The sequence below is a fragment of the Citrobacter sp. VF227 genome, from assembly GCF_052950715.1.
Genome location: NZ_JBRFVF010000001.1, coordinates 804,663 through 859,441, shown reverse-complemented (window position 1 = coordinate 859,441; position 54,779 = coordinate 804,663). Strand labels below are relative to the sequence as shown.

At 51.1% G+C, this 54,779-nt stretch carries 64 protein-coding genes and 3 tRNA genes (1 of these 67 only partly in view); 38 read left to right on the top strand and 29 right to left on the bottom strand.

Annotated elements, in window-relative coordinates:
- Positions 1-163: 163 nt before the first annotated feature.
- Entirely contained in the window at positions 164-391 is a 228-nt protein-coding gene (gene yodD, locus ACU8YC_RS04300) for a YodD family peroxide/acid resistance protein (protein WP_003030417.1), read from the bottom strand.
- Between the two features lie 163 nt (positions 392-554).
- Between yodD and dsrB the strand changes: the two genes are divergently transcribed.
- Positions 555-743, top strand: a complete 189-nt coding sequence (gene dsrB, locus ACU8YC_RS04295) for a protein DsrB (RefSeq protein ID WP_003030419.1) — start codon at positions 555-557, stop codon at positions 741-743.
- 54 nt (positions 744-797) lie between these two features.
- On the opposite strand, the gene rcsA is transcribed toward dsrB, so the two are convergent.
- The 14 genes from rcsA to fliF all read right to left on the bottom strand — a co-directional run bounded on the left by rcsA (position 798) and on the right by fliF (position 12,307).
- Positions 798-1,421 (bottom strand): transcriptional regulator RcsA, encoded by a 624-nt coding sequence (rcsA, locus tag ACU8YC_RS04290; protein ID WP_103771252.1) that lies wholly within the window; start codon positions 1,419-1,421, stop codon positions 798-800.
- 288 nt (positions 1,422-1,709) lie between these two features.
- Positions 1,710-2,495: a flagellar biosynthetic protein FliR gene (gene fliR / locus ACU8YC_RS04285; protein WP_151218915.1), complete on the bottom strand. Its 786-nt coding sequence runs from the start codon at positions 2,493-2,495 to the stop codon at positions 1,710-1,712.
- 8 nt (positions 2,496-2,503) lie between these two features.
- Positions 2,504-2,773: a flagellar biosynthesis protein FliQ gene (gene fliQ, locus ACU8YC_RS04280; protein WP_003030425.1), complete on the bottom strand. Its 270-nt coding sequence runs from the start codon at positions 2,771-2,773 to the stop codon at positions 2,504-2,506.
- Positions 2,774-2,782: 9 nt separating this feature from the next.
- Positions 2,783-3,520, bottom strand: a complete 738-nt coding sequence (fliP, locus tag ACU8YC_RS04275; RefSeq protein WP_151218914.1) for a flagellar type III secretion system pore protein FliP — start codon at positions 3,518-3,520, stop codon at positions 2,783-2,785.
- On the bottom strand, positions 3,520-3,897 hold the full coding sequence (gene fliO / locus ACU8YC_RS04270) for a flagellar biosynthetic protein FliO (protein ID WP_414438111.1): 378 nt from the start codon (positions 3,895-3,897) through the stop codon (positions 3,520-3,522). Before fliO ends, fliP begins: the two co-directional genes overlap by 1 nt.
- Positions 3,897-4,310: a flagellar motor switch protein FliN gene (gene fliN, locus ACU8YC_RS04265; RefSeq protein WP_003030433.1), complete on the bottom strand. Its 414-nt coding sequence runs from the start codon at positions 4,308-4,310 to the stop codon at positions 3,897-3,899. The genes fliO and fliN overlap by 1 nt, the downstream gene beginning before the upstream one ends.
- The gene (gene fliM, locus ACU8YC_RS04260) at positions 4,307-5,311 is read right to left on the bottom strand and encodes a flagellar motor switch protein FliM (RefSeq protein ID WP_048218013.1); all 1,005 of its coding nucleotides are present in this window, start codon (positions 5,309-5,311) and stop codon (positions 4,307-4,309) included. The genes fliN and fliM overlap by 4 nt, the downstream gene beginning before the upstream one ends.
- 4 nt (positions 5,312-5,315) lie before the next feature.
- On the bottom strand, positions 5,316-5,783 hold the full coding sequence (gene fliL / locus ACU8YC_RS04255; RefSeq protein WP_016153493.1) for a flagellar basal body-associated protein FliL: 468 nt from the start codon (positions 5,781-5,783) through the stop codon (positions 5,316-5,318).
- Positions 5,784-5,887: 104 nt separating this feature from the next.
- Positions 5,888-7,102, bottom strand: a complete 1,215-nt coding sequence (gene fliK, locus ACU8YC_RS04250; RefSeq protein ID WP_187258799.1) for a flagellar hook length control protein FliK — start codon at positions 7,100-7,102, stop codon at positions 5,888-5,890.
- On the bottom strand, positions 7,099-7,542 hold the full coding sequence (fliJ, locus tag ACU8YC_RS04245) for a flagellar export protein FliJ (RefSeq protein ID WP_016153491.1): 444 nt from the start codon (positions 7,540-7,542) through the stop codon (positions 7,099-7,101). Before fliJ ends, fliK begins: the two co-directional genes overlap by 4 nt.
- 21 nt (positions 7,543-7,563) lie before the next feature.
- A complete protein-coding gene (gene fliI / locus ACU8YC_RS04240) occupies positions 7,564-8,934 on the bottom strand; it encodes a flagellar protein export ATPase FliI (protein WP_047410431.1) in 1,371 nt (456 codons plus the stop codon).
- A complete protein-coding gene (gene fliH, locus ACU8YC_RS04235; protein ID WP_446895027.1) occupies positions 8,934-9,641 on the bottom strand; it encodes a flagellar assembly protein FliH in 708 nt (235 codons plus the stop codon). Before fliH ends, fliI begins: the two co-directional genes overlap by 1 nt.
- A complete protein-coding gene (gene fliG, locus ACU8YC_RS04230) occupies positions 9,634-10,632 on the bottom strand; it encodes a flagellar motor switch protein FliG (RefSeq protein ID WP_003030443.1) in 999 nt (332 codons plus the stop codon). Before fliG ends, fliH begins: the two co-directional genes overlap by 8 nt.
- Positions 10,625-12,307, bottom strand: coding sequence for a flagellar basal-body MS-ring/collar protein FliF (gene fliF, locus ACU8YC_RS04225; RefSeq protein ID WP_210904642.1), 1,683 nt, complete (start codon positions 12,305-12,307; stop codon positions 10,625-10,627). Before fliF ends, fliG begins: the two co-directional genes overlap by 8 nt.
- A 216-nt stretch (positions 12,308-12,523) precedes the next feature.
- Between fliF and fliE the strand changes: the two genes are divergently transcribed.
- Positions 12,524-12,838: a flagellar hook-basal body complex protein FliE gene (gene fliE / locus ACU8YC_RS04220; protein WP_071696982.1), complete on the top strand. Its 315-nt coding sequence runs from the start codon at positions 12,524-12,526 to the stop codon at positions 12,836-12,838.
- A 55-nt stretch (positions 12,839-12,893) separates the two neighbouring features.
- Here fliE and yedF read toward each other — a convergent pair whose 3' ends face one another.
- Entirely contained in the window at positions 12,894-13,127 is a 234-nt protein-coding gene (gene yedF / locus ACU8YC_RS04215; protein ID WP_000790504.1) for a sulfurtransferase-like selenium metabolism protein YedF, read from the bottom strand.
- On the bottom strand, positions 13,124-14,350 hold the full coding sequence (gene yedE / locus ACU8YC_RS04210; RefSeq protein WP_373276874.1) for a selenium metabolism membrane protein YedE/FdhT: 1,227 nt from the start codon (positions 14,348-14,350) through the stop codon (positions 13,124-13,126). The genes yedF and yedE overlap by 4 nt, the downstream gene beginning before the upstream one ends.
- 164 nt (positions 14,351-14,514) lie before the next feature.
- On the opposite strand from yedE, the gene yedD reads away from it, so the two are divergent.
- Positions 14,515-14,928, top strand: a complete 414-nt coding sequence (gene yedD, locus ACU8YC_RS04205) for a lipoprotein YedD (protein ID WP_151218908.1) — start codon at positions 14,515-14,517, stop codon at positions 14,926-14,928.
- A 40-nt stretch (positions 14,929-14,968) separates the two neighbouring features.
- Here the strand turns inward: yedD and amyA are convergent, their stop codons facing one another.
- The 4 genes from amyA to fliD all read right to left on the bottom strand — a co-directional run bounded on the left by amyA (position 14,969) and on the right by fliD (position 18,725).
- Positions 14,969-16,456, bottom strand: a complete 1,488-nt coding sequence (gene amyA, locus ACU8YC_RS04200) for an alpha-amylase (protein WP_286544568.1) — start codon at positions 16,454-16,456, stop codon at positions 14,969-14,971.
- A gap of 68 nt (positions 16,457-16,524) precedes the next feature.
- Positions 16,525-16,896, bottom strand: a complete 372-nt coding sequence (fliT, locus tag ACU8YC_RS04195) for a flagella biosynthesis regulatory protein FliT (protein WP_151218906.1) — start codon at positions 16,894-16,896, stop codon at positions 16,525-16,527.
- A complete protein-coding gene (fliS, locus tag ACU8YC_RS04190; protein ID WP_086503972.1) occupies positions 16,896-17,303 on the bottom strand; it encodes a flagellar export chaperone FliS in 408 nt (135 codons plus the stop codon). The genes fliT and fliS overlap by 1 nt, the downstream gene beginning before the upstream one ends.
- Positions 17,304-17,318: 15 nt before the next feature.
- Complete coding sequence (fliD, locus tag ACU8YC_RS04185; RefSeq protein WP_210905231.1) at positions 17,319-18,725, bottom strand: flagellar filament capping protein FliD; 1,407 nt, start codon at positions 18,723-18,725, stop codon at positions 17,319-17,321.
- Between the two features lie 255 nt (positions 18,726-18,980).
- On the opposite strand from fliD, the gene ACU8YC_RS04180 reads away from it, so the two are divergent.
- The 8 genes from ACU8YC_RS04180 (at position 18,981) to sdiA (ending at position 26,373) form a co-directional block, all read left to right on the top strand.
- Complete coding sequence (locus ACU8YC_RS04180; protein WP_210905230.1) at positions 18,981-20,495, top strand: flagellin N-terminal helical domain-containing protein; 1,515 nt, start codon at positions 18,981-18,983, stop codon at positions 20,493-20,495.
- A gap of 162 nt (positions 20,496-20,657) precedes the next feature.
- The gene (gene fliA / locus ACU8YC_RS04175; protein ID WP_016153479.1) at positions 20,658-21,377 is read left to right on the top strand and encodes an RNA polymerase sigma factor FliA; all 720 of its coding nucleotides are present in this window, start codon (positions 20,658-20,660) and stop codon (positions 21,375-21,377) included.
- A gap of 57 nt (positions 21,378-21,434) precedes the next feature.
- Complete coding sequence (gene fliZ / locus ACU8YC_RS04170; RefSeq protein ID WP_446895026.1) at positions 21,435-21,986, top strand: flagella biosynthesis regulatory protein FliZ; 552 nt, start codon at positions 21,435-21,437, stop codon at positions 21,984-21,986.
- A gap of 100 nt (positions 21,987-22,086) precedes the next feature.
- Entirely contained in the window at positions 22,087-22,887 is an 801-nt protein-coding gene (gene tcyJ, locus ACU8YC_RS04165) for a cystine ABC transporter substrate-binding protein (RefSeq protein ID WP_151218904.1), read from the top strand.
- 107 nt (positions 22,888-22,994) lie between these two features.
- Positions 22,995-23,981, top strand: a complete 987-nt coding sequence (gene dcyD, locus ACU8YC_RS04160; RefSeq protein WP_446895025.1) for a D-cysteine desulfhydrase — start codon at positions 22,995-22,997, stop codon at positions 23,979-23,981.
- A gap of 21 nt (positions 23,982-24,002) precedes the next feature.
- The gene (gene tcyL / locus ACU8YC_RS04155; RefSeq protein ID WP_151218902.1) at positions 24,003-24,671 is read left to right on the top strand and encodes a cystine ABC transporter permease; all 669 of its coding nucleotides are present in this window, start codon (positions 24,003-24,005) and stop codon (positions 24,669-24,671) included.
- Complete coding sequence (gene tcyN, locus ACU8YC_RS04150; RefSeq protein WP_137397256.1) at positions 24,668-25,420, top strand: L-cystine ABC transporter ATP-binding protein TcyN; 753 nt, start codon at positions 24,668-24,670, stop codon at positions 25,418-25,420. Before tcyL ends, tcyN begins: the two co-directional genes overlap by 4 nt.
- A 230-nt stretch (positions 25,421-25,650) precedes the next feature.
- A complete protein-coding gene (gene sdiA, locus ACU8YC_RS04145) occupies positions 25,651-26,373 on the top strand; it encodes a transcriptional regulator SdiA (protein ID WP_151218900.1) in 723 nt (240 codons plus the stop codon).
- A 66-nt stretch (positions 26,374-26,439) separates the two neighbouring features.
- Here the strand turns inward: sdiA and ACU8YC_RS04140 are convergent, their stop codons facing one another.
- Together ACU8YC_RS04140 and ACU8YC_RS04135 are read right to left on the bottom strand one after the other, a co-directional pair.
- Entirely contained in the window at positions 26,440-26,664 is a 225-nt protein-coding gene (locus ACU8YC_RS04140; protein WP_016153474.1) for a DUF2594 family protein, read from the bottom strand.
- A gap of 19 nt (positions 26,665-26,683) precedes the next feature.
- Entirely contained in the window at positions 26,684-26,731 is a 48-nt protein-coding gene (locus ACU8YC_RS04135) for a hypothetical protein (RefSeq protein WP_418657834.1), read from the bottom strand.
- Positions 26,732-27,123: 392 nt separating this feature from the next.
- On the opposite strand from ACU8YC_RS04135, the gene uvrY reads away from it, so the two are divergent.
- From uvrY to ACU8YC_RS04075, 12 genes are all read left to right on the top strand, one after another.
- Positions 27,124-27,780: a UvrY/SirA/GacA family response regulator transcription factor gene (uvrY, locus tag ACU8YC_RS04130; RefSeq protein WP_151218899.1), complete on the top strand. Its 657-nt coding sequence runs from the start codon at positions 27,124-27,126 to the stop codon at positions 27,778-27,780.
- The gene (gene uvrC, locus ACU8YC_RS04125) at positions 27,777-29,609 is read left to right on the top strand and encodes an excinuclease ABC subunit UvrC (protein ID WP_210905229.1); all 1,833 of its coding nucleotides are present in this window, start codon (positions 27,777-27,779) and stop codon (positions 29,607-29,609) included. Before uvrY ends, uvrC begins: the two co-directional genes overlap by 4 nt.
- A 55-nt stretch (positions 29,610-29,664) precedes the next feature.
- A complete protein-coding gene (pgsA, locus tag ACU8YC_RS04120; protein WP_446895024.1) occupies positions 29,665-30,213 on the top strand; it encodes a CDP-diacylglycerol--glycerol-3-phosphate 3-phosphatidyltransferase in 549 nt (182 codons plus the stop codon).
- A gap of 151 nt (positions 30,214-30,364) precedes the next feature.
- Positions 30,365-30,440: transfer RNA gene (locus ACU8YC_RS04115), tRNA-Gly, on the top strand.
- 51 nt (positions 30,441-30,491) lie between these two features.
- Positions 30,492-30,565 (top strand) — tRNA-Cys (locus ACU8YC_RS04110).
- Positions 30,566-30,577: 12 nt separating this feature from the next.
- Positions 30,578-30,664 (top strand) — tRNA-Leu (locus ACU8YC_RS04105).
- Positions 30,665-30,924: 260 nt separating this feature from the next.
- Complete coding sequence (locus ACU8YC_RS04100; RefSeq protein WP_446895023.1) at positions 30,925-31,590, top strand: LolA family protein; 666 nt, start codon at positions 30,925-30,927, stop codon at positions 31,588-31,590.
- A gap of 13 nt (positions 31,591-31,603) precedes the next feature.
- Entirely contained in the window at positions 31,604-32,074 is a 471-nt protein-coding gene (locus tag ACU8YC_RS04095; protein WP_151218881.1) for an SRPBCC family protein, read from the top strand.
- Positions 32,075-32,270: 196 nt separating this feature from the next.
- A complete protein-coding gene (locus tag ACU8YC_RS04090; protein WP_446895022.1) occupies positions 32,271-33,413 on the top strand; it encodes a transglutaminase domain-containing protein in 1,143 nt (380 codons plus the stop codon).
- Positions 33,391-33,747, top strand: coding sequence for a mercuric transporter MerT family protein (locus ACU8YC_RS04085; protein WP_151218879.1), 357 nt, complete (start codon positions 33,391-33,393; stop codon positions 33,745-33,747). The genes ACU8YC_RS04090 and ACU8YC_RS04085 overlap by 23 nt, the downstream gene beginning before the upstream one ends.
- The gene (locus ACU8YC_RS04080) at positions 33,744-34,025 is read left to right on the top strand and encodes a heavy-metal-associated domain-containing protein (RefSeq protein ID WP_151218878.1); all 282 of its coding nucleotides are present in this window, start codon (positions 33,744-33,746) and stop codon (positions 34,023-34,025) included. The genes ACU8YC_RS04085 and ACU8YC_RS04080 overlap by 4 nt, the downstream gene beginning before the upstream one ends.
- A gap of 209 nt (positions 34,026-34,234) precedes the next feature.
- Positions 34,235-34,900, top strand: coding sequence for a YecA/YgfB family protein (locus ACU8YC_RS04075; RefSeq protein WP_151218877.1), 666 nt, complete (start codon positions 34,235-34,237; stop codon positions 34,898-34,900).
- 26 nt (positions 34,901-34,926) lie between these two features.
- Here the strand turns inward: ACU8YC_RS04075 and tyrP are convergent, their stop codons facing one another.
- Entirely contained in the window at positions 34,927-36,138 is a 1,212-nt protein-coding gene (gene tyrP, locus ACU8YC_RS04070) for a tyrosine transporter TyrP (RefSeq protein WP_187258810.1), read from the bottom strand.
- A gap of 225 nt (positions 36,139-36,363) precedes the next feature.
- Between tyrP and ACU8YC_RS04065 the strand changes: the two genes are divergently transcribed.
- Complete coding sequence (locus ACU8YC_RS04065; protein ID WP_151218875.1) at positions 36,364-36,603, top strand: YecH family metal-binding protein; 240 nt, start codon at positions 36,364-36,366, stop codon at positions 36,601-36,603.
- A 45-nt stretch (positions 36,604-36,648) separates the two neighbouring features.
- On the opposite strand, the gene ftnA is transcribed toward ACU8YC_RS04065, so the two are convergent.
- The gene (gene ftnA, locus ACU8YC_RS04060) at positions 36,649-37,146 is read right to left on the bottom strand and encodes a non-heme ferritin (RefSeq protein ID WP_151218874.1); all 498 of its coding nucleotides are present in this window, start codon (positions 37,144-37,146) and stop codon (positions 36,649-36,651) included.
- A gap of 192 nt (positions 37,147-37,338) precedes the next feature.
- Positions 37,339-37,674 (bottom strand): YecR family lipoprotein, encoded by a 336-nt coding sequence (gene yecR / locus ACU8YC_RS04055; protein WP_151218873.1) that lies wholly within the window; start codon positions 37,672-37,674, stop codon positions 37,339-37,341.
- 268 nt (positions 37,675-37,942) lie between these two features.
- Between yecR and ACU8YC_RS04050 the strand changes: the two genes are divergently transcribed.
- Positions 37,943-38,581 carry an RpiB/LacA/LacB family sugar-phosphate isomerase gene (locus ACU8YC_RS04050; protein WP_151218872.1) on the top strand — a complete coding sequence of 213 codons (639 nt, stop codon included), beginning with the start codon at positions 37,943-37,945 and terminating at the stop codon, positions 38,579-38,581.
- Positions 38,582-38,612: 31 nt separating this feature from the next.
- On the opposite strand, the gene ACU8YC_RS04045 is transcribed toward ACU8YC_RS04050, so the two are convergent.
- Complete coding sequence (locus ACU8YC_RS04045) at positions 38,613-39,845, bottom strand: MFS transporter (RefSeq protein ID WP_446895021.1); 1,233 nt, start codon at positions 39,843-39,845, stop codon at positions 38,613-38,615.
- Between the two features lie 129 nt (positions 39,846-39,974).
- On the opposite strand from ACU8YC_RS04045, the gene ACU8YC_RS04040 reads away from it, so the two are divergent.
- On the top strand, positions 39,975-40,226 hold the full coding sequence (locus ACU8YC_RS04040; RefSeq protein WP_016153452.1) for a DUF2766 family protein: 252 nt from the start codon (positions 39,975-39,977) through the stop codon (positions 40,224-40,226).
- Between the two features lie 80 nt (positions 40,227-40,306).
- Here the strand turns inward: ACU8YC_RS04040 and ACU8YC_RS04035 are convergent, their stop codons facing one another.
- The gene (locus tag ACU8YC_RS04035; RefSeq protein WP_151225622.1) at positions 40,307-40,810 is read right to left on the bottom strand and encodes a non-heme ferritin-like protein; all 504 of its coding nucleotides are present in this window, start codon (positions 40,808-40,810) and stop codon (positions 40,307-40,309) included.
- Positions 40,811-41,353: 543 nt separating this feature from the next.
- Here ACU8YC_RS04035 and ACU8YC_RS04030 point away from each other — a divergent pair.
- From ACU8YC_RS04030 to otsA, 6 genes are all read left to right on the top strand, one after another.
- Positions 41,354-41,911, top strand: coding sequence for a DJ-1/PfpI family protein (locus tag ACU8YC_RS04030; protein ID WP_151218869.1), 558 nt, complete (start codon positions 41,354-41,356; stop codon positions 41,909-41,911).
- A 315-nt stretch (positions 41,912-42,226) separates the two neighbouring features.
- Positions 42,227-43,216 (top strand): arabinose ABC transporter substrate-binding protein, encoded by a 990-nt coding sequence (locus ACU8YC_RS04025; RefSeq protein ID WP_151218868.1) that lies wholly within the window; start codon positions 42,227-42,229, stop codon positions 43,214-43,216.
- A 115-nt stretch (positions 43,217-43,331) separates the two neighbouring features.
- Positions 43,332-44,846 (top strand): arabinose ABC transporter ATP-binding protein AraG, encoded by a 1,515-nt coding sequence (gene araG / locus ACU8YC_RS04020; RefSeq protein WP_151218867.1) that lies wholly within the window; start codon positions 43,332-43,334, stop codon positions 44,844-44,846.
- Between the two features lie 14 nt (positions 44,847-44,860).
- The gene (gene araH, locus ACU8YC_RS04015) at positions 44,861-45,847 is read left to right on the top strand and encodes an L-arabinose ABC transporter permease AraH (protein WP_151218866.1); all 987 of its coding nucleotides are present in this window, start codon (positions 44,861-44,863) and stop codon (positions 45,845-45,847) included.
- A 175-nt stretch (positions 45,848-46,022) separates the two neighbouring features.
- On the top strand, positions 46,023-46,826 hold the full coding sequence (gene otsB / locus ACU8YC_RS04010; protein WP_210905223.1) for a trehalose-phosphatase: 804 nt from the start codon (positions 46,023-46,025) through the stop codon (positions 46,824-46,826).
- Entirely contained in the window at positions 46,801-48,222 is a 1,422-nt protein-coding gene (otsA, locus tag ACU8YC_RS04005; protein WP_446895020.1) for an alpha,alpha-trehalose-phosphate synthase, read from the top strand. Before otsB ends, otsA begins: the two co-directional genes overlap by 26 nt.
- A gap of 17 nt (positions 48,223-48,239) precedes the next feature.
- Here the strand turns inward: otsA and uspC are convergent, their stop codons facing one another.
- Complete coding sequence (gene uspC, locus ACU8YC_RS04000) at positions 48,240-48,668, bottom strand: universal stress protein UspC (protein WP_151218864.1); 429 nt, start codon at positions 48,666-48,668, stop codon at positions 48,240-48,242.
- 792 nt (positions 48,669-49,460) lie between these two features.
- Between uspC and flhD the strand changes: the two genes are divergently transcribed.
- The 6 genes from flhD to cheW all read left to right on the top strand — a co-directional run.
- Positions 49,461-49,802, top strand: a complete 342-nt coding sequence (gene flhD, locus ACU8YC_RS03995) for a flagellar transcriptional regulator FlhD (protein WP_003034622.1) — start codon at positions 49,461-49,463, stop codon at positions 49,800-49,802.
- On the top strand, positions 49,799-50,383 hold the full coding sequence (gene flhC, locus ACU8YC_RS03990) for a flagellar transcriptional regulator FlhC (RefSeq protein WP_085951062.1): 585 nt from the start codon (positions 49,799-49,801) through the stop codon (positions 50,381-50,383). Before flhD ends, flhC begins: the two co-directional genes overlap by 4 nt.
- A 124-nt stretch (positions 50,384-50,507) precedes the next feature.
- Positions 50,508-51,395 (top strand): flagellar motor stator protein MotA, encoded by an 888-nt coding sequence (gene motA / locus ACU8YC_RS03985; protein ID WP_016153442.1) that lies wholly within the window; start codon positions 50,508-50,510, stop codon positions 51,393-51,395.
- The gene (motB, locus tag ACU8YC_RS03980) at positions 51,392-52,321 is read left to right on the top strand and encodes a flagellar motor protein MotB (protein ID WP_151218863.1); all 930 of its coding nucleotides are present in this window, start codon (positions 51,392-51,394) and stop codon (positions 52,319-52,321) included. Before motA ends, motB begins: the two co-directional genes overlap by 4 nt.
- A 10-nt stretch (positions 52,322-52,331) precedes the next feature.
- Complete coding sequence (gene cheA, locus ACU8YC_RS03975; protein ID WP_286540072.1) at positions 52,332-54,380, top strand: chemotaxis protein CheA; 2,049 nt, start codon at positions 52,332-52,334, stop codon at positions 54,378-54,380.
- A 20-nt stretch (positions 54,381-54,400) separates the two neighbouring features.
- On the top strand, positions 54,401-54,779 hold the 5' portion of the coding sequence (gene cheW, locus ACU8YC_RS03970; protein WP_080858824.1) for a chemotaxis protein CheW. The gene runs 125 nt beyond the window's last position; 379 of the gene's 504 nt are visible here — the first part of the coding sequence; it begins with the start codon at positions 54,401-54,403; its stop codon lies off the right edge, out of view.

The following is a 54,779-nucleotide window of genomic DNA, read 5'->3' as shown; positions in this document are numbered from 1 at the left end:
TATATTTATCATTTTGGTGAGAATTATTTACTTGTCAGGCAAAAAAATTGCAGATAAGGTTTGTTTCACATCAGATTTCCTGGTGTAACGAATTTTCAAGTGCTTCTTGCATAAGCAAGCTTGATCCCGACCCGATAAGGGCCGGGATTTTTTTCGCCCTCAGTCAGCGATTGATCTCCGACACGCTAAAATCATGGATATCAAGCTCGAACGCGTCGGCAAGTTCATGCCATGTATGGTAATCACGCCCATCGACGCTGACGCGTTCCGGGTCATCCTGACTACGATGAATCTCACTCTCGCAGATTTCGTTGATTGCCTTCAGCAGCGCGTCCACATCGACGCTGACTTCACGTTTGGCCGTATCGCTGTACTCTTTCGCGGTTTTCATCCTCATACCTCTCAACCGTTAAGGATACCGGGGGAGCGTATCCCAACATCAGATACGCACAACTTAAGTATAGACCGTCGATAAAACCCGCAATCGCACGAGCCGGGCGCTGCCAGAAAAAGGAAATTGTTCTACACTGGCACAAAGCCACAGGAGGAAAACGATGAAGGTGAATGATCGGGTTACAGTCAAAACGGACGGCGGTCCTCGTCGACCGGGCGTGGTACTGGCTATTGAAGAATTTAGTGAAGGCACCATGTACCTCGTTTCGCTGGAAGACTACCCGCTCGGTATCTGGTTCTTTAATGAGTCAGGTCATCAGGATGGTATCTTTGTGGAAAAAGTGGAGTGAGGTGAGTTCAGCTTTTTGATTCTGACTGGTGGAGTCGCCACCAGTCAGAACGTCTTAGCGCATATTCACAAAGATACCATTGGTAACGTTATCTGTGAGTCTCACAACGTGATAGATCACTTGCTTATTATGCGTCTTTATCTTTCGTTTTATATTCCCCTTATGGGATGACACGGTTTTGGCTTTGATATTCATTTGATCTGATATCTGTATTGTTCCCTGGCCCTCCATCCACATGCGTAGCATACTGGATTCGGTGCGGCTTAATGACAAGGTCGGCAGATTTACATCAATGACAATATCCACTTCCTTTTTCAGAATATCGCCAAGGAGTTCATCCAGTGAATCTGGTTTAATCGACTTAGAACTGATCAATAAGTTTTTTCTTACTAATAAATATTCATCAAAATGCACATTGGCAATTGCCATAAACACAATAAATAATGTGCCGGGATGCTGATTAATGATTTGCTTTATTTGCTGGCTGTTAGCAGGATCGTGGATAAAGCAGTCCTCATTAATAAACACCACAGCGGGTTGCTGAGAGACACAGGCGAGACTGAGCTCATCAACGCTGGAAATGTTGTTGATTTCCCTTTTTTTCACCCCCCGACTCACCAGATATCCGGTCAACCCTAGCCGGGTGTAACTGCATAAATCCATAATAATCGTTGACATGGCATACCCTCACTCAATGCGTAACGATAATTCCCCTTACCTGATTATTTCATCACAACTAAACGGAATAATAACGACCTAAGATGACGCTTTCGCTGTTTTTCAGGCGAAATTACTATCCCGTAAAGTTGCGTATAATTTGCCAGGAAACATCTTAAAGTAAAGTAAATGTTGCTTTATGTGAGTGAGACAAAAACAAATAAGCCGCGACAGGTATATCCTGGTGGATGTTGTTGCTTTTTAAATTTAGGATAATCCTTAGTAAAGCAGGATAAAAATTAAGGGTTATTATTTCCCGGGCATTTCGCTGACAATATCAGCCAACAAATTAAAAATCTCGCTGAATAATCGCTCGCAGAACGGCGCAATTAATGGCATCAGGGCCGCCATTAATGAAATACCCACGGCAAGGGTGAGTGGAAAACCGATGACGAAAATCGACAGCTGCGGCGCCATGCGATTCAACAAGCCGAGTGCAAGGTTGAGTGTGAGTAGCAGCGTCATTATCGGCAGTGCCAACATGAGTCCGTTGAGGAAAATCAGGCTACCCGCACGCGCCAGCGCGAGAAAGGCATTACTGTTCACCGGATTACCGCCGATGGGCAACGTATGAAAGGTATCGACCAACAGCGAAATCAGCCACAAATGGCCGTTAAAGGTCAGGAACAACAGCATCGCGAGCATATCGATCAGTCGCGCCAGGACCGGCATATTCAGACGGCTACCAGGGTCGAAGAATGTTGCAAATGAGAGGCCCATTTGCAGACCAATTAATTCCCCGGCGGTGCGCACTGCAGCAAACGCAAACTGCATGGTAAAGCCTAAGGCGATACCGATGAGGATCTGTTGCATTGCTTGCCATAACGCTTCAACAGAAAAGATAGGGACATCTACCGGGGGAATCGACGGGGCGATAACGACGGTTATCATCAATCCCAGCCCCAGTTTTACCCGTTTGGGGATGGCGCGCTCGCTGAGAATAGGAGCCGTCGAGATGAGTGCCAGGATGCGCAGCAAAGGCCAGAAGTAAAGATTCAGCCAGTGGAGCCACTCAACGCTGGTCACCTGCAACATAATGTCATCTACCCGATGATATAAGGGATATTGCTGAACAGCGTACGCACGTAGTCGAGCAGCAGGTTAAGCATCCACGGGCCGGCAACGATGATGGCAATAAAAACCGCGACAATTTTGGGAATGAAGGACAGCGTCATTTCGTTAATCTGGGTCGCAGCCTGCAGAATACTAATGATTAGACCCGTGACGAGGGCGACCAACAGTAAAGGTGCGGCAAGGGCCAGGGCGACTTTCATCGCCTCTGTGCCCATCATCATGACCGATTCAGGAGTCATTTCGCGCCTCTAACTGTAAAAGCTTTGTGCCAGCGAGCCGACAAGCAGCTGCCAGCCGTCCACCAGTACAAACAACATTAGCTTGAACGGCAGCGCGATCGTGGCGGGTGGAACCATCATCATCCCGAGCGCCATCAGCACGCTGGCGATAACCAGGTCGATAATCAGAAACGGAATAAAAATGGTAAAGCCTATCTGGAATGCCGTTTTCAGCTCGCTGGTGACATAGGCCGGAAGCAAAATCCGCATCGGTACGGCTTCTGGTCCCTGTAGTGGACCGCTGTTTGCCAGACGGGCGAACAGCGCCAGGTCTGCTTCACGGGTTTGGCGCAGCATAAACTCACGCAGCGGTTGCGCGCCTTTCTCCATGGCTTCCTGCATGGAGATCTTCTCTTCGCTGAAGGGCTGATATGCATCGACGTAGATTTTGTCGATTACCGGCGACATGATGAAAAAGGTCAAAAATAGCGCCAGCCCGAGTAGCACCTGGTTTGGCGGCGCAGAGGGTGTTCCAAGCGCATTTCGTAGCAGGCCGAAAACAATGATGATGCGAGTGAAGCTGGTCATCATCAGCAAAATGGCGGGTAAGAACGTCAGCGAGGTGATAAACACCAGCGTTTGCACTGGCAAAGACCAGCTTTGTCCGCCGCCTGGCAGCGGCTGGCTAACCAGGCCTGGGAGCTCGGCGAGGGCAACGGGGCTGAAAAGCCATAAGCCTGCCAGCGTGAGGAATAACAAACGGCGCATCAGGGTCTCCCGGGACGCTTGAGCAAACTTTTCATCATGGCCTGGAAATCCGCGGGGGAGGCCGTTTTTTCTTCTGCATCGGCAAGGACCGGGGGCAGGGTGTGCAGGACGTTAATTTGCGAGGCGGTTACGCCCAGCACCAGCCGTGCATCTTCAACCTCAACAATCACCACGCGCTCACGCGGGCCCAGTGAGGTACTCGCCGCAACTTTCAGTCCGCGCGTACCGGCGCTTTTGGGAGCAAATCCCAGACGTTTAATGGCCCAGGCCGCAGCCAGGATAAATACGATAATCCCGAGCAGCGCACCGCTGACCTGCACCAGCGGTGAGCCGGGGACGGCGGCCGGCTGAGAAACTGTCGCCTGGGTATTCATGATTAACGGCTCAGACGGCGCATACGTTCAGAGGGGGTAATAATGTCGGTGATACGTACGCCGTATTTATCTGCGACGACTACCACTTCACCCTGAGCAATCAGATAGCCGTTGATCAGAATATCCAATGGTTCGCCAGCCAGACCATCCAATGCGACGACCGAACCCTGCGTCAGGCGCAGCAGCTCTTTGATGGTCATACGGGTACGGCCTAATTCGACGGTTAGTTTGACCGGAATGTCCATGATCAGGTCGATGTCCTGCAAGGCACCGCTGACGTCGCCGCCACCTAACTGCTGGAATACCGCATCAGCCGCACTTTTGGTAGGCGTGGTTTTTTGCTCGTTTAATGCGTCAGCCCACAGATCGTCCAATGCGCCAGTGTTCTCATCGGACGGATTATTCATATCACTCATTTGGGCTGTTCCTCATTCAGCGAATTCAAAATCGGGTTTATCAGATGTTCTACGCGTAACGCATACTGACCGTTCACAGTGCCATACTGGCTGGTCAGTACAGGCACGCCGTCCACATGAGCAATAATGCGGTCGGGTTTTTCAATCGGCAGTACATCGCCGGGTTTTAGTTTTAAAATCTGGGATAGCCGCAGCGGAATGTCGGCAAAGTTTGCCACCAGCTCCAGCTCAGAATGCTGAACCTGACGCACCAGATTATTGCGCCAGTTCTGATCTTCATTTCGCGAGTTTTCCAGCGGTGGGTTCACCAGCAGCTCGCGCAACGGTTCAATCATGCTGAATGGCAGACAGATGTTAAATTCACCGGTCAGGTTACCAATCTCAACGTGGAATGGCGTATTCACCACAATGTCATTTGGTGAGGTGGTGATATTGGTAAATTTCACCTGCATCTCCGAACGAACGTATTCCACTTCCAGCGGATTGATGGCCTTCCAGGCATCGCTGTAGCCTTCCAACGCCAGCTTCAACATGCGGTTGATGACGCGCTGTTCGGTATGGGTAAATTCACGACCTTCCACTTTCGTCGGGAAGCGGCCATCGCCGCCAAACAGGTTGTCTACAGCGATAAATACCAGACTCGGAGAGAACACCACCAGACCCGTACCGCGCAGTGGCTTCAGGTGGATTAAGTTCAGGTTGGTCGGAACGGGTAAATTACGCGCAAATTCGTGGTAGGGCTGGATACGGATCGCACCCACGGTAATATCCGGGCTACGGCGTAACAGGTTAAATAATCCCATACGGAACTGGCGCGCGAAGCGTTCGTTAATGATCTCCAGCGCCTGTAAACGCTCACGTACCACGCGGCGCTGGGTGTTGGGATCATAAGGACGAATATCGCTTTCTTTTGCGATACCGGAAATGGGTTCGTCTTTAGTCTCGCTATCGCCGTTAAGCAATGCGTCGATTTCAGCCTGAGAAAGAATACTGTCGCCCATGTCTTTACCGCAGAATAAAAGCTGTATAAAGAACGTCGGTGACAACCTGTTTGGGTTGTCCAACAACGAGCGGAGTCGCGAGCGTCTCTTTGATGGCGGCAATCAACTGTTGCTTACCTTCTTCAGTGGCAAGCGTGGCTGCGTTCTGACGAGAGAACAGCAGCAGCAAGCGGCTGCGTACTTCTGGCAGATATTCGTTCAGACGTGAACGCGTTGCTTCGTCTTTCATGCGCAACGTGATACCGATATACAACACTCGGTCTGCATCACCCAAATTGACGGTAAAAGTGTCCAGCGCGAAGAACACCGGGGCAGGCGGTGGAGCCGGTTCCGCTTTGACGCTGGCGGACGGCTGCTGCTGCATGCGCCAGTAGCTATACCCCGCAGTTGCGCAGGCGGCGAGGGTAATTAATACCAGCAGAGGGATCCAAATAGCGCGTTTACTTTTTTTGTTAATCGCGGAGTCAGTCATCAGATACGGGCTTCCTGTTTCGGTACAGCTTATGGGCTGATTATCCCGTGTCCTGTCCACGACAAAGCGTGGAAAAGACGCGGATAATCATGCTACCTCTGGCGTTAGGCGAAGATGTCTACAGCTCCATCACCACGTGCTGCGGCTTGCAGTGAGGCAGGCGTTGCCAGTACGGCGTCATCTTCAGCGGCAAAAATATCTTGTCCCTGGGCGCGACCCGCCTGCTGTTGCTGCCCGGAAGATTGCTGATTGCCAGCAAAACTTTCGCTGCTGATATTGCTTTGTCCAAGCTGGATCCCGCTTTCAGCCAGTTGAGTTCGCAGCATTGGTAACGCAGCTTCCAGCGCTGCGCGCACGTGACTGTGCGGCGAAACCATTTGCAGCTGAGCGAGGTTATCATCCAGTTTGAGGGAAATATGCACCTGGCCCAGGTCCTGCGGATGCAAGCGCAGTTCTGCGCTTTGCTGACCCTGGCGCGTGAACAGCGTAACGTGCTGACTTAGTGCTTGCTGCCATTCGTGGCTTCCCAATGGCGCGCTAAGCACCGGTGCGGCTGTAGGTAACGGTTGTGCATGGGGCTGCGGGCCGCTTAACGGCGCCGCCGTCACGCCAATGCTGGTCGGTGAAGGGGAGCTTTCAATTTCTGCTCGGGTCGCCGCCGCTGCCGTCAGCGGGGTTAGCGTCGGAGTGTTGGTCTGATCTACGCTACCACCAGGTGCCGCATTATTCGCTTTGCCTTTTTTGGCATCACCGGGCAGCAAATCGCCCGCGTTATCAGCGATAGCGCCATGTGCCGTGCCGCGTGTTAACGTTGAAAGCGTCGCATCAACAGGTACAGGCGTGCTATCAACGGCTGGTGTGGTCAGCGGTTGGCCTGGCAGCATAGCGAACAGCGCGCTCAGGTTGGCGAGATCGTCATCGCTCAGCGAGGTGTTTTTTTCATCCTGCTGATTCACTTTACCCAATGTTGTCATAGCATTCGCTTTCAGCGATGGCGTGAGGGCTGACAACAGTTGCTGGGCGTCAGTCATGTCGGCAAGGGATGCATCGCTATGTATCTCTTTTTGCGCCAGCAGTTCACTTAACTTGAGCGACGGTGTTGGGTCACCATTTTTTTGCAACAACCCTTTTTGCAGTTTGCTGCCTGCCGCCTGTAAATCGGCCAGCGACAGCGGGGCGGCTTTACCTTGTGCGTCGCCCGCACCTAATGCGCCAGCCAGTAGCGCTAAAAAATCCTCGGGTGAATCTACCGCTTTGCCTGACTGAAGACCTGCGGCTACATCGGTGTCGGTAGTAATCAGTTGGGGTAAAGTAATCATTCGGGTTTCCTCATAGCTGCGCGCTGAGCAAATTCATCCATCTTTTTCTGATCCAGGCGGTTTTCGGCCAGTAATGCCGCAGAAGTTTGTCTGTCCTGCAGTGTCTGCCACGCCTGTAAACGTTGTTTTTTGTCGCGCCAACTGTTCAATGCCTGGTCTACTTTCTGCGTCCATTGATTGAGCTGTTGGCGATGTTGCTCAATCGCTTTTTCCAGCGTCTGAATAAATTGTTGGTAATTGATCCAGCGATTGCTGGTAATACCCTGGCCCATGTCGCTGTTCAGATTGTTGCGATACTCATGCTGATAATCGATCAGCATTTTCAACTGCTCTTCCGCCTGCTGACAGCCACGACGCATCTCTCCCAATAAGACAGCGGCGTCATCTACCTCTTTTTCAGCCAGGTCTTTCAATGTTGCTAATGCACCATGTTGTGCCATGACCTATGCTCTCCTGCTTAATCACACACCAGGGAAAATCAGTTCTAAAGCCTGCAGAGAATCTTCCCAGTCAGCTCTTTCAAAAATACCTTGCTGTAAGAATGCTTCCAGTTGTGGCCATAAGGCGATGGCTTTATCCAACATCGGATCGCTGCCTTTGGCATACGCGCCCACGCTGACCAGATCGCGGTTGCGTTGGAAGCTGGATAACAGCTGTTTAAAGTTACGCACCCGCGCATAGTGTTGTTCACTAATGAGCGCGGTCATTGCGCGACTAATAGAAGCCTCAATATCAATAGCCGGATAGTGGCCCGCCTCAGCCAGATGACGGGACAAGACGATGTGGCCGTCCAGAATCGCGCGCGCGGAATCGGCAATCGGATCCTGCTGGTCGTCGCCTTCAGTCAGTACCGTATAAAATGCGGTGACTGAGCCGCCGCCGTGAATGCCGTTCCCGGCACGTTCGACCAGCGCCGGTAATTTAGCGAATACCGAGGGTGGATAACCTTTCGTTGCCGGTGGTTCGCCGATCGCCAACGCGATCTCACGTTGCGCCATCGCATAACGGGTGAGGGAATCCATAATCAGCAATACGTGCTGTCCGCGATCGCGAAAATCTTCGGCGATACGCGTGGCATAAGCCGCGCCTTGCATACGTAACAGCGGCGAAACGTCTGCCGGAGCGGCAATCACCACCGAGCGTGCGCGACCGTCAGCGCCGAGAATATTTTCAATAAAATCTTTAACTTCGCGACCGCGCTCGCCAATCAGACCGACGACGATAACATCGGCCTGGGTATAGCGCGCCATCATGCCGAGCAGGACGCTTTTACCGACGCCGGAACCTGCGAAAAGACCCATACGTTGACCGCGTCCGACGGTTAACAATGCGTTGATAGGGCGTACGCCAGTATCCAGAACGTGTTCAATCGCGGTGCGTTGCAGGGGGTTAAACGGCGGTGTAATCAATGCCCCCGTTTCGGTGGTGTCCGGGGCGGGCAGGCCGTCGAGTGGTTTTCCGCTGCCGTCAAGCACACGCCCGAGCAGAGCAGGGCCAAGCGGTAATTGCTTCCCGCTTTGCAGACCTTCTCCGGCAATGTTCTTTGCATACACGCGTGCGCCAGGCAGAACGCCTTCGACCTCTTCGAGCGGCATCAGAAACAGACGTTGGCCGTTAAAGCCCACGACTTCACTTTCGACTTCCTGTGTTTCGTTGCCGTCCTGACGTTCAATGACGCAGGTGGCGCCCAGCGGCAACTGTAGACCTGTGGCTTCCAGTACCAGCCCGGTGGCACGAGTCAGGCGACCATAACGGCGTACCGCAGGCAGCAGCGACATTTTCTCTTCGAAGTTGTCCAGCGTATTGAGCCAGCGAGTCAGGCGTGTGGTCATTACACGACTCCTGGCGCTGCCAGACGGCAGAGTTCTTGCCAGCGCGTGGCGACGCTGGCATCCAGGTCGCCCTCGTCGGCGGAGACTTTACAGCCGCCGTGATGCAGCGTCGGGTCGCCGCGAAGTCGCCAGCCGTGCAGACTGAGTGTGGCACCGAGCATTTCTTCCACACGCTGGAGATCGTCGGGATGTACGCGTAGCTGCGGCTTACCGCTAAACAGCGGTTCCTGTTGCAACAGCTGTTGGATTTGCTTAATCAGCGCAGTGTTGTCCACGATTGGCGTCTGACCAATAACCTGACGCGCCGCTTCCAGCGCCATTTGCATCAGGCGTGAGGCAATGACGCTGTCCAGCGCATCCAGGGTATTCTGAAACTCGCTCACCAACTGCTGCATGCGGGCATGGATGGGGGCATGCTGCGCGCGTGCCTGGGCCTGGCCTTGTTCCAGCCCCTGACTCAGCCCCTCCTGATAACCTTGTTCGTGACCCTTTTGGCGACCTTCTGCCAAACCCGCGTTATAACCTTGCTCATGGGCTTGCATTTGCAACTGTGCGAGCTGCTGTTCAAGCTGTTGCTCAGGGGAAAGCTCTGGCTCTTCTGTCTCTTCTGACAGCGGCGTTTCGCTGTGGTCGGCCAGTACGAACTCCGCCATCGGTGGGGCGAGGTCGTCCGGGGTCCAGACTTTCCACGGCAATTCGTTAGACATAGGTATCCTCGCCGCTGCCTATCACCATCTCGCCGGTTTCTGCCAGACGACGCACAATAAGCAGGATTGCTTTCTGTTCGTTTTCCACCTGCGACAAACGCACCGGACCGCGGTTGGCGAGATCGTCGCGCAGAATATCGGCAGCACGTTGCGACATGTTGCGCAGGAACTTCTCGCGTAGCGGCTGTTCGGCACCTTTCAGAGCAATCAGCAGTGATTCGGAATCCACTTCCTGCAGCAGGCGCTGAATACTGCGATCGTCGACGTCCACCAGGTTCTCGAACAGGAACATCTCGTCGATAATTTTCTGCGCCAGTTCGCCGTCGAATTCGCGTACGGCGGTAATAACCGCTTCTTCTTGCTGAGTTTTCATCAGGTTGATAATTTCTGCCGCCGTTCTCACGCCGCCCATTTTGCTGCGTTTGAGATTCTGGCCATCGAGCAGGCCGTTTAGTACCTCGGTCAGTTCTGCCAGCGCGGCAGGCTGGACGCCGCCGAAAGTAGCGATACGCAGCATCACGTCGTGACGTAAACGTTCGTCGAACAGCGCCAGAATATCAGCCGCCTGGCCCCGCTTGAGGTGTACCAGAATGGTGGCGATAATCTGCGGATGCTCGTCGCGGATAAGGTCGGCGGCGCTTTGCGGCTCCATAAAGTTGAGCGTTTCAATACCGCTGGTGGTATCGCGGGTTTCCAGAATGTCTTCCAGCAGGCTGGAGGCGCGTTCTTCGCCCAACGCTTTCACCAGTACGGAGCGCAGATATTCGTTAGCGTTGATATTGAGCGCGGCAAACTGCTCGGCTTCTTGTTCAAACTCGGCCAGTACTTCCGTCAACTGCTTGTTGGAGATCTGGCGTACGTTCGCCATCGCTGTACTGAGCGCCTGAACTTCGCGCGTGGAGAGGTGCTTAAACACCTCCGCCGCGCGATCTTCGCCAATGGTCATCAACAGAATGACGCTTTTGTCGGTACCGGTAAGGGCATTACTCATGATCGTTACTCATCCACTGGCGAATGACCAGCGCCACGACGCGCGGATCGTTATCTGACATTTCACGAATACGTTGGCTCATGACTTCTGCGCCCAGACGCTGGTTCGTACGACGTTGCTGGGTCTGCTCGTCTTTGCTGAGGCGAACTTCTACCGCTTCTTCGGTTTCCTGACGGATACGTGTTTGTTCTTGTATCGCTTTCGCTTCTTCGCTGCGACGGACCAACTGTGGGCGAACAGCCTTACGCCACAGGATCCAGGCCACCAACAGAACCAGCAACCAACGGCCAGCGGACATTAACTGGTCGATAAAGGACTGCTGTTTCCAGAACGGAAGTTCGCCAGCTGAGTCATCAGTCGCCGTGAAGGGAGAGTTCACCACGTTCAGGGTGTCACCACGCTTGTCGGAGAAACCCATCGCCTCGCGTGTCAGATCCTCAATCTGCTTCATCTGCTCGGCGGTCAACGGCAGCGGTTTGCCGTCTGGCAAGGTTTTATAGTTGACGACTACTGCCACCGAGAGACGCTGCACATCGCCAACGTTCATTTTGGTGTGGCGAATAGTACGGTCGACTTCATAGTTGCTGGTTTCATTGCGCTGAGTACTGCGCGGGCCCGCATTATTACTGTTATTCGTCGCTTGCGCGTTTTGCGTATTTTGCGCGTTTTGCTGATTCGCCGGTGGGTTGGCGATTGGCGCAGTATTGGCGGGTGCTGGCTGATTAGACAATGCGCCCGGCACGCCGCCTGGTGCTCCACTACCGATCTGCTCACTGACGTTCAACTGACGAGAACGCAGCACGGCCTGAGACTCATCACCGTTTGGACGGTACTGTTCTTCGGTTTGCTCTTTATTGGCAAAATCAAGCTGCGCGGTGACTTGCGCATGAACATTACCGTTGCCGACAATTGGCGACAGAATCGATTCGATACGACGCTGAACGCGGCCCTCGACGTCGCTGGCGTATTTCAGCTGCGCATCGTTAAGGTCGCGGCTGCTGGTGTTCGACTGGGTTAATAAATGCCCCGCCTGGTCGACCAGCGTAACGTTGCCGGGCGGTAACCCTGCAACAGCGCTGGATACCAGATGCGTGACCGCACTGATCTGACCTTCATCCAGTGCACGACCCGGCTCGAGATTGACGGTGACGGAGGCAGAAGGCGCTTTTTGCTCACGTACAAACAGCGACGGTTTTGGCATTGCCAGATGCACGCGGGCGCGTTTTACCGGTCCCAGTGTTTCGATGGTACGGGCTAATTCACCTTCCAGTGCGCGCTGGTAGTTGACCTGCTCGCTAAACTGGCTGATACCAAACTTTTCCTGATCCAGCAGCTCAAAACCCACCGCGCCGCCTTTGGGCAGGCCTTGCTGCGCCAGACGTAAACGCAGTTCATGGACTTTGTCGGCAGGAACTTCAATCGCGCCGCTTCCCTCAGTGAAACGATAGGGAACGTTCATCTGCGTCAGTTGGGTAACAATTGCGCCACCGTCCTGATCGGAAAGATTGCTGAACAGCGTACGGTAGTCAGGCGCTTTGGCCCACAGAACCATCGCCACGATGATAGCGACGGCAGCGGCTCCCGCCACAATCAGAGGAATTCTGGGATTCGCGCGCAGGCGATTTAACCACTCGAGAGGTTTAAGCTGGGTTGCAGTCGATGCTGTCGCACTCATCTCGCACCTCGTGGCTTATCGTGGACGGCGTTTTTTGCAAAGTGGAACAAGACTCACTCCCGGGTCAGCAAACTCGAAAAATTGACGGTCTCATTATTTGCGGTTTCGAATTTTTCTATGCGTTAAAAACCGTGGTTTTTTATCGTTATTTAACGCCTTTATCTTATTGACTAACTGGTAATCTCAACTACGTAAAAAATCATCCAGGGGATCAGAATGTCGGCAATACAGGGGATTGAAGGGGTTATCAGCCAGCTACAGGCTACGGCGATGTCAGCAAAAATGCAGGATATGCAGCCACAACCGACCGTCAGCTTTGCCGGTCAACTGCATGCGGCGTTAGACAGGATCAGCGATGTGCAAACCGCGTCCCGTGTGCAGGCTGAGAAATTTACCCTCGGTGAACCGGGTATTGCGCTGAATGATGTGATGACCGATATGCAAAAAGCGTCAGTTTCAATGCAAATGGGGATTCAGGTGCGTAACAAACTGGTGTCGGCGTATCAGGAAGTGATGTCGATGCAGGTGTAGGTTTAACGTGCAGAGATTGTTTGCCGGATAAGCGCAGCGGCCATCCGGCAACCAGTTACTTCTGAATCAAATAGCGAATCGTTGGGCCATCCTGCTGAATATCCAGCACCGTATAGCCGTGATTGCGCGCATCCAGTGGAATATTGTTGATTGACTGCGGGCAATCGCTTACCACTTCCAGAATTTCACCTTTCTTCAATTGCGGCATCGCTTCCAGCGTGGCAACAGCCGGGTACGGACACGGCTCGCCGACCATATCGAGGCGATAATCAGGCACGATGTTTTTCATACAGACTCCTTGGCAGGCGTCAGCCCTGCGCGACGGAAGAAGCGTTTTTCCCAGCCGATAATCAGCATCAGCGCGGCAAACAACAGCAGATAGGTTACCAGCAGACCGCCGAGCGGACCGAAGGTGTTGAGCAGATTCACTTTGTCCCAGTTGGTGGCAAGCGCGGGAGCAAAATCATCCCAGTAGTAAGCCAGAATGGTCGAGCCAATAACGTTGCCCAGACCAACCCACCAGTAATGTACCTGACCTTCAACGGCGCGGTACATCCAGCCGGTTTCACACCCGCCCGCCAGCACAATACCGAAGCCGAACAGCAAGCCGCCGATCACTGCATTTGGACCCGCCCACATGATTTTAGGCTCGACGCCCAGTTGCACGTAGCTAAAGATACCGATGGCGCTGACCGCCATCCCGAAGATGATCGCTTTTGCCATATGAGTGCGACCGGAAATCCACAGGTCGCGGAAGGCGGAGGTGAAGCAGATTTGCGCCCGTTCAATCAGCAGACCGAACCCAACGCCAAATAGCATCGCCAGACCGAGCTTGGGTTTATCCATCGCAGTCAGTAATGCCCAGCCGATCATGCCGATAAACACCAGCATGCCGAGGCGGAAACGGCGACGGGCCTGCTCCGGTTTTTGGGTTAGCGGAGAAGCGGCGGAAACTTTCTGCATTTTGACCGGAATACGAAACATCGGCAGCAGGGTAAAGCGTGCGCCAAACCAAGAGCCAATTGCCGTTGCCAGCGCGAAAAACCAGGCGTGTAGCGAGAACTGCGGAATGCCGGTGAAGAATGCGGCCAGGTTGCAGCCCATCGCCAGCCGGGCGCCGAATCCGGCGATCATCCCGCCGACAACGGCCTGCATAATGCGCACCCGGCTGCGTGGCATGCGCAATTTGACGTTGTTGGCCCACAGCGCGGCGGCAAAACAGCCCCCGAACATACCGAGGATCATCATGCCGTCAATGCGGGTCAGGGGAGAACCTTCGAGATGAATCAGCTTGTAATATCCCCACTCTTCGGCGTGAACGCCAAACAACTGCAGGATTTGACCACCCCAGCGAGTGAATTCACCGGTAACGGCCCAGAAGGTTCCCGTAATGCCGAAATAATAAGTGGAGAGAATACCCGCTGCGATGACCGCAGGGGCGGGGGCCCAAAATTTAATTAACCAGGCCTGTTTGAAGTGTTGCCATGACATGCGTTTTGCCTCTGAACTCAGAAGGTATGTAACAAGAAGTGTGGATACTACACCGATCAGAATTTTTGACTATGAGTAATAAGAGGTAATACCGCCTGGATCAATCTTTATCAACACCGCTGAAAGGCTGGCGACATCAGGCCTTTAATGCCACAATCCCATTTTCTTCGCATGCAGGATGAATGATGAAAAAATTAGCAATCGTTGGTGTATTTCTGGCGCTAACCGGATGCGCCGAAGTAGAAAATTATAACGACGTGGTGAAGACGCCAGCGCCAGCGGGTCTGGAAGGGTACTGGCAGTCAAAAGGTCCGCAACGCAGCCTGGTGAGTCCGGAAGCGATCGCCAGTCTGGTGGTAACAAAAGAGGGCGATACGCTGGACTGTCGCCAGTGGCAGCGAGTGATCGCGCTGCCGGGCAAGCTAACGATGCTCTCTGGCGATCTCACCAACGTGACGGTGAAACGCGAGCTGTATGAGATTGAGCGTGAAGGCAATACGCTGGAATATGACGGTATGACGCTGCAACGGGTCGATCGCCCAACGCAGGAGTGCGCTGACGCGTTAAAGAAAACGCCGCTGGCTACGCCACTGCCATAAGCCGTACGCCCCGGTAGCCCATGGCCACCGGGGTTGAGTTTTAAATCACTTCTTCAATGACCCACACGCTGACGCTCCCGCCGTTACAATAAAATGTTACTTCGCCGTTATCATCGGTAACCACGCTTTCCTCGCGATTACCCAGATAATCACGCCAGGTTTTATTGCCGTAATTCGCGCCGAGATTGATGGTCTTTTCTCCGTCATCGCCGTTAGACATAACAACCACACAGCCTGGATCGTCGTCCGTTCCGCTGCGACTAAAAGCGATACAGTTAGGATGATCGAAAAAGAGCGTCTGTACCCCATGCGCGAAGCGCTGGCGCGCGAGGATCAGTTCATCAAGCTGTTCAATGATCGGCATATCGATAGGATAGGTTTCGCCATCGCCGCCGGTGTCTTCGTAATGTGCGCCGTAGAGGTCAGGATAGAAGACTGATGGCACGCCGTTTTCGCGCAACAGGATCAGCGCATAAGCCAGTGGCTTAAACCACGGCTCGACGGGGGCTTCCAGCGCCTGCAAGGGTTGGGTGTCGTGGTTGGCAACCAGCGTGACGGCATGAAACGGATCGGCTTCCACCAGGGTGTCGGTGAAAATCTGACTCATGTCGTAATCGCGACCCTGACGGGAGGCTTCGTGGAATTTCATCTGCAAAGGGGCGTCGAACAGCATGGTTTTTCCCTCCACCTGATTGATGTAGGTTTGTAGCTTATCGACTTCGTGGGACCAGTATTCGGCGACGATAAACAGCGGCTTGGGTGCCACCTCCTGCACGTGCTCAATCCACTCTTTATAAAACCATGCCGGGATGTGTTTCACGGCATCTAAGCGAAAGCCGTCGCACTGGGTTTGTTCCATTACCCAGCGTGCCCAATATTTGATCTCCTCGGTCACGGCGTGATTACGGAAATCGATGTTTTCGCCCATCAGGTAATCAAAGTTACCCAATTCATCATCAACCTGATCGTTCCAGCCTTCGCCGGTGTAATCGTTAACGATTTTAAAAATACCGTCTTCGGTTGGGTTCTCGATATGGTCAATGCCGCTGAAGCATTTAAAGTCCCAAATGAATTGCGAGTACTGGCCTGCGCGGGCAGGGAAGGTGTAGCGCGTCCAGCCTTCGCATTCAACGATCTCATCGTCTATTTGTGTGCGATCGTCGGCGTTAACCCGTTGGACGCGGATATTCTCTTTCTCATCCGCGCCCATTTTGTGGTTAACCACTACGTCCAGCAGGACGGCAATATCATTGTGTTTCAGCGCGTCTATCGCTGCCAGCAGTTGATTCTTATCGCCGTATTTGGTGGCGACGGTTCCCTTTTGGTCAAACTCACCCAGATCAAACAGATCATAAGAGTCGTAACCCACCGAATAACCGCCAGAAGCGCCTTTATAAGCGGGGGGCAACCATACCATATTGATGCCGATGTCATTGAGCCCGCCTGCGCGTTCGGCAAGCTCGGGCCACAGTTGACCGCCATCGGGGTAATACCAGTGAAAAAACTGCAATAACGTGGGATTTTTCATCTTCCGTGCTCCAGAAGTCGTTTGGCCGACCTCTGGAGTATGGAAGATTATTCAGACGAGACGGGAAATTATTGTGGGGTAGTGGGGGCGTCGGGGACTAACAGCATGCCGGAAAGACGGCCATAGGCGTTATTTAGCGTCTTCTGGCGGGTCGATTGACCGATGAGATTGCTGAGCTCATCCAGGCGCTGCTGCAACAATGTTTTGAGTAACTGTTCGTTATCCAGCGTCTGTTTAATGTACCCGGCGGCTAAATCCTGAATACTTCGCGTAATGCCTGGTGGAGTTTGCTCTTCCATGACCACTTCAATACTTTGCAGATAGGTAACTTCCTGTTCCAGTAAAAGGTCCCATTCACCGCGCTGCGCCAGTTCCAGCAGTGAGTGACTGAGCAGCGCGATGCGCTGCCAACGGTTGATAAACTCCACGGCTGAGGTCATTAACGAGACTCCTGGGACGTCGCTTTCGGTGAGATCTGTTTCCAGGCTTCCGCAATGTTGCCGAGCAACCCTTCGACTTCTTCAATAGCCTGACAATCATTACGCAAGTTAGCTTGCAGTAAACGGCGGATCATATAGTCGTACAGTGAGGACAGGTTGGTGGCGATTTCGCCGCCATTCTCTTGATCCAGCCCCGCTTTCAGACCATTGTCGATAATGTTAATGGCTTTACTTAGAGCCTCGCCTTTAGCGACGATATCGCCCTGTTGCATAAACAGGCGAGCGCGCACCAGGGCACTGTTCGCGCCATCAAACAACATTTCGATCAACTGATGCGGACTGGCGCTCATCACGCCACTCTCTATGCTGACTTGTGCATAGGCTTTGGTACCGCTCGCGGTATACATGCTTACCTCGTGTTATCAGGAATTGCTCATGGCTGAAAATTGTTGACCCAGATAAGTACTGGTGCTGTTCAGCTTGCTCATCATGCTATCAAGCTGAGTAAACTGTGCTTTATAGCGCGCGACGGTATCGTCGATACTATTGCTGACGGCCAGATATTGTTTGGTCAGTTTTTTTAGTGTGGCGTTAATATTGTCCTGGGCTACGTCAATAATGCCGTCATCGGCAAGGTAACCTTTTACTTCAGTGGCAATTTTTGTGGTAATCCCGGTTTCTTTGCCATCACCAACCAGCAACTGACGTGTAGCCGCGGTATTATCTTCCAGTGCTTTTTTCAGCTTGGTGTCATCAATTTTCAGTTTGCCGGACGTTCCGTCTGTGGTAATCCCGATTTCGCCTAACGTTTTAAATGCACCGTCGCCAGCACCGTTGGAAAATTGGGCGCGGATCCCTGTCTGGATAGTACGTACTGCGCTGTCACCGAGCAGAGCACCGTTATTGGTGTCCTGAGTTTCGGCCCCTGGATCTACTTCGGTGTATTTGGTCAGCGTTGAGAAGGTATCCAGCAGCGAGTTGTAGGCATCAACCCACCCTTTGATCGCTTCCGTTGCTTTATCATTGCTCTTGGTGACGGTGAGGCGCGCGTCGGTGACCACTTTGGTCAGATTCAGCGTTACGCCCTGCGGAGCATCGGTAATGGTGTTGCTTGGGCGTTCAATATCAATACCATTAACCTTTAACAACGCATTTTTGGCTTCCACCAGCTGTTTCATATTTCCGCTGCCAGCGGTGCTGTCGTAGGCCAGTAAATCATTGAGCTTACTGTCGCCGCTAACCGAAATGGTCATCTTATTATCGACACCGCTGTCGGCCGTTAATACCAGCTGATAATCATTTTCCTTAACTTTCACGATACTGGCGGAAATACCGCTGTCAGCGTCGTTAATGGCATCTCTAATTCCTTCAAGTGACGTCTGGTTTTTGCCTAACTTAATTTCCAGAGGTTCTTTACGACCTTTTTGCTCGATTTTAATCGTGCGGGTGTCAGAGGAAGTGTCACCTAACGCCTCTTTCACTGAACTGATACCGCTTTTCGTCGTTAATGATTGCGCCTGCGCCAGTTGCGTCACGCTAATCATATAGGTTCCAGCCGCTGCGCCGGCAGAGGTCGATGCCGTAAGATCTTCTGTACTGCTGGTGACGGTGGTGCTTTTAAACAGATCAGCGCTATTTAATGTGGTATTTGCCGTCTGGAATTTTTCCAGCGCGCTTTTTAGCGTCCCGTAGGCCGTCAGTCTCGCAGTGTTTGAACTCTGCTGCTGAGTAATTGGAGTTAAACGTTTTTTTTCAGCAGTCGTCAGATTTGTCAGCAATGTATCCAGCGGTAAGTTTGAGCCGACGCCCAATGATGTAAATGAAGGCATGCCTAATTCCTTGTGATTGCAAACAGTAGTTAAGCGGGTTATCGGCAATCTGCGCGCAAAGTTTAATGATAGTTTTGCAAAAATAATGCGCAGAATAATGGCATATAAAGAGGGTATTTCAGGGGCTAAGAAAAAAGAGGGCGGAAAGTAAAAATTTTCTAAAGTTCGAAATTAACGTGCCGATACATGGGTTACGGTGAGAAACCGTGGGCAACAGCCCAATAACATCAAGTTGTAATTGATAAGGAAAAGATCATGGCACAAGTCATCAATACAAACAGCCTGTCGCTGTTGACCCAAAACAACCTGAACAAATCTCAGTCTACTCTGAGCTCCGCTATCGAGCGTCTGTCCTCTGGTCTGCGTATCAACAGCGCGAAAGACGATGCTGCTGGTCAGGCGATCGCTAACCGCTTTACCGCAAACATCAAAGGTCTGACTCAGGCTTCCCGTAACGCCAACGACGGTATCTCCATCGCGCAGACTACTGAAGGTGCGCTGAACGAAATCAACAACAACCTGCAGCGTGTACGTGAACTGACTGTTCAGGCAACTAACGGCTCCAACTCCGATAGCGACCTGACTTCCATCCAGAACGAAATCACTCAGCGTCTGGGCGAAATTGACCGCGTATCCGGTCAGACTCAGTTCAACGGCGTGAAAGTGCTGGCTCAGGACAACACCCTGAAAATTCAGGTTGGCGCTAACGACGGCGAAACTATCTCCATCGACCTGAAAAAAATCGATACTCAGAGCCTGGGTGTATCTGATTTCCGCGTGAACGGTGCGCAGAAAGCCACTGCCAGCGATCTGATCTCCAAGTTTGGTGCGACTGGTACTGATAACTACAGTGCTTCCGTAAGTGTTGGTGGTGCGGCTGCCGCGGTAGTCAATACTGTTACTGTTGATGTTAAAACTCAGGGTGTACAGGTTGGCGGCAAAGACATGTATGTTAGTGCCAAAGATGGTGGCTTAACAGATAGTGCGACTCAGGCGAATACAGCTTCTACTATTTATACGACCACTGACACACAAAACAGTAGCGCCGTGAGCATGGCAAAATTAGGTGCTAATGCTAAAGCTGGTGATAAATTCACTTATGATGGTATGGAATTTACAGCTAAGGCTGATGCTGACGCATTTGGTAATGGTACCTACAGTGCTAAAGTTGATGGCAAAACGGTTACCTTTACTGTTGCTGCTGAGGATGCAACGGGTACTAAGGCCACTGTTAAGACTGACGTAGCGCTGTATGCTTCTCAAAACGGAACATTGACGACTAGCGCAACAACCGCAAACAAAGCCGCTACGGTTACTGATTTGCAAAATGCTAACGCAACCAAAACTGGCAGCACGCTGAAAGCGAGTGGTGCAACTTATAACGTTGATATTGATGGTAACGTGACCACTGGCGCTAAAACCATGTATGTTACTACCGATAAAAACGGTAGCCCTAAACTGGTTAACGAAGACGTTGCTAAAGCAAGCACCAGCACTGCAGATCCGCTGGCTGTACTTGATAAAGCTCTGGCACAGGTTGATGCACTGCGTTCTGACCTCGGTGCGGTGCAGAACCGTTTCGATTCTACCATCACCAACCTGGGTAACACCGTTAACAACCTGACTTCTGCTCGTAGCCGTATCGAAGATGCCGACTACGCGACCGAAGTGTCCAACATGTCTAAAGCACAGATCCTGCAGCAGGCAGGTACCTCTGTACTGGCACAGGCCAACCAGGTTCCGCAGAACGTTCTGTCTCTGCTGCGTTAATTTACGCTTATCGCGCAAACCCCGCTCCGGCGGGGTTTTTTACATTCGGCTTTACCCGTAACCCCTAAATAACCCCCCATTTCACCCACTATTCACCCGATTAAAACCCCTGCAGAAACGGATAATCATGCCGATAACTCATTTAACGCAGGGCTGTTTATCGTGAATTCACTGTATACCGCTGAAGGTGTAATGGATAAACACTCGCTGTGGCAGCGTTATGTACCGTTGGTGCGTCACGAAGCATTGCGCCTTCAGGTGCGTTTGCCGGCGAGCGTAGAACTGGATGACCTGCTACAAGCGGGCGGCATCGGGTTATTGAATGCCGTGGACCGATATGACGCTTTGCAAGGAACGGCATTTACCACTTACGCAGTGCAGCGTATTCGTGGAGCGATGCTGGACGAACTACGTAGCCGGGATTGGGTGCCGCGTAGCGTTCGGCGCAATGCTCGCGAAGTGGCCCAGGCGATGGGACAACTGGAGCAGGAATTAGGGCGTAACGCGACGGAAACCGAGGTGGCGGAGCGTCTGGCTATTCCTGTGCAAGAGTATCGTCAGATGTTGCTTGATACCAATAACAGCCAACTCTTCTCCTACGACGAGTGGCGGGAAGAGCATGGCGATAGTATTGAGCTGGTGACGGAAGAACATCAGCAGGAAAACCCGTTACAGCAGCTTCTTGAGGGTAACCTCCGCCAGCGCGTGATGGACGCGATCGAGGCGTTGCCGGAGCGCGAAAAGCTGGTGTTAACGCTGTACTACCAGGAAGAGCTGAATCTGAAAGAGATTGGCGCGGTACTGGAAGTCGGGGAGTCACGGGTCAGCCAGTTGCACAGTCAGGCCATCAAACGTCTACGCACCAAGCTGGGTAAGCTATAGGGGTACATCATTACCCCTGAACAATGCCGCATTACGAATTGACTACCAGGAGTTCTCATGACGGTGCAGCAATCAAAAAGACGGCCTCTAAGCCGCTATCTCAAAGATTTCAAACACAGCCAGACGCATTGCGCCCATTGCCTCAAGTTGCTCGACCGGATCACGCTGGTTCGCCGCGGGAAAATTGTCAATAAAATCGCCATCGCTCGCCTGGACACGTTGCTGAACGAAGCCGAGTGGGAACAGGAGAAAAAAGAGTGGGTGGCGCTATGTCGTTTTTGCGGTGATTTACACTGCAAGAAGCAGAGCGACTTTTTTGACATTATCGGTTTCAAACAATTTTTATTTGAGCAGACTGAAATGAGCCACGGTACAGTCCGCGAATACGTTGTCCGCCTGCGCCGCCTCGGGAATCATCTCACCGAACAAAACATCTCTCATGACCTGCTGCAGGAAGGCTTCCTCGACGAAAACCTTGCCCCGTGGCTGCCGGAAACCAGCACCAACAATTACCGTATCGCCTTACGTAAGTATGAGCAGTTCAAAGCCCATACCCATATGGGACATATGCAGAAATCCTCCTGGACAGCCAGTTCTGATATATATTAAAAACGAATAAGGTGTAACAGAGTCGTGTTTGTGGATCACCGCAAACGCTTTACACTCTAGTCATAAATGATAGTCACTAATGACAATATTCGGGGTAACTATGAAATTAGCACTTCTGGGACGTCAGGCTCTGATGGGTGTAATGGCTGTTGCACTTGTCGCCGGAATGAGCGTGAAGACTTATGCAGATGAAGGTCTGTTAAATAAAGTTAAAGAGCGCGGCACGCTGCTGGTGGGCCTGGAAGGGACCTATCCCCCGTTTAGTTTTCAGGGCGATGACGGCAAACTGACCGGTTTCGAAGTGGAATTCGCCGAGGAACTGGCAAAGCACCTTGGCGTGAAAGCCACGCTGAAACCGACCAAATGGGACGGTATGCTGGCTTCTCTTGATTCCAAACGCATTGACGTGGTGATCAACCAGGTGACCATCTCTGACGAACGTAAGAAAAAATACGATTTCTCCACCCCGTATACGGTCTCCGGCATTCAGGCACTGGTGAAGAAAGGCAATGAAGGCGTTATTAAGACCGCCGCCGATCTGAAAGGTAAAAAAGTCGGCGTTGGTCTGGGCACCAACTATGAAGAGTGGCTGCGCCAGAACGTACAGGGCGTGGATATTCGTACCTATGACGATGACCCGACCAAATATCAGGATCTGCGCGTAGGCCGTATTGACGCCATTCTTGTTGATCGTCTGGCCGCGCTTGATCTGGTCAAGAAAACCAAAGATACGCTGGCCGTCACTGGCGAAGCGTTCTCCCGCCAGGAATCCGGCGTGGCGCTGCGTAAAGGCAATGAAGATCTGCTGAAAGCGGTTGATGCAGCCATTGCTGAAATGCAAAAAGACGGTACGCTGAAGGCTCTGTCTGAAAAATGGTTTGGAGCGGATGTGACGAAATAATCGTCACCCGATGAAAAAAGGCGCCTTTAACAGCGCCTTTTTTTATTTCATTGCGCCTGAACGTGCATAATAAAAAGAACATCACAACAACGAATACCGGAGGCTATATGCCACTGCATAACTTAACGCGCTTTCCACGTCTGGAATTTATTGGCGCGCCAACGCCGCTCGAATATCTTCCGCGCTTCTCAGACTATCTCGGGCGCGATATTTTCATTAAACGCGATGACGTCACGCCGATGGCCATGGGCGGCAATAAGCTGCGTAAGCTGGAGTTTCTGGCCGCAGACGCGCTGCGTGAAGGCGCGGATACGCTGATAACCGCAGGTGCGATTCAGTCTAACCACGTTCGCCAGACAGCGGCGGTTGCGGCTAAACTTGGTCTGCACTGCGTGGCGCTGCTGGAAAATCCGATTGGCACCACGGCTGAAAACTATCTTAGCAATGGCAACCGTCTGCTGCTGGACCTGTTTAATACGCAGATCGAAATGTGCGATGCGCTAACCGATCCGAATGCGCAGTTGCAGGAGCTCGCGACGCGGATTGAAGCGCAAGGGTTTCGGCCTTATGTGATCACGGTTGGGGGGTCTAATGCTTTGGGCGCGCTGGGCTACGTGGAAAGCGCGCTGGAAATTGCCCAGCAGTGTGAAGGGGCCGTTTCGCTCTCTTCCGTGGTGGTCGCGTCGGGTAGCGCTGGAACGCATGCCGGACTGGCGGTGGGGCTGGAGCAACTGATGCCAGACGTTGAACTTATCGGTGTGACCGTCTCGCGCAGCGTGGCGGATCAAAAACCCAAAGTTGTTACGCTGCAGCAGGATATTGCCCGTGAACTGGAGCTGACGGCCACTGCGGATATCCTGCTATGGGATGATTATTTTGCGCCGGGCTACGGTACGCCAAACGAAGAGGGCATGGAGGCGGTAAAACTGCTGGCGCGCCTCGAAGGCATCTTGTTGGATCCGGTTTATACCGGCAAGGCAATGGCGGGTCTTATTGACGGCATCAGCCAGAAACGCTTCAAAGATGAAGGGCCAATTCTCTTTATCCATACTGGTGGGGCGCCTGCGCTGTTTGCCTACCATCCTCACGTGTAACGACCAGGTAGAAAAACGCTAATGCAAGAAAGTATCCAACTGGTGATTGATTCTCTGCCGTATCTGCTCAAAGGCGCGGTTTTTACGCTGCAACTGAGTATCGGCGGGATGTTCTTTGGCCTTGTGCTGGGGTTTATTCTGGCACTGATGCGTCTGTCGCCACTGCTGCCTGTGCGCTGGCTGGCGCGCTTTTATATCTCTGTCTTTCGCGGAACACCGTTGATTGCCCAGCTGTTTATGATTTATTACGGTCTGCCGCAGTTTGGTATTGAGCTGGACCCCATCCCGGCAGCAATGATTGGCTTGTCGCTTAATACAGCCGCTTACGCTGCGGAAACGCTGCGTGCGGCAATCTCTTCCATCGATAAGGGGCAGTGGGAGGCGGGGGCCAGTATTGGTATGACGCGCTGGCAAACCATGCGTCGGGCGATCCTGCCGCAGGCTGCGCGGGTTGCACTTCCACCGCTGAGCAACAGCTTTATCAGCCTGGTGAAAGACACCTCTCTGGCCGCGACTATTCAGGTACCGGAACTGTTCCGTCAGGCGCAATTGATTACCTCGCGTACGCTGGAAGTGTTCACGATGTATCTGGCGGCCTCGTTGATTTATTGGGTGATGGCAACGGTGCTTTCTGCACTGCAAAACTATTTTGAAGAGCAACTGAACCGCCAGGAGAGAGAGCCGAAATGAGTGCTATCGAAGTCAGAAACCTGGTCAAAAAATTTCATGGACAAACGGTGCTTCATGGGATCGATCTTGACGTCAAACCCGGTGAAGTGGTGGCAATTATCGGGCCGAGCGGTTCGGGCAAAACCACGCTGCTGAGAAGCATTAATTTGCTGGAGCAACCGGAGGCGGGCACCATTAAAGTCGGTGAGATTACGATCGATACCGCGCGTTCGTTAACTCAGCAAAAAGGCCTGATTCGTCAGTTGCGCCAGCATGTGGGTTTTGTGTTCCAGAACTTTAATTTGTTCCCGCATCGTACGGTACTGGAAAACATTATTGAAGGTCCGGTGATTGTTAAAGGCGAGCCGAAAGCCGAAGCCATAGCGCGTGCGCGCGAACTGCTGGCAAAAGTCGGGCTGGCAGGTAAAGAAACCAGCTATCCACGTCGCTTGTCCGGTGGACAACAGCAGCGTGTGGCTATTGCCCGAGCGCTGGCGATGCGCCCTGAGGTGATTCTTTTTGATGAGCCGACCTCTGCGCTCGACCCTGAACTGGTTGGCGAGGTACTTAATACCATCCGTCAACTGGCGCAGGAAAAGCGAACGATGGTGATTGTGACGCACGAAATGAGCTTTGCGCGTGACGTGGCCGATCGGGCGATATTTATGGATCAAGGACGGATAGTAGAACAAGGGCCAGCGAAATCCTTATTCACGCATCCGCAGCAGCCACGAACCCGTCAGTTTCTTGAAAAGTTTCTGATGCAATAAATAGTGCATGCAGCACTCGTCTAAATTGTTTTTAGCGAGTGCTGTTCGCATAACTATTTATAATTATTGCTTTATTATTAACGTTTAATGCTGTTACTTTCTTCCGCCATTGAGTAATGCTCAAGTAATTGCTCAGTTGTCCGATAATTTACATATATAAAATACATTTATGTGTTAGCTTGTTTCATATGTTTGGATGATTATCAATCTCAGGGGTATTACCACTTAGTATGCAGGGTCATGATTTCTTCACCTGGCGACGGAGCATGCTGTTACGCTTTCAGGAAATGGCGACGGCAGAGGATGTCTATAACGAATTACAACAACAGACGCAGCATTTAGAGTTCGACTTTTACGCGCTCTGTGTTCGTCATCCCGTACCTTTTACCCGGCCTAAAACGTCGCTTCACACGACGTATCCCAAAGCCTGGGTGGCGCATTATCAGTCCGAGAATTATTTTGCGATTGACCCGGTACTGAAACCTGAAAACTTCAGTCAGGGGCATTTACCCTGGAACGATTCCTTATTTCGCGATGCACAGCCCCTGTGGGATGCTGCGCGCAATCACGGTTTACGGAAAGGAATGACGCAATGCTTAATGTTGCCTAATCGGGCGTTGGGTTTTTTATCGGTATCGCGTGCGAGTGTCCGTAATAGTTGTTTTGCCAGCGATGAGGTAGAGCTCAGGATGCAACTACTGGTGCGGGAAAGTTTGTCGGTACTGACGCGGCTGGAAGATGACATGGTCATGGCGCCAGAGATGCGCTTTAGTAAGCGGGAAAAAGAAATATTGAAATGGACGGCGGAGGGGAAAACCTCTTCAGAGATAGCGATAATTCTGTCGATTTCTGAAAATACCGTTAACTTTCACCAGAAAAATATGCAAAAGAAATTTAATGCACCAAACAAAACGCAGATCGCCTGTTATGCCGCTGCAACCGGGCTTATCTGAGTAAATTATCGTTCTGAGTTTCAGACGCAAAACCGGCTGATAGCGATGCTCTCAGCCGGTTTCTTATTACTGGCGGTAAGCCTGTTTAATTTGCTTAACAGTGCTGGAAAATACCGCAGCCTGTGATTGATCTTCAATCAGTGCGATCTGTTTTTCCATTTTAAGAATCACGCGTCCTGCATCGGCTTGACCCATTGCCTGCAGCATCAGCGTTAACATGGCTTTCAGGCAGGTGACTTCATTGGCCAGTTCCTGGTTATTCTCAGCAGTGGAAAAGTCAGGCGTACTCATTTATTTTCCTCGTTATGTTTCAATGAAAAAGTGCGATGTCAAATCTTAAGGCGGCGGAGTATACCATAAGCGAGGCTAAAAATATCAGTGGTTGTTTTTTGTGCAATTGAGAGGTGCGGACATTAAAATAAACAACTTGTTGCAGCGCATATATTTTCTCCACTTGTTGTTTATTTCGAGTATTTTACTCGTTAATTATTGTTACAACTTTGACTGCTTGGTTTGCATTCAGCGAAGGAATATGATCTTTTTGTCACCATTATGAAACAGCTACACAGATATAACCGTGGCAAAAGGTTATCAGTACTGAATGTTTCCACTCTTCGTACAAACTAATTTCCAAAAACGAGAGCAAAATCGAAAGACAGGTGTTTTTTACATTTCAAAGTTGAGATAAAACCCGTTAACATAGGACCGATTAACTATCGGTAGCGTTATCCCTATTCTGGAGATATTCCTTTGATCAACGTTTTTCTTGTTGATGACCACGAACTGGTGCGCGCAGGGATACGACGCATTCTTGAAGATATAAAAGGCATTAAAGTTGTCGGCGAGGCGTGCTGCGGCGAGGATGCGGTAAAATGGTGCCGCTCAAACGCCGTTGACGTTGTGCTGATGGACATGAATATGCCCGGTATTGGTGGCCTTGAGGCAACGCGTAAAATTGCGCGTTCAACGGCTGACATTAAAGTGATCATGCTGACTGTCCATACCGAAAATCCGTTGCCTGCAAAAGTCATGCAGGCAGGAGCCGCGGGCTATCTCAGCAAAGGGGCTGCGCCCCAGGAGGTCGTAAGTGCGATTCGTTCGGTTTTTTCCGGCCAACGTTATATAGCCTCCGACATCGCTCAGCAGATGGCGCTCAGCCAGATTGAGCCTGAGAAAACGGAAACCCCGTTTGCCAGTTTGTCTGAACGTGAGTTGCAGATTATGCTGATGATCACCAAAGGTCAGAAGGTCAATGAGATCTCAGAACAGCTGAATCTTAGTCCTAAGACGGTGAACAGTTATCGTTATCGAATGTTCAGTAAATTAAACATTCACGGCGATGTTGAACTGACTCACCTGGCAATTCGCCATGGCTTGTGTAATGCGGAGACATTAACAAGCCAGTGACCGATCAGTTTGATGCTAAAGCTTTCCTGAAAACCGTGACCAGTCAGCCCGGCGTTTATCGCATGTATGATGCCGCCGGGACGGTCATCTATGTCGGGAAAGCGAAAGACCTGAAAAAAAGGCTTTCCAGCTACTTTCGTAGCAACCTCGCGTCGCGTAAAACCGAAGCGCTGGTCGCGCAAATACAGCAGATTGATGTCACGGTAACGCATACCGAAACCGAAGCGTTACTGCTTGAGCACAACTACATTAAGCTGTATCAGCCGCGCTATAACGTTTTGCTGCGTGACGATAAATCCTATCCTTTTATTTTCCTCAGCGGCGATACCCATCCTCGCCTGGCGATGCATCGTGGCGCAAAGCACGCCAAAGGCGAGTACTTTGGCCCGTTCCCTAACGGCTATGCGGTACGTGAAACGCTGGCGCTGTTGCAGAAAATATTCCCTATTCGTCAGTGCGAAAATAGTGTTTATCGCAACCGCTCGCGTCCATGTCTGCAATATCAGATTGGCCGCTGCCTCGGTCCGTGTGTGGCGGGCCTGGTAAGTGAGGAAGAGTATGCGCAGCAGGTTGATTACGTTCGTCTGTTCCTGTCCGGGAAAGACGATCAGGTATTGACCCAACTGATCGCCCGGATGGAAAAGGCCAGCCAGAGTCTCGAATTTGAAGAGGCTGCGCGCATTCGTGACCAAATTCAGGCCGTACGCCGCGTGACCGAAAAACAGTTTGTTTCTAATACTGGAGACGATCTGGACGTCATCGGCGTGGCGTTTGATGCAGGCATGGCCTGTGTGCACGTTCTGTTTATTCGCCAGGGTAAAGTGTTAGGCAGTCGCAGCTATTTCCCGAAAGTGCCTGGTGGAACAGAGCTCGGCGAGGTCGTAGAAACCTTCGTCGGACAGTTTTATCTGCAGGGGAGTCAGATGCGCACCTTACCCGGTGAGATCCTGCTCGATTTTAAGCTTAGCGATAAAACCTTGTTGGCGGATTCTTTGTCTGAGTTGGCTGGGCGGAAGATTAATGTTCAGACGAAACCACGAGGCGATCGCGCCCGTTATCTGAAGCTGGCGCGAACTAATGCGGCAGTGGCGTTAACCACGAAGCTTTCCCAGCAGTCGACGATTACACAACGTCTGACGGCGCTGGCATCGGTACTGAAGCTTCCGGAAGTAAAACGCATGGAGTGCTTTGATATCAGTCATACGATGGGCGAGCAGACGGTTGCCTCCTGCGTGGTATTTGATGCCAATGGACCGCTGCGTGCGGAGTATCGTCGCTATAACATCACTGGCATTACGCCGGGTGATGATTATGCGGCCATGAATCAGGTTCTGCGTCGGCGTTACGGTAAGGCGATTGAAGAAAGTAAGATTCCGGACGTTATCTTGATCGACGGTGGTAAAGGTCAACTGGGGCAGGCGAAAGCCGTTTTTGCTGAGCTGGACGTTCCCTGGGACAAACAACATCCGCTATTGCTGGGGGTGGCAAAAGGGGCCGATCGTAAAGCCGGTCTGGAAACGCTGTTCTTTGAGCCGGAAGGAGAGGGCTTTAGCCTGCCACCGGATTCGCCTGCGTTGCACGTTATCCAGCATATCCGCGATGAATCTCACGATCATGCGATTAGCGGACACCGTAAAAAACGGGCGAAGGTGAAAAGTACCAGCACGCTGGAAACCATTGAGGGCGTTGGACCAAAACGTCGGCAGATGTTATTGAAATATATGGGCGGTTTGCAAGGTCTTCGTAACGCGAGCATTGAAGAAATTGCAAAAGTGCCGGGTATTTCGCAAGCTCTGGCAGAAAAGATCTTCTACTCGTTGAAACATTAAGCCCTCTGTAGCAACATAGGGGTAATTTCACTGACAACAGATAGTTATCCGTCATATGCAATTTAATATCCCTACGTTGCTCACGCTGTTTCGCGTCATCCTGATCCCATTCTTTGTATTGGCGTTTTATCTGCCATTCACCTGGGCTCCCTTCGTTTGCGCGCTGATCTTCTGTATCGCGGCGGTCACCGACTGGTTTGACGGTTTTCTGGCGCGTCGCTGGAACCAAAGCACGCGTTTTGGCGCCTTCCTCGATCCGGTCGCTGATAAAGTGCTGGTGGCTATCGCGATGGTGCTGGTGACCGAACACTATCACAGCTGGTGGGTGACGCTGCCTGCCGCCACGATGATCGCGCGTGAAATAATTATCTCTGCGCTGCGTGAATGGATGGCTGAACTGGGTAAACGCAGCAGTGTGGCAGTGTCCTGGATCGGAAAAGTGAAAACTACTTCCCAAATGGCCGCGTTGGCATGGCTGCTTTGGCGTCCAAATATCTGGGTTGAGTACGCAGGGATCGCACTTTTCTTCGTTGCCGCGATACTGACTTTGTGGTCAATGTTCCAGTATTTGAGGGCTGCATGGGGAGATTTGCTTGAACAGTGATCGTTTCGACGCAAATTTCAGCAAACGATCGTCAGTGGTGAAAAATATCGTTGACTCATTGCGTCAGGTAAGTAGAATGCAACGCATCGAACGGCAGCACTGATTGCCAGACGATAACAAAATCAAGTGATTAACAAAGTTACTTGGTGATGCGGGAATAGCTCAGTTGGTAGAGCACGACCTTGCCAAGGTCGGGGTCGCGAGTTCGAGTCTCGTTTCCCGCTCCAGATTAAAGACATCGGCAATTGCGGATGTCGGCTGAAAAGCCAGAAGATTTCGGCGCGTTAGCAAAGCGGTTATGTAGCGGATTGCAAATCCGTCTAGTCCGGTTCGACTCCGGAACGCGCCTCCAATTTCTTCCCGAGCCCGGATGGTGGAATCGGTAGACACAAGGGATTTAAAATCCCTCGGCGTTCGCGCTGTGTGGGTTCAAGTCCCACTCCGGGTACCATGGGAAAGAACAGAATAATCAAAGCAATAAGCAGTGTCGTGAAACCACCTACGGGTGGTTTTTTTGTGCCTGTTATTCTGGATAACTTGCGGCAGGTAAATCTGCCTGATGCGTTAACCGACCTCAAAACCCCCATTGTTGCCAATCTTTCTATTTGCGAATCGGCGCGAGTGGGGAATGGCTCGCAATTTAAGAACTATAATAAAAGTATCGACAGGTGATGACGCCTGTTGGCAGAGAGTGCTGATACAGGGGCGGTCATGAGCGTCTCATTTTCTCCGCTAGTCGTGTTCGCGGCATTACTTGTCTTGAGTTGCTCAGCATTTTCGCAGACTGGCAGGATCATCGATCCGATTGCGGTTTCACAACGTTCATTCACTAACATGACTTCTTATCAGGTTATGCTGCGCTCCTCGTCGCCGTTGGGTGAAAGCAAAATCATTCGCTACAGCTATCAAAAACCCGGCTACGTGCGAATGGATTTTACCCAGCCGCATTCAGGTGCAGTGGTTATCTTTAATCCTGTCAGCGGTAAAGTGACATTATGGCCATTCGGTGTGGGTACATTGCCCATTTTCCACCTATCGCCCACCAATTCATTGATCCAGGATGAGCGCGGTCATCGGGTGGATCGCTCTGATATTGGCGTGTTGCTGGGTAATATTCGCCATTTGCAGCGCTCGGGTACAACGACCATCGCTGGTCAGGAGAGCATTGCAGGACGGACGACAACCCGCGTGTCCGTGGTTGGGCCGGGAACCATGGTTGTTGATGGTGTTCACCGCTACGACATCTGGCTGGATAATTATCACGGACTCCCTGCCAAAGTGATCAGCTATGCGCCTGATGGTCAGCGATCAGAAACCGTTCTGCTGGATGCTATGATTATCAACATCCGTTTCCCCGCCAATTTCTTCACGCCTTGAGGGAATCTTGACTATGGCTGACTATCAGTTTTCCACGCTCTGGCGGGTTGAGGCTTCAATTCAGGATGTATGGGATGTTTTTTCTCATCCGGACCAGTGGCCGGAATGGTGGGGAAGTCTGGAACGTATCGTTGAGATAAAGAAAGGGGACATGCAGGGTATTGGTGCGCTGCACCGTTATACCTGGAAAGGCGTGCTCCCTTATCGCTTAACCTTTGATATCAACGTCTTGAATATTCAGCCCTGCACTCTGCTTGAAGGACAAGCCAGCGGCGCGGTGGAAGGGCGAGGCGTGTGGTCTTTTTCCGCCAATGGCGCAGAGACTTTCGTCAGATATGACTGGAACGTCCGCACCACGATCCGCTGGATGAATTATCTTGCACTGCTGGCAGCCCCCGCTTTTCGGTGGAATCACGATACGGTCATGCGCGAGGGAGCAAGAGGGTTAGCCCGCAAACTGGCAACGAATGTGTATGTATACTGAACTCGTCCTCGTTACTGTACTTTTTTGCCTGTAAATGGCTTAATAGCGGCCACGTAGTTTTTCATTTCATTCACAGTTAACAGGTCTGTTATTGATGAATAGCCTCCATCGACTCACCTTTATTATCAGCGTCTGTCTGCTGTGATGATCGTATACGGTTTCCGTAGCACAACTCTTACAACATGGACAGACACTAATGCAACGTCGACAATTTCTCAAAAATAGCGTTCTCCTTTCCGCCGCCGGTTTAGTCGGCCCAGCGGTTTTAAGCCAGACGGTAAGCGCCGCAGAGCCTTCAGGCGCGCCAGTGACGCGTCGACGCTTTGTCTTATCACAAACGTATAAACTCACCCCTCCAAAGGGATCGAGCGGCGTGGTGAAACTGTGGATCCCGCTACCGGTGGATACCGCGTTTCAGCAAATTACAGCGCTTGCCTTTAGTGGGAACTATAAGCAGGCGTACGTCACCACCAATAATACCTATGGTGCGAAAACGCTGTTTGCCACCTGGCCTGATTCGCAGGGCGAATTGTTGATTGACGTTAATATTGATATTGAAACCGCCGACTGGGAACCGCTGAAGCACGACGCGCTGAAAACCTGGCAAGCGCCCGAGCAGATTATTTATCCGCTGGATGTAAAACCGTACCTGTTGCCAACGGCACACACCCCTGTTGATGGGCTGGTTCTGGAAACCGCGCGTAAAATCACCGGTAATGAGACGGACCCGCTGAAAAAAGCACGTCTGATTTACGAATGGGTCAGCAGTCATATGGAACGCGATAACGACGTTATTGGCTGTGGCACGGGTGATGTGGCCGAGATCTTGAAAAGCGGTATGCTCAAAGGCAAATGTACCGACATGAGCTCCGTTTTTGTGGCTCTCGCGCGCGCCAGCGGCATTCCGGCGCGTGAACTGTTTGGCATCCGTCTGGGCAAAGCCAATAAGCTTGAACGTTATTCGAAAAGCGCTTTTGGCAAAGCCGACAGCGCGGGAGTCGCCGACGTGAGCGGTGGACAACACTGCCGCGCCGAATTCTATCTGGCAGGTTACGGCTGGTTACCTTGCGATCCCGCTGATGTGACCAAAATGCGTCTGGCAGAGAAAAAATCGCATCAGGACGCCGATGTCCAGGCCGTGAATACCTACCTGTTTGGCAACTGGGAAATGAACTGGGTTGGATTCAACTACGGGCGTGATTTCGAGCTGTATCCGGCAACGGAGCAGGGCGCGATGAACAACTTTGGTTATCCTTATACTGAAGTCGATGGCGACCCGATTAATTTCTATGATCCTAAAGCGTTCTCCTACAGCTATGTCGCTACAGAACAACGCTAAAGGGGCGGGTCTCACTATATTGACAGCCGCTGCGGCGGCAGTCACCGCGGGTTTATGCTGCGTTGGGCCGCTGTTATACCTGCTGTTTGGTATTTCGGCGGCGAGCTTTGCCATCTTTACCCGGTTTGAGTTTTTGCGTACGCCTCTGGTGCTGCTATCCCTGGGATTATTACTGCATGTCTTCTGGCGGCTCTATTTTTCCAAACGGCTGTGGTGCTCCGGGTGGTTAACGCTGAAGCAAGCGCGCATTTTTTACTGGTGCGCGCTGGCGTTGATTTTACCTGTCCTATTTTACCCAACGCTTGTAGCCTGGTTTTATGAGGTAGTTGAATGAAGATCTTCACGTTAGTTGCATGCTTGCTGTTACCGCTGTGGGCTCAGGCGGCCAACCAAAAAGTGGTGCTGGATATACAAAACATGACCTGCTCGTTGTGCGTTATTTCGGTCAATCAGGCGCTACGTGACACTGACGGCGTGATTAAAGCAAAATCCTCCCTCAAGACCCGGCAGGCAGAAGCGATCGTGCCTGAAGGTTTTTCAACCGATATTCTACTTAACGCAGTAGCGAAAACGGGTTATACCGCAACGCTCAACCGTATTGAGCAACAGTAAACCACCTGCGGGTGGTTTTATTGTGTTTTCCCGGTATGATGCCCGGCGGCTTCGTGTTCTCTTTTGTGCGTTAACTTCCGGAATTCTCCACTTTTCCTGTTAACCTGAACAAGCGGCAGCTGTAAGCCGCATATGCCCATTTGTATCTGTTATCCCTCCAGCCATGTAGGATGATCACAGGCAAGATTTTTTGACTAAGGAAAAGCGTTATGAAAACGGGACCATTAAACGAGAGCGAACTGGAATGGCTGGATGATGTACTGACAAAGTACAACACGGACAAGGCTATTCTGGATGTATCCGAACTGGATGGTTTACTGACGGCGGTGCTGAGTTCACCGTATGAAATTGAACCGGAGCAGTGGCTGGTCGCTATTTGGGGCGGCGCGCAGTATGTTCCTCGCTGGTCCTCCGAAAAAGAAATGACGCGTTTCATGAACCTGGCGTTTCAACATATGGCGGATACGGCCGATCGTCTGGATGAATATCCTGATCAGTTTGAGCCGCTGTTTGGTTTGCGTGAAATTGACGAGCATGAACTGACCATCGTTGAAGAGTGGTGCTTCGGTTATATGCGCGGCGTTGCGTTGTCGGACTGGTCTACGTTACCAGACACGTTAAAACCAGCGCTCGAGGCTATCGCGTTGCATGGCACGGAAGAGAACTTTGCGGTGGTTGAGAAACTGACGCCAGAAGCGTTTGAAGAGAGCGTGGATGCCATTCGACTGGCAGCGCTGGATCTGCATGCCTGGTGGATGGCGCATCCCCAGGAAACGCCGGTCAAGGTACCGGTAAAAGTGGATGCCAAAGTAGGGCGTAATGACCCATGCCCGTGCGGCAGCGGCAAGAAATATAAGCAGTGCTGTTTGCATTAATAAAAGGGGCGAAAGCCCCTTTTGTTTTAACCCACTTCTGGTAGTAATCCTGCTGCAATAGAGAACTGTACTGCGATCACCACAATGCCGCACAAGAATACCAGCGCCAGCACCGGAGCACCGCCCGCCACGCGGTAGGTAGCCTGCGGATTCTGTTTTCTGCTCTGCCATGCCAGCATCGAGGGGATCAGCAGCGCCAGCACTGCCAGGGCAACGCCCGCATAACCTAGCGCCATAACGAAGCCACGTGGATAGAATAGCGCGAATGCCAGCGGCGGCACGAAGGTCACCACGCCAGTTTGCATTCTTCCCGCTACGGTATTACGGCGCTGGAAGAGGTCGGCCAGGTAGTCAAATAATCCCAGCGCGACGCCGAGGAAAGAGGTCGCCAGCGCAAGATCGGCAAACAGATGCACCGCCAGTTCGACGTGTGGCGACGCTACGACTTCACGCAATGCCTGCAATAAACCGTTTAAGCCAGCGTGGTTGGCTAACAGCCCCATGAACGTGGACGAGTTAATACTGCCGAGCGTAGCCAGTTGCCAGAAAATATAGGCGATCAGCGGAATGGCGCTACCGGTGATAAACACCCAACGCAGTTTACGGATGTTACCGTTCATATAGCTGACGATACTGGGGACGCTGCCGTGAAAACCGAACGAAGTAAAGATAACCGGAATGGCGGACAGCGCCAGCCCCTGCTGTAGCGGCAGCGTAAGCAGGTTTACTTTATGGATATGCGGCATTAACAGGGCCAGCATCGCCACCAGGAAGATTATCTTGGCGCTGAACAACAAACGGTTGAACAGATCGACCAGCGAAGTCCCCACGCAAACTACACCACCGGCAACAAAGGTGAACAGCAGCACGCCTGTGGTCGGAGAAAGAGTGGTTCCGGTCCAGTCGCTGATACTGGAAGCCAGCAGTTCACCCGCGCCACTGATATACGCCGCCGTCAGGGCGTACATTAAGAACATCATGCTAAAGCCCGTTACCCATTGTCCGTAACGACCAAGATAACGTTTTGCCAGCGTACCCAGCCCGGTGTCGGCCGGTACATGTTGATACACTTCAAGCAGCAACAGCGCGGTGTAGCACATTAACGCCCAAAGACTCACTAACAATACCAGCGTGACGCTAAATCCCACGCCTGCTGCAGCCAACGGCATTGCCAACATACCGGCGCCGATCGTGGTTCCCGCCACGATAAAAATACTACCCAGGGTTCTGTTTTTCACGCTTTCCTCTGTCCCAGAGATAATCAATGGTTATATCTGCGGCGCAGGTTAAGGCAAAACGCTATTTTCGTCAAATCACCGTTACAATGATTGTAAACTTAAGTTTACGATATTTTATGCTTTAAGATGTGTACCAAATGACATTTATCTGCGAATAAACCTGCGTTAGCGCAATGCAACGCCATGCAGTTCACATTAGGCTACGGCTTTTATTGAGGAGGTAGTATGGAATCTATTCACGGTCACGAAGTGCTCAACATGATGATTGAATCTGGCGAGCAGTATTCAAATGCCAGCCTTGAAGCGGCGATCACGGCACGGTTTGGCGATCAGGCGCGTTTTCACACTTGCTCTGCGACGGATATGACAGCAGCTGAACTGGTGGCTTTTTTAGCAGCGAAGGGAAAATTTATTGCAAAAGAAGACGGCTTCTCTACGCACGAAAGCAAGATCTGCCGCCACTGATATTAATAGGTAATGATGGCGTGTTGCCCTTATTACCTCACAACATTAATTCTGTGTATCAAGCGTAGCCAGTTCTTTATCGATGAAATAAAGACCTTCACCACTTTTCCCTGCCAGCGATAACTTATCGATGACAGATTTAAATAATTTCTCTTCCTCATGCTGCTCGGCAACATACCATTGCAGGAAATTAAATGTTGGATAATCCTGGTGAGTCATTGCCGCGTGTGCCAGCTCATTAATTTTCTGAGTGATTAACTGCTCGTGTTCGTAAGTCGCACGGAACAGTTCGTCTAAAGACGCATATTCAGCAAAAGGGGAAGAGACCGTGTTAATACGCGGCAAACTGCCGGTGTCGGTGAGGTAATCAAACAGACGCTGCATATGCGTCATCTCTTCCTGGGCGTGACGGCGCAAAAACGCGGCGGCACCTTCAAAGCTGTGATAGCTGCACCACGCGCTCATCTGTTGGTAGAGCAGCGATGAATACAATTCAAGGTTCATCTGCTCATTCAGTTGGTCGATCATTTCTGTTTTTAGCATGGTTCTGCTCCACAAACGTTAATATATTGACGTGGCGTCACTATAATTTGTTATTTAATTATTTGCAAAAGGTAAAATAGTATAATTATTTATCAAAAATACGAATGGGAATAAAACGCATTAACGCTATTAAACTCAGGACACAAATAATGAAAAGGCAGAAGACCAGCAAGAATATGCTGGTCGGAAATATTAATAATTGAAGGAAGGTGATTGGCGGATTGCGACACCGTGACACTGCCAGGCGAGCGTAATTTTGGTATTTAAGCACAGAGAACCGGCATATACGCTACAGGTTGAAACCGGTTGACCAAACGCCATTGCGTTGGCATAACCCAGGCGCTGACACTCTTTGGTCGCGGTTCCTTGGGTAACGTAGTCATCAGTACGGGCCGTTTGCAGTATGGCCTGGTTGTAGGTCAGGCGAACCACGCCGGTGATGGCGCTGGCTTCACTGACCTGCGCCTGTTTAGTAATAGTGCATCCTGTCAGCACGAGCGGCAAAAGGGCAAGGATAAAGGTCTTCATGTGATCGCTCTGAAAGTACGGAGATACGACATCATGGCATACGTGCTGCCTCAGCAATGGCTTGAATAGCCTGAAGATCACCTGCGATTAATCGCAACGACGTCATTTTATTGAGGCCATTCTGATCTGCCGAGGGAAAAATGTGAGCACTTCATTATTTTATAAAACTAAATTTCATTAAATTTGAAAGTGAGTTTGCAAAATAGTAATGTGGCCTGAATGTTATGACTTTCAGCGGACCACCGCAGCGCATTCAGGAGATTAAAGAATGAAAATTGCATTGATGATGGAAAACAGCCAGGCAAGCAAAAATGCCATCATTCATAACGAGCTTAAGGCCGTCGCGGATGAGAAAGGTTTTCCCGTGTATAACGTCGGGATGAACGACGAAAATGACCATCATCTGACCTACATCCATTTAGGTATCATGGCCAGCATCCTGCTTAATTCTAAAGCGGTGGATTTTGTTGTCACGGGGTGCGGTACGGGCCAGGGGGCAATGATGTCTTTGAATATACATCCGGGCGTGGTATGTGGTTACTGCCTCGATCCGGCAGACGCATTCTTGTTCTCTCAGATCAACAACGGCAATGCGCTATCTCTGGCATTCGCCAAGGGTTTTGGCTGGGGTGCTGAGTTGAATGTGCGCTATATGTTTGAGAAAGCGTTCACTGGTCGTAACGGCGAAGGTTACCCACCTGAGCGTAAAGAGCCCCAGGTGCGTAACGCTGGTATACTGAATCAAGTGAAAGCGGCGGTGGTAAAAGAAAACTATTTGGACACGTTGCGCGCTATCGATCCTGAGCTGGTGAAAACCGCCGTGTCTGGCCCGCGCTTCCAGCAGTGCTTCTTTGAGAACTGCCAGGACAAAGCGATTGAATCATTTGTCCGTGAGATAATTGGCTAAATTCTGTTGGCCCGGGGGGGCACCTGCCGGGCTATCTGTTCTTGTTTGATACTGCGCTTCCAGCATCCGGGGCGAGTCGCAGCGTATCCACCATACCGACAAGACAAATAATGGCAATCATGACAAAGGCCAACCGGAAACTGCTCCCTGGAATATTGCCTAATGCCAGCCATTCACTGATTTCATCGCCGATGCGGATCCCAATAGCGGCTAATGAAATACCTAAACCTACCGCTAATTGTGTTGCCGTACTGAACAGCGTATTGGCGTAGCTCATTTGTGAAGCGGGGACGTCCGCAAAAGCGAGCGTGCTGACGCCGGTAAACTGAATAGAGCGGAACACGCCGCCCAGATACAACACCAGTAAAATAACCCAGGTGGGGGTCTGTGGCGTGAACAATGCGCAGGCCAGCAACGCCAGGACGTTCAGTGCGCCGTTGATCAGCAATAGTTTCTTAAAGCCCAGCCGGCGTAACAACGGCGTGGTAGCAGGTTTAATCGTCAGATTGCCCACAAATACCGCCAGTACCAGCGAACCCGCGTGAAAAGCGTTCATGCCGAAACCGACCTGGAACATTAACGGCAGCAAAAATGGTACTGCGCTGATTGAAGCACGAAACAGCGACCCACCGTACATGGTGATGCGAAAAGTAGGAACGCTCATGGCATCCAGACGAATCATCGGCCGGGCGGTGCGACGAAAATGATGCAGAGCAAACAGGAAGGTCATTACCCCTAGCGCCAGAAGCCCTGCGGTCAGCCAGCCCTGCGGCTGCTGAGCTCCCAATAACTCCATGGCATACACCAGGCTAACCATCGCAACAGAGGTCGCGATAAACCCCGCGATATCGAATGGGCGGCGCTCGTCGTCATGAATATCCGGGATAAAACGTAGCGCCAGCACAATCGCCAGTATTCCCAGCGGAACATTAATAAAGAAAATCCAGCGCCAGTTGGCGTAGCTGATGATGAATCCTCCCAAAGGAGGACCAATAATAGGCGCGACTAATGCGGGCCACGTCAGGGTCGCAATAGCAGTGATCAATTGATGTTTAGGTGTGGTACGCAGTACCGCGAGAGTGATCAGGTAGGTGCTAATGCCAATGTTCAGATCTACCGCCTGCACGCCAAAACTAATGGCCATGTCAGGCAGGGCGGTGGCAATTACCGTACCGTCGATAAACTCCATAAAGAAAGCTCCGGCAACAAGTAATGCTGCCGGGGAAAGACCGCGTTTGTTCTCAACCGCTAGCTTTTCACTCATGCTGTGCTTGCCATCTCAAAAGAAACTGACTGGAACTATTTTTAGTTTCAGCGTATTCGTAATGCGTGTGCGGCTATCGTTTCGAGCGCTGAATGGGTACTATGACGACCTTTCTATAAGGAGCTCACTATGTCCCAAACACTGAATGCCGATCAGGAACTGCTCTCGGACGTTGTTGCCTGTCAGCTGGTTATCAAGCAAATTCTGGATGTTCTTGATGTTATTGCCCCGGTAGAAGTTCGGGAGAAAATGTCCAGCCAGCTGAAAAACATCGATTTTTCCAGCCATCCTGCAGGTGCCGATCCGGTCACAATGCGTGCAATACAAAAAGCGGTTGCCTTGATCGAGTTGAAATTCACGCCGCAGAATGAATCTCACTAAAATAAACCGTTGTTTCATGTTTTAGAAAGGTTTTTTTGCGCCTCGCAGAATGGGAGGCGCAGATGTTGGGGCGTCAGATATCAGTGCTGTTGATAGTTAACAACGTTAAGCAGGTGCTTATCGGTTTGCGCCATGCACAGCCCTGCACGTTTGGCGCTGCGGACTTCATCAAGAATCGTCTGCAACAGCACACCATCCTGCTGCTGTTCTTTCTCCAGGTCGTGAAGAAAATCGATCGTTGGTGCATCGTTTAACGCTTCAGCTTCATTGGTTAAGCGCGAGAGCTTACTCGCGCGCTGTTGATATTCATCCAACGTTTTCTGAAACAATTCTTCAAGGGAAGTCAGCTCATCACCCGGAACATCAATGGCCTTGACGATGGGGTTAGCCCCGGCACTTTTCATGTAATTGAACATACGCATCATTTGAGTCACATTACCTTGCGCCTGAGTGCGCAGAAACGTTGCGGTACCTGTCAGGCTATGTTCGTAGCACCACTCACTAAGATGCAGGTAAAGATTCGATGCGTAGAACTCGAGGTTCATTTGGGTGTTGAGTTTATGAACAATTCCAACTGCAGCCATATCAATATCCTTATTTACAGAAAGGGGGATGTACGTTACTAACGCCAGTACAACGGGCTGCCGCTGCACTACATCTCTACGTACAATTATAACTGTTAGCAGAATAAATCCGTTCCGCCGGTCCTTTAGCGATCGCGAATTATATTCGCTCCCGATCATGAATCAGCATAACGCTTGCTCCAACATAAGAAAATCCTTAAATCTGTGTATTTATGTTTTTTTACATATTGTCATCACCCCATCTGTGCTTCTGCTCTCTTTGCATATAGATGACATGAATGCAACGAGTTGATATTTATGTTATTAAATCCACATTTCAATAATGAAATGGTGTTTTAAATCACAAAAATATTTTCCACAATAAGATATTGTCTGGCTCCTGATGATTATCTGTTCATGCTGCGAAGCAATTTCACGATCGGATTAATGATCTGATAGCTAATTTTTTGTGCCAGATCAGTTTTAATCAAATTGAGAAATTTAACGGCCAGAACTATTCGTCATTAATTGTTTCGTTTATGTGGATAAAGCGAGGAGTTACATATGAAGAAAGTCGCGGTGCTGCTGGCACCCGGTTTTGAAGAGGCGGAGGCGATAGTTACCATTGATATTCTGCGTCGACTGAATATCGAGGTTGAAACGCTGGCCTGCGCGGAGTCACGCGCGGTGGTGAGTTACCATGACGTACCGATGGTAACGGACAGCACGCTGGCCGCGCGTCAGTCGTATCTCTACGATGCCATCGTGTTGCCTGGCGGGCCGCAGGGTAGCGTTAACCTTGCCGCCAGTGAGGCGGTTATCCGGTTTGTGGCTCGTCATGATGATGAGGGGAAACTCATCTGCCCGGTGTGTTCTGCGGCTGCACGGGTGTTGGGCGGCAACGGTCTGCTGAAGGGGCGTCGCTACGTGTGCTCTGGAGAGCTGTGGCAAAACGTCACCGATGGGGAATATATCGATGCGCCGGTGGTTGAAGATGGCAATCTGATTAGCGGCAAAGGGTTAGGGCATATTTTCGATTTCGCGCTGACGCTTTCGGCGCGTCTGCTGGGCGACGACACTCCGGTTCGCGATCACGCTGACCACATTTATTACCAATGGTAATCATTTTCCCGAATGCTTCGGTATTCGGGAACAAGGATTCGTTGGCTGATGTTATGGACTAATCTGCTATTCCTCTTTTTTCCCGTCGACAAAACCGCGTTTTTTTATGTCATTTCCCGCTGAATTTATGTACGCAATTACTGTAATTCTGTGGTGTGATGCCGCTCTCTTATGGAGAATCAATTTCCCGCTAAAAATACTCTCAGCACTGGCATTGATCTTATCAATAAAAGGTAATGCCTTGTTTTACGTCCGAATTACAAAAAATCGTCTGATTTTACCCTACATAAAAGAACGTTAAAGCTGGAGTTAACCATGCACAAATTCACTAAAGCGCTGGCTGCCATCGGTCTGGCTGCCATTATGTCACAATCCGCTATCGCTGAATCCATGAAGCTCGGTTTCCTGGTTAAACAGCCGGAAGAACCTTGGTTCCAGACAGAATGGAAATTTGCCGATAAAGCCGGTAAAGACCTTGGCTTTGAGGTGATCAAAATTGCCGTTCCGGATGGTGAGAAAACCCTTAACGCCATCGACAGCCTCGCTGCCAGTGGCGCAAAAGGGTTTGTCATTTGTACCCCGGATCCTAAACTCGGGCCTGCCATTATGGCGAAGGCACGTGGCTACGATATGAAAGTCATTGCCGTTGATGACCAGTTTGCCAACGCCAAAGGCAAGCCGATGGAGACCGTGCCGTTAGTGATGATGGCGGCAACCAAAATTGGTGAGCGCCAGGGTCAGGAACTGTACAAGGAGATGCAAAAACGCGGCTGGGATGTGAAATCCACCGCCGTGATGGCTATAACTGCGAACGAACTCGACACCGCACGTCGTCGTACTTCTGGTTCAATGGAAGCGCTTAAAGCCGCTGGCTTCCCGGAAAAACAGATCTACCAGGTCCCAACTAAATCAAATGATATCCCCGGCGCATTCGATGCCGCTAACTCTATGCTGGTTCAGCATCCTGAAGTCAAACACTGGCTGATTGTCGGCATGAACGACAACACCGTGCTGGGCGGCGTACGTGCGACCGAAGGGCAGGGCTTCAAAGCACCAAACGTAATTGGTATTGGTATCAACGGCGTTGATGCAGTAAGCGAACTGTCCAAAGGCGAAGCGACCGGGTTCTACGGCTCATTGCTGCCAAGCCCGGACGTTCACGGCTATAAATCAAGCGAAATGCTCTACAACTGGGTGACAAAAGGTGCAGAGCCTCCGGCGTTTACCGAAGTGACGGATGTAGTGCTGATTACCCGCGATAACTTCAAAGAAGAGCTCGCGAAGAAAGGCTTAGGCGGTAAGTAACATAAACGCCGGATGCGACGTCAATGCGTCTTGTCCGGCGTACGAATTGCGTACTCAGTAGGCCGGATGAGGCAACGCCGCTATCCGGCATAAAGATCTGATTCACGGAGACGTTATGCAACAGTCTACCCCGTATCTCTCATTTCGCGGCATTGGCAAAACGTTCCCCGGCGTTAAAGCGCTTACGGATATCAGTTTCGACTGCTATGCCGGTCAGGTGCATGCGCTGATGGGCGAAAATGGCGCCGGGAAGTCAACACTCTTAAAGATTCTCAGCGGTAACTATGCGCCAACAACGGGATCTTTGACGATCCGCGGACAAGAGGTTTCGTTTGCGGACACCACTGCTGCGCTTAATGCCGGTGTCGCCATTATTTATCAGGAGCTGCATCTCGTCCCGGAAATGACCGTTGCCGAGAATATTTATCTAGGCCAGTTGCCGCATAAAGGCGGAATTGTGAACCGCTCGCTGCTGAACTATGAAGCGGGGATCCAGCTTAAGCATCTGGGTATGGATATCGATCCCGACACACCATTGAAATACCTCTCCATCGGTCAATGGCAGATGGTGGAGATTGCGAAAGCGCTGGCGCGAAACGCCAAAATTATTGCGTTTGATGAACCGACCAGCTCCCTGTCAGCACGTGAGATTGAGAATCTGTTTCGCGTTATCCGCGAGTTGCGCAATGAAGGACGCATCATCTTGTACGTTTCGCACCGTATGGAGGAGATTTTTGCCCTCAGCGATGCCATTACCGTGTTTAAAGATGGTCATTACGTCAAAACGTTTACGGACATGCAGCAGGTCGATCACGATGCGCTGGTACAGGCGATGGTTGGGCGCGACCTTGGCGATATTTATGGCTGGAAATCCAGACCGTATGGTGCAGAGCGCCTGCGTTTGCATGAGGTAAAAGCCCCTGGCGTGCGTACGCCGATCAGTTTATCGGTGCGAAGCGGTGAAATTGTCGGATTGTTTGGTCTGGTGGGGGCTGGACGTAGTGAATTGATGAAAGGGCTGTTTGGCGGTACACGAATTACGGCAGGTCAGGTGTTTATTGATCAACAACCGATTGATATCCGTAAACCGAGCCATGCCATTGAAGCGGGGATGATGCTGTGCCCGGAGGATCGTAAAGCAGAAGGGATTATTCCGGTCCATTCGGTGCGTAACAACATCAACATTAGCGCGCGTCGTAAACATGTTCTGGGAGGATGCGTGATTAACAACGGCTGGGAAGAGACCAATGCCGATCACCATATTCGTTCACTCAATATTAAAACGCCGGGCGCGGAGCAACTGATTATGAACCTCTCTGGCGGTAATCAGCAGAAGGCTATTCTTGGTCGTTGGTTATCGGAAGAGATGAAGGTGATCTTGCTGGACGAACCTACACGCGGCATTGATGTGGGCGCTAAGCATGAAATTTATAACGTGATTTATGCCCTTGCGGCGCGCGGCGTGGCCGTGCTGTTTGCTTCCAGTGACCTGCCAGAGGTGCTCGGTGTCGCCGACCGTATTGTGGTGATGAGAGAAGGCGAAATCGCTGGAGAATTACTTCATGAACAGGCGGATGAGCGCCAGGCGTTAAGCCTTGCTATGCCTAAAGTCAGCCAGGCTGTAGCCTGAATAAGGAGAGAATGATGTCTTCCGTTTCTACGTCGGGTTCAGGTGCTGCGAAGTCGGCGCTAAATCTTGGCCGCATTTGGGATCAGTACGGGATGCTGGTGGTGTTTGCCGTGCTGTTCCTCGTTTGTTCCCTGTTTGTGCCAAACTTTGCAACTTTCATCAACATGAAGGGGCTGGGGCTGGCGGTATCGATGTCGGGTATGGTTGCGTGCGGAATGCTATTTTGCCTGGCATCCGGTGACTTTGACCTGTCCGTTGCGTCCGTGATTGCCTGCGCTGGGGTCACCACTGCCGTGGTCATTAACATGACCGAAAGCCTGTGGATTGGCGTGGCTGCCGGGCTGCTGCTCGGTATTCTATGCGGTCTGGTTAATGGGTTCGTGATTGCGCGTTTAAAAATTAACGCCCTGATCACCACCCTTGCGACCATGCAGATTGTACGCGGTCTGGCCTATATTATTTCCGACGGTAAGGCCGTGGGGATTGAAGACGAGCGCTTCTTCACGCTCGGTTACGCTAACTGGTTTGGTCTGCCGGCGCCAATCTGGATCACAGTCGTTTGTTTCATCGCCTTTGGCTTACTACTGAATAAAACCACATTTGGTCGTAATACGCTGGCCATCGGGGGCAATGAAGAGGCGGCACGCCTGGCTGGGGTTCCGGTTGTTCGTACCAAGATTATTATCTTTATTCTTTCCGGGCTGGTCTCCGCCATTGCCGGAATTATCCTTGCATCACGTATGACCAGTGGTCAGCCAATGACCTCAATAGGCTATGAGCTGATCGTGATTTCTGCGTGCGTGTTAGGGGGCGTTTCGCTCAAAGGCGGCATCGGAAAAATCTCATATGTGGTGGCCGGGGTGTTGATCCTGGGTACGGTTGAGAATGCGATGAACCTGCTGAATATCTCTCCGTTCGCGCAGTATGTCGTTCGTGGTCTTATCCTGCTGGCGGCGGTGATCTTCGACCGTTACAAGCAAAAAGCGAAGCGTACCGTTTGATTATTTTATCCCCAACTTTTTAGTCTAGCTTCAGCTCATCGCCAGCCGCTACCCGGCTGGCGATTGTTTTTCCAAATGGCGAGCATGGTCACACTGTCTATACTTATATCCGTCATACATCATATATACGGCGCGATCCGCGCGGCGTACAAACCATGATGAGGAGGATAACCGGGTGACAGCATCACTGATCTTACCCCCTGAACAATCTGCAAACTGTGCTTACTTTTTTGATCTTGATGGAACATTGGCTGAGATCAAACCCTATCCAGACCAGGTCGTTGTCCCTGAGACAATCCTGCAATTATTACATCAGCTGGCGACGCATAATGCGGGGGCGCTGGCATTGATTTCAGGGCGCTCGATGGCTGAGCTCGACGTGCTGACCGACCCCTTTCGGTTTCCGCTTGCCGGAGTACATGGGGCTGAACGCCGTGACATCAATGGTCAAACCCATGTCGTGCGCCTGGCTGAGGATACTGAGCGTGAAGCAGGGGAGCTATTACACACCGCATTGGCGGCGATGCCGGGCACAACCCTTGAAGCAAAAGGTATGGCTTTCGCGCTGCACTATCGTCAGTCGCCTGAGCATGAAGCGACGCTAATTCACCTGGCTGAACAGATTGTGCGCAGATGGCCGCAACTGGCTGTGCAGCACGGGAAATGCGTCGTGGAGATAAAACCGAAGGGCATCAATAAAGGCGATGCGATCGCCGCATTTATGCAGGAAGCGCCTTTTGCCGGACGGATCCCCGTTTTTTTCGGTGACGATCTGACGGATGAGACAGGGTTTGGCGTAATTAATCGCGCTGGGGGTATTTCTGTAAAAGTAGGGAGCGGAGCGACGCAGGCCGCGTGGCGACTGGATAGCGTTAAGGATGTCTGGCACTGGCTGGAGCAAATTAACTCTTCGCAGCAAAAATCGAAAGTAACGAAAAACAGAAGAGGTGGCTATGAGTCGTTTAGTCGTAGTATCTAATCGTATCGCCTCACCCGATGATAAAGGGAGCGCAGGCGGACTTGCCGTTGGTGTGCTGGGCGCGCTGAAAGCTGCTGGTGGCCTGTGGTTTGGCTGGAGTGGTGACATAGGTAATGAAGACAAACCATTAAAAAAAGTCACACGTGGCAATATTACCTGGGCTTCGTTTAATTTGAGCGAACAGGATTACGAAGAATATTACTGTCAGTTTTCGAATGCTGTTTTATGGCCCGCATTTCACTATCGCCTGGACCTGGTTCAGTTTCAGCGTCCTGCATGGGAAGGTTACCAGCGGGTGAATGCCTTGCTGGTCGATAAACTGCTGCCGCTGCTGAGCGAAGACGACATCATCTGGGTTCATGATTACCATCTGTTGCCGTTTGCCAGCGAAATGCGTAAACGCGGCGTGAATAACCGCATCGGTTTTTTCCTGCATATTCCTTTCCCAACGCCTGAAATTTTTAATGCGCTACCCCCACATCAGGCGCTGCTGGAACAAATGTGTGATTTTGATTTACTCGGTTTCCAGACCGAAAACGATCGCCAGGCTTTTCTGGATTGTCTGGCCGCTCAGACTCAGGTGTCCACACACGGCGAAAAACACCACCGGGCATGGGGAAAAGCGTTTTGCACGCAGGTTTATCCCATCGGTATCGAGCCGGATGAGATTGCCCGACAGGCTTCCGGGCCTCTGCCGCCGAAGCTGGCGCAGTTAAAAGCAGAACTTAAAAACGTGCAGAATATTTTTTCGGTTGAGCGTCTGGATTACTCCAAAGGTTTGCCGGAGCGCTTTCAGGCCTATGAAGCTCTGCTGGAACATTATCCGCAGCATCACGGCAAAATTCGCTATACGCAGATCGCGCCAACGTCGCGTGAAGAGGTGCAGGCCTACCAGGATATTCGCCATCAGCTGGAGACCGAAGCGGGGCGGATTAACGGCAGATATGGGCAGTTGGGCTGGACGCCGCTCTATTATCTGAACCAGTACTTTGATCGTAAATTGCTGATGAAGATCTTCCGTTATTCCGATGTCGGATTGGTGACACCGCTTCGCGATGGTATGAACCTGGTGGCGAAAGAGTTCGTGGCTGCACAGGATCCAGCCAACCCCGGTGTTCTGGTGTTATCACAATTTGCCGGCGCCGCGAATGAGCTAACTTCCGCGCTTATCGTTAACCCGTATGACCGGGATGAAGTGGCTGGCGCATTAAACCAGGCGCTGACAATGCCGCTCGGTGAGCGTATTACCCGCCACGCTGAGATGCTTGAGACTATCATTAAAAATGATATCGACAACTGGCAGGCGAGGTTCATTTGCGATTTGGAAAAAGTCTCCCCACGCCAGAGTAAACAGTCATTGTCTGATCAAGTTTCTTCCTGCTCAAAACTGGCGTGACGCGCCAAAAACGAAATTCAATCTCCAGCCAGTGGAACCAGTAGAACATCCACCTGGCTGGCACTAACTACGCTTTTCGCTGAGCAGGACGCGCGCGAAAAGAAGCTGTGGTTATGGTTGCCATAAATGACCAGATCGACCGCGTGTTTCCGGCATACGTCCAGAATATGGTCATTCAGTGCCCCATAGGTGATAAAGGTATGTTCAATGGGGTACTGCGCTTCTTTGCCGAGCTTGTTGATAAAATCCTGAGTCTCCTCTTGCATCACTTCGCGCAGGTCTTCCAGCATGGGAGCTGCAAACTGATTATAAAGTTCAGGGTCTGAGACCAGAGTTATCAGGCTAATACGGGCATTGACAGGACGGGCGATTGAAACTGCCTTGGCTAACAACTGTTGGCTTTCAGGTGTGGCGGCAACCGCAACAAGAATGTGTGTATAGCTCATAACTCACTCCTTTTTTAAGAATTATGAGAGGATTTTTTAGCATTACTCAGCTTACTCCATACTGCAACCATTCCTTCCTGGATAGTGTGAATACCGTCATGATTATTCATTAATTATTCTTATAAATAGAATAATTGAGCCATTTAACTTGTAAATACACTGAGGGTACTTAAGTAAAACTCACTGCTAATGAAAACAATGTGTTAATAAAAAATAAACATATTTTAACATTCTACTGGTTATCACAAGCCGGTATTAATTAATCACTCTTAATATTTAAGTTATTGTTTATAAAGCGTTTAATTGAAACGGTGTTTTGCATAAATAATGTGATCAAGCTCGCTATTTTACAATGTGATATTAACGTTTGTGAACAAAATACTATTCGCTTTTATTGCAAGAATATTCGTCCCAAAGGAATTGAAATGGAGATTGTTGGATTAAAAAATAAGCAAAGTAAAAGCTGTGCTGATGGATTTATGTTAAGTGTTTGGCTGGTTTATGTGATCTGTGTCACATATTCTTCAAATTCGCGGCATGGCTCCGTTGTATGTGTAACGGGTGGCGGGTAGAGTTGCGTCGAATTAGGAAAAATCTTAGACATTTGTAAGAATTGATGTGAGCTTGTAAGGAATACGGCCTTCTGAAAAAGGACTGTTTAGACAACGCGTAAGTGCCGTCACGCTGCTATGTATTTGACCTTTTGCTTTTTTTTTACCGGGCCTTCCCGGCGACATCACGGGGTGCGGTTTTACCGCATAAAAATAATGTTGGTTATTATGGATGCAAATAATGCATACATCCGAGTTGCTGAAACACATTTATGACATCAATTTGTCATATTTATTGCTTGCACAACGTTTGATCGTTCAGGACAAAGCATCTGCGATGTTTCGCCTTGGTATCAGCGAAGAGATGGCGGATACGTTGGCAACATTAACACTTCCTCAAATGGTCAAACTGGCTGAAACCAACCAACTGGTATGCCATTTCCGTTTCGACGATCACCAGACTGTTACTCGCCTGACGCAAGACTCTCGCGTTGATGATCTCCAGCAAATACATACCGGTATCATGCTTTCAACACGCCTGTTAAGCGACATCGATGATGCAGCGCGTAAGAAAAGGGCTTGATGATGAGCGAAAAAAGCATTGTTCAGGAAGCGCGTGATATTCAGCTGGCAATGGAATTAATCACATTGGGCGCTCGTTTGCAAATGCTGGAGAGCGAAACGCAATTAAGCCGCGGTCGACTTATCAAGCTGTACAAAGAATTACGCGGCAGTCCTCCGCCAAAAGGGATGTTACCTTTTTCCACCGACTGGTTTATGACGTGGGAACAAAATATTCATGCTTCGATGTTTTGTAACGCATGGCAATTCCTGCTCAAAACCGGTTTGTGCAGCGGTGTTGATGCCGTAATCAAGGCGTATCGTTTGTATCTTGAGCAATGTCCACAACCGGAAGAAGGCCCGTTGCTGGCGTTAACTCGCGCCTGGACGCTGGTGCGTTTTGTCGACAGTGGGTTGCTAGAACTGTCCAGATGCAATTGTTGCGGCGGGAATTTTATCACCCACGCACACCAACCCGCGGGCAGCTTCGCCTGCAGTTTATGCCAACCGCCGTCACGGGCCGTAAAAAGACGTAAACTTTCCCAGAATGCTGCCGATATTATTCCACAACTGCTGGATGAACAGATCGAACAAGCTGTTTAACTGATACGGTGTGGACAAACACTCCAGCAGCGGTAAGCGATTACCGCTGCTTTTTTTTGACCTGACCTCAAGTTAACTGCCCGACTGCGCATCCTGTCATAGTCAATTGCGAAAGGATGATGTCGTGCTTATCTTATTAGGTTACCTGGTTGTTATTGGTACAGTTTTCGGCGGTTACATGATGACCGGCGGACACCTTGGGGCACTCTATCAACCGGCTGAGCTGGTGATTATCGGTGGCGCGGGTATTGGGGCATTCATCGTCGGCAATAACGGGAAAGCCATCAAGGGGACGATGAAAGCGATCCCGATGCTTTTCCGTCGTTCAAAATACACCAAAGCGATGTATATGGATCTGCTGGCGCTGCTGTACCGCCTGATGGCCAAGTCACGTCAGCAGGGCATGTTCTCACTTGAGCGCGATATCGAAAACCCCAAAGAAAGTGAAATCTTCGCCAGCTATCCACGTATTCTCGCAGATGCCGTGATGCTTGATTTTATTGTCGATTATCTGCGTCTGATCATCAGCGGCAACATGAACACGTTTGAAATTGAAGCGTTGATGGACGAAGAAATTGAGACTCACGAAAGTGAAGCCGAAGTCCCTGCCAATAGCCTGGCGATGGTGGGGGATTCATTACCGGCGTTCGGGATCGTGGCAGCTGTTATGGGGGTTGTTCACGCTCTGGCTTCCGCTGACCGTCCGGCGGCGGAACTGGGTTCGCTGATTGCGCATGCGATGGTAGGGACATTCCTCGGTATTTTACTGGCCTATGGATTTATTTCTCCACTCGCCAGCGTTTTACGCCAGAAAAGTGCTGAAACAACCAAAATGATGCAGTGTGTGAAGATAACTCTGCTCTCTAACCTGAATGGTTACGCGCCGCCAATTGCCGTTGAATTTGGTCGTAAGACTCTGTATTCCAGCGAACGTCCTTCGTTTATCGAACTGGAAGAGCATGTTCGTGCGGTGAGAAATCCAACTGCGCAGCAGACGACCGAGGACGCATGAAAAATCAGGCCCATCCCATTATCGTTGTAAAGCGACGCAAGCATAAAGGTCACGGTGGTGGGGCGCATGGTTCGTGGAAAATCGCCTACGCCGATTTTATGACCGCGATGATGGCCTTCTTTCTGGTGATGTGGCTCATTTCCATCTCCAGCCCTAAAGAATTGATCCAGATTGCCGAATATTTCCGTACGCCGCTGGCCACCGCGGTAACCGGGGGAAATCGCATTTCGAATAGCCAAAGCCCAATTCCAGGCGGCGGGGATGATTACACCCAGCAGCAGGGAGAGGTGAATAAGCAGCCGAATATTGATGATTTAAGAAAACGCATGGAACAAAGTCGGTTGAGCAAACTTCGCGGCGATCTTGATCAACTGATTGAATCGGACCCCAAACTGCGCGCGCTACGCCCGCATTTGAAAATTGATTTAGTTCAGGAAGGGTTGCGAATACAGATTATCGACAGCCAGAACCGCCCGATGTTTAAGACCGGTAGCGCGGAGGTCGAACCGTATATGCGCGACATCCTGCGGTCCATCGCGCCAGTGCTCAACGGGATCCCAAACAGAATCAGCCTTTCCGGTCATACGGATGATTACCCTTACGCCAATGGTGAGAAAGGGTATAGCAACTGGGAGCTGTCTGCCGATCGTGCTAACGCATCGCGACGCGAGCTGGTTAGCGGCGGTCTGGATGATGGAAAAGTATTACGTGTGGTAGGTATGGCCGCCACGATGCGTCTGAGCGATCGCGGTCCCGATGACGCTATCAACCGCCGTATAAGCCTGCTGGTTCTCAATAAGCAGGCGGAAGAGGCCATTTTGCATGAAAACGCTGAAAGCCAGAATGAGCCGGTAAGTGTCTTACAACAGCCTGCGGAACTCCCGCCGGCAAGCGTTCCCACATCGCCACCAGCCAATCCGAGGTGATAGCGTGAGCATGGATATAAGCGATTTTTATCAAACATTTTTTGATGAAGCTGACGAACTGTTGGCTGACATGGAGCAACACCTGCTTGATTTGGTTCCTGAAGCCCCGGATTCCGAACAGCTGAATGCGATTTTTCGTGCTGCGCACTCGATAAAAGGCGGGGCGGGCACCTTCGGCTTTACCATTTTGCAGGAAACGACCCATCTGATGGAAAACCTGCTGGATGAAGCGCGGCGTGGCGAGATGCAGCTCAATGCCGACATTATCAACCTGTTTTTGGAAACGAAAGATATTATGCAGGAACAGCTCGACGCCTATAAAAGCTCAGAGGAGCCTGATGCCGCCAGCTTTGAGTACATTTGCAATGCGTTACGCCAGCTAGCGCTCGAAGCGAAAGGTGAAACCGCACCGTTGGTGGTCAATACCGCTAAACTGAGCGTTGCTGAAAGTACAGCAATGCAGGAAGAGGCAGGTGCAAAGTCTGAACCCGTCTGTGAAGAGAGTAAGAAACGCATTATTCTCTCGCGATTGAAAGCCAGTGAAGTGGATTTACTGGAAGAAGAGCTAGGGAATCTGGCAACCTTAACCGACGTGGTGAAAGGAAGCGACACGCTGTCAGCTACGCTTGATGGCAACCTCGCGGAAGATGACATCATCGCGGTACTCTGCTTTGTGATTGAGGCTGATCAGATTGAATTTGAAACCGTCAGCGCTGCGCCTGCAGCCGTTGAAACTGAAGCAGAAGCAGAAGTAGAAGCGCTAGCCGTTGCCGCGAAGCCACAGCCGGTTGCCGTTGTGCCAGCGGTAAAAGCCGCCGCCAGTGACGCGCCACATGGCCGCGCGGAGCGTGACAAACCAGCCCGCGCCAGCGAGTCGACCAGCATCCGCGTAGCAGTCGAGAAGGTCGATCAGCTCATTAACCTGGTCGGCGAGTTGGTCATCACCCAGTCAATGCTGGCTCAGCGCTCTAATGAACTGGATCCCGTTAATCATGGCGATCTCATCACCAGTATGGGGCAGTTACAACGTAACGCCCGCGACTTGCAAGAGTCGGTGATGTCGATTCGAATGATGCCGATGGAATATGTGTTCAGCCGTTTCCCTCGTCTGGTGCGCGATCTGGCCGGTAAGCTGGGTAAACAGGTCGAACTGACGCAGGTGGGTAGCTCAACCGAACTCGACAAGAGCCTGATTGAACGCATTATCGATCCGTTGACGCACCTGGTACGTAACAGCCTCGATCACGGTATCGAACTGCCGGAAAAACGTCTTGAAGCCGGAAAAAGCCCAATTGGTAATCTGACGCTTTCCGCAGAGCATCAGGGCGGAAATATCTGTATTGAAGTCACTGATGATGGTGCTGGTCTGAATCGCGAGCGTATCCTCGCCAAAGCTGTCTCTCAGGGCATGCCGATCCACGAAAATATGAGCGATGATGAAGTCGGCATGCTGATCTTCGCCCCTGGCTTCTCAACCGCTGAACAGGTGACGGATGTCTCGGGTCGCGGCGTGGGTATGGATGTGGTGAAGCGCAATATCCAGGAGATGGGGGGCCATGTTGAAATCCAGTCCAAACAGGGACAGGGAACAACCATTCGAATTTTGCTGCCGCTGACGCTGGCGATCCTCGACGGGATGTCCGTACGCGTGGCGGATGAAGTCTTTATCCTGCCGCTGAATGCCGTGATGGAGTCACTGCAACCGCGCGAAGAAGATCTTCATCCGCTTGCCGGGGGAGAGCGCGTTCTGGAAGTGCGCGGCGAGTATTTACCGCTGGTTGAGTTGTGGAAAGTCTTCGAGGTTGAAGGCGCAAAAACCGAAGCAACACAAGGAATTGTGGTGATTTTACAAAGTGCGGGTCGTCGCTATGCACTGCTGGTCGATCAGTTAATTGGCCAACACCAGGTGGTCGTCAAAAACCTGGAAAGCAACTACCGGAAGGTGCCTGGTATTTCTGCAGCGACGATCCTCGGCGACGGCAGCGTTGCGCTGATTGTCGATGTCTCTGCATTGCAGGGGTTAAACCGCGAACAACGTGTGGCGATCACAGCCGCCTGATTGAGTGAGAAGGGAATAATATGACCGGTATGAGTAATGTAACTAAACTGGCCGGCGAACCGTCAGGTCAGGAATTCCTCGTGTTTACGCTGGGGGATGAAGAGTACGGTATCGATATCCTGAAAGTGCAGGAAATCCGTGGCTATGATCAGGTGACGCGTATTGCTAACACACCTGCATTTATCAAAGGCGTCACCAATCTGCGCGGTGTGATTGTGCCGATTGTTGACCTGCGTGTGAAGTTTAGCCAGAGCGATGTCGATTACAACGAAAACACCGTAGTGATTGTGCTTAACCTGGGTCAGCGGGTGGTCGGAATTGTGGTGGATGGCGTCTCGGATGTACTGTCGCTGACGACGGAGCAAATTCGTCCGGCACCGGAATTCGCGGTTACGTTGT

Bases quoted from the DNA above. Each gene is read 5' to 3' on its own strand.
- yodD (WP_003030417.1), bottom strand. From the start codon at position 391: ATGAAAACCGCGAAAGAGTACAGCGATACGGCCAAACGTGAAGTCAGC.
- dsrB (WP_003030419.1), top strand. From the start codon at position 555: ATGAAGGTGAATGATCGGGTTACAGTCAAAACGGACGGCGGTCCTCGT.
- rcsA (WP_103771252.1), bottom strand. From the start codon at position 1,421: ATGTCAACGATTATTATGGATTTATGCAGTTACACCCGGCTAGGGTTG.
- fliR (WP_151218915.1), bottom strand. From the start codon at position 2,495: ATGTTGCAGGTGACCAGCGTTGAGTGGCTCCACTGGCTGAATCTTTAC.
- fliQ (WP_003030425.1), bottom strand. From the start codon at position 2,773: ATGACTCCTGAATCGGTCATGATGATGGGCACAGAGGCGATGAAAGTC.
- fliP (WP_151218914.1), bottom strand. From the start codon at position 3,520: ATGCGCCGTTTGTTATTCCTCACGCTGGCAGGCTTATGGCTTTTCAGC.
- fliN (WP_003030433.1), bottom strand. From the start codon at position 4,310: ATGAGTGATATGAATAATCCGTCCGATGAGAACACTGGCGCATTGGAC.
- fliM (WP_048218013.1), bottom strand. From the start codon at position 5,311: ATGGGCGACAGTATTCTTTCTCAGGCTGAAATCGACGCATTGCTTAAC.
- fliL (WP_016153493.1), bottom strand. From the start codon at position 5,783: ATGACTGACTCCGCGATTAACAAAAAAAGTAAACGCGCTATTTGGATC.
- fliK (WP_187258799.1), bottom strand. From the start codon at position 7,102: ATGATTACTTTACCCCAACTGATTACTACCGACACCGATGTAGCCGCA.
- fliJ (WP_016153491.1), bottom strand. From the start codon at position 7,542: ATGGCACAACATGGTGCATTAGCAACATTGAAAGACCTGGCTGAAAAA.
- fliI (WP_047410431.1), bottom strand. From the start codon at position 8,934: ATGACCACACGCCTGACTCGCTGGCTCAATACGCTGGACAACTTCGAA.
- fliH (WP_446895027.1), bottom strand. From the start codon at position 9,641: ATGTCTAACGAATTGCCGTGGAAAGTCTGGACCCCGGACGACCTCGCC.
- fliG (WP_003030443.1), bottom strand. From the start codon at position 10,632: ATGAGTAATGCCCTTACCGGTACCGACAAAAGCGTCATTCTGTTGATG.
- fliF (WP_210904642.1), bottom strand. From the start codon at position 12,307: ATGAGTGCGACAGCATCGACTGCAACCCAGCTTAAACCTCTCGAGTGG.
- fliE (WP_071696982.1), top strand. From the start codon at position 12,524: ATGTCGGCAATACAGGGGATTGAAGGGGTTATCAGCCAGCTACAGGCT.
- yedF (WP_000790504.1), bottom strand. From the start codon at position 13,127: ATGAAAAACATCGTGCCTGATTATCGCCTCGATATGGTCGGCGAGCCG.
- yedD (WP_151218908.1), top strand. From the start codon at position 14,515: ATGAAAAAATTAGCAATCGTTGGTGTATTTCTGGCGCTAACCGGATGC.
- amyA (WP_286544568.1), bottom strand. From the start codon at position 16,456: ATGAAAAATCCCACGTTATTGCAGTTTTTTCACTGGTATTACCCCGAT.
- fliT (WP_151218906.1), bottom strand. From the start codon at position 16,896: ATGACCTCAGCCGTGGAGTTTATCAACCGTTGGCAGCGCATCGCGCTG.
- fliS (WP_086503972.1), bottom strand. From the start codon at position 17,303: ATGTATACCGCGAGCGGTACCAAAGCCTATGCACAAGTCAGCATAGAG.
- fliD (WP_210905231.1), bottom strand. From the start codon at position 18,725: ATGCCTTCATTTACATCATTGGGCGTCGGCTCAAACTTACCGCTGGAT.
- ACU8YC_RS04180 (WP_210905230.1), top strand. From the start codon at position 18,981: ATGGCACAAGTCATCAATACAAACAGCCTGTCGCTGTTGACCCAAAAC.
- fliZ (WP_446895026.1), top strand. From the start codon at position 21,435: ATGACGGTGCAGCAATCAAAAAGACGGCCTCTAAGCCGCTATCTCAAA.
- tcyJ (WP_151218904.1), top strand. From the start codon at position 22,087: ATGAAATTAGCACTTCTGGGACGTCAGGCTCTGATGGGTGTAATGGCT.
- dcyD (WP_446895025.1), top strand. From the start codon at position 22,995: ATGCCACTGCATAACTTAACGCGCTTTCCACGTCTGGAATTTATTGGC.
- tcyL (WP_151218902.1), top strand. From the start codon at position 24,003: ATGCAAGAAAGTATCCAACTGGTGATTGATTCTCTGCCGTATCTGCTC.
- tcyN (WP_137397256.1), top strand. From the start codon at position 24,668: ATGAGTGCTATCGAAGTCAGAAACCTGGTCAAAAAATTTCATGGACAA.
- sdiA (WP_151218900.1), top strand. From the start codon at position 25,651: ATGCAGGGTCATGATTTCTTCACCTGGCGACGGAGCATGCTGTTACGC.
- ACU8YC_RS04140 (WP_016153474.1), bottom strand. From the start codon at position 26,664: ATGAGTACGCCTGACTTTTCCACTGCTGAGAATAACCAGGAACTGGCC.
- pgsA (WP_446895024.1), top strand. From the start codon at position 29,665: ATGCAATTTAATATCCCTACGTTGCTCACGCTGTTTCGCGTCATCCTG.
- ACU8YC_RS04100 (WP_446895023.1), top strand. From the start codon at position 30,925: ATGAGCGTCTCATTTTCTCCGCTAGTCGTGTTCGCGGCATTACTTGTC.
- ACU8YC_RS04095 (WP_151218881.1), top strand. From the start codon at position 31,604: ATGGCTGACTATCAGTTTTCCACGCTCTGGCGGGTTGAGGCTTCAATT.
- ACU8YC_RS04090 (WP_446895022.1), top strand. From the start codon at position 32,271: ATGCAACGTCGACAATTTCTCAAAAATAGCGTTCTCCTTTCCGCCGCC.
- ACU8YC_RS04085 (WP_151218879.1), top strand. From the start codon at position 33,391: ATGTCGCTACAGAACAACGCTAAAGGGGCGGGTCTCACTATATTGACA.
- ACU8YC_RS04080 (WP_151218878.1), top strand. From the start codon at position 33,744: ATGAAGATCTTCACGTTAGTTGCATGCTTGCTGTTACCGCTGTGGGCT.
- ACU8YC_RS04075 (WP_151218877.1), top strand. From the start codon at position 34,235: ATGAAAACGGGACCATTAAACGAGAGCGAACTGGAATGGCTGGATGAT.
- ACU8YC_RS04065 (WP_151218875.1), top strand. From the start codon at position 36,364: ATGGAATCTATTCACGGTCACGAAGTGCTCAACATGATGATTGAATCT.
- ftnA (WP_151218874.1), bottom strand. From the start codon at position 37,146: ATGCTAAAAACAGAAATGATCGACCAACTGAATGAGCAGATGAACCTT.
- yecR (WP_151218873.1), bottom strand. From the start codon at position 37,674: ATGAAGACCTTTATCCTTGCCCTTTTGCCGCTCGTGCTGACAGGATGC.
- ACU8YC_RS04050 (WP_151218872.1), top strand. From the start codon at position 37,943: ATGAAAATTGCATTGATGATGGAAAACAGCCAGGCAAGCAAAAATGCC.
- ACU8YC_RS04045 (WP_446895021.1), bottom strand. From the start codon at position 39,845: ATGAGTGAAAAGCTAGCGGTTGAGAACAAACGCGGTCTTTCCCCGGCA.
- ACU8YC_RS04040 (WP_016153452.1), top strand. From the start codon at position 39,975: ATGTCCCAAACACTGAATGCCGATCAGGAACTGCTCTCGGACGTTGTT.
- ACU8YC_RS04035 (WP_151225622.1), bottom strand. From the start codon at position 40,810: ATGGCTGCAGTTGGAATTGTTCATAAACTCAACACCCAAATGAACCTC.
- ACU8YC_RS04030 (WP_151218869.1), top strand. From the start codon at position 41,354: ATGAAGAAAGTCGCGGTGCTGCTGGCACCCGGTTTTGAAGAGGCGGAG.
- ACU8YC_RS04025 (WP_151218868.1), top strand. From the start codon at position 42,227: ATGCACAAATTCACTAAAGCGCTGGCTGCCATCGGTCTGGCTGCCATT.
- araG (WP_151218867.1), top strand. From the start codon at position 43,332: ATGCAACAGTCTACCCCGTATCTCTCATTTCGCGGCATTGGCAAAACG.
- araH (WP_151218866.1), top strand. From the start codon at position 44,861: ATGTCTTCCGTTTCTACGTCGGGTTCAGGTGCTGCGAAGTCGGCGCTA.
- otsA (WP_446895020.1), top strand. From the start codon at position 46,801: ATGAGTCGTTTAGTCGTAGTATCTAATCGTATCGCCTCACCCGATGAT.
- uspC (WP_151218864.1), bottom strand. From the start codon at position 48,668: ATGAGCTATACACACATTCTTGTTGCGGTTGCCGCCACACCTGAAAGC.
- flhD (WP_003034622.1), top strand. From the start codon at position 49,461: ATGCATACATCCGAGTTGCTGAAACACATTTATGACATCAATTTGTCA.
- motB (WP_151218863.1), top strand. From the start codon at position 51,392: ATGAAAAATCAGGCCCATCCCATTATCGTTGTAAAGCGACGCAAGCAT.
- cheA (WP_286540072.1), top strand. From the start codon at position 52,332: ATGGATATAAGCGATTTTTATCAAACATTTTTTGATGAAGCTGACGAA.